General features: G+C 62.5%; 59 protein-coding genes (2 of these 59 running past the window's edge). 27 read left to right on the forward strand and 32 right to left on the reverse strand.

The annotated features are described in order from the left end of the window. On the reverse strand, positions 1-98 hold the beginning of the coding sequence (locus tag ROG8370_RS06005) for a (R)-mandelonitrile lyase (RefSeq protein ID WP_085826171.1). It extends 304 nt beyond the left edge of the window; the window shows 98 of its 402 coding nt (coding positions 1-98); it begins with the start codon at positions 96-98; the stop codon falls past the left edge of the window. A gap of 246 nt (positions 99-344) precedes the next feature. On the opposite strand from ROG8370_RS06005, the gene rpmB reads away from it, so the two are divergent. From rpmB to ROG8370_RS06020, 3 genes are all read left to right on the forward strand, one after another. Further along, positions 345-638, forward strand: a complete 294-nt coding sequence (gene rpmB, locus ROG8370_RS06010) for a 50S ribosomal protein L28 (protein ID WP_073199787.1) — start codon at positions 345-347, stop codon at positions 636-638. Between the two features lie 106 nt (positions 639-744). Continuing rightward, a complete protein-coding gene (locus tag ROG8370_RS06015; protein WP_139838057.1) occupies positions 745-1,095 on the forward strand; it encodes a hypothetical protein in 351 nt (116 codons plus the stop codon). Positions 1,096-1,142: 47 nt separating this feature from the next. Then, complete coding sequence (locus tag ROG8370_RS06020) at positions 1,143-1,622, forward strand: copper chaperone PCu(A)C (RefSeq protein ID WP_085826172.1); 480 nt, start codon at positions 1,143-1,145, stop codon at positions 1,620-1,622. A gap of 18 nt (positions 1,623-1,640) precedes the next feature. Here the strand turns inward: ROG8370_RS06020 and ROG8370_RS06025 are convergent, their stop codons facing one another. After that, positions 1,641-2,333: an NAD-dependent deacylase gene (locus ROG8370_RS06025; protein ID WP_085826173.1), complete on the reverse strand. Its 693-nt coding sequence runs from the start codon at positions 2,331-2,333 to the stop codon at positions 1,641-1,643. Positions 2,334-2,394: 61 nt separating this feature from the next. On the opposite strand from ROG8370_RS06025, the gene ROG8370_RS06030 reads away from it, so the two are divergent. The 3 genes from ROG8370_RS06030 (at position 2,395) to cuyB (ending at position 5,058) form a co-directional block, all read left to right on the forward strand. Beyond that, positions 2,395-2,832 (forward strand): low molecular weight protein-tyrosine-phosphatase, encoded by a 438-nt coding sequence (locus tag ROG8370_RS06030; protein ID WP_085826174.1) that lies wholly within the window; start codon positions 2,395-2,397, stop codon positions 2,830-2,832. Positions 2,833-3,015: 183 nt separating this feature from the next. Then, positions 3,016-4,320 carry a histidinol dehydrogenase gene (gene hisD / locus ROG8370_RS06035; RefSeq protein WP_085826175.1) on the forward strand — a complete coding sequence of 435 codons (1,305 nt, stop codon included), beginning with the start codon at positions 3,016-3,018 and terminating at the stop codon, positions 4,318-4,320. Positions 4,321-4,377: 57 nt separating this feature from the next. Continuing rightward, positions 4,378-5,058: a cysteate racemase gene (gene cuyB, locus ROG8370_RS06040; protein WP_085826176.1), complete on the forward strand. Its 681-nt coding sequence runs from the start codon at positions 4,378-4,380 to the stop codon at positions 5,056-5,058. A gap of 63 nt (positions 5,059-5,121) precedes the next feature. On the opposite strand, the gene ROG8370_RS06045 is transcribed toward cuyB, so the two are convergent. The 3 genes from ROG8370_RS06045 to ubiA form a co-directional block, all read right to left on the reverse strand. After that, a complete protein-coding gene (locus tag ROG8370_RS06045) occupies positions 5,122-5,457 on the reverse strand; it encodes a hypothetical protein (protein WP_073199188.1) in 336 nt (111 codons plus the stop codon). After that, positions 5,444-7,354, reverse strand: a complete 1,911-nt coding sequence (locus ROG8370_RS06050) for an OmpA family protein (RefSeq protein ID WP_085826177.1) — start codon at positions 7,352-7,354, stop codon at positions 5,444-5,446. The genes ROG8370_RS06045 and ROG8370_RS06050 overlap by 14 nt, the downstream gene beginning before the upstream one ends. A gap of 63 nt (positions 7,355-7,417) precedes the next feature. Then, positions 7,418-8,395: a 4-hydroxybenzoate octaprenyltransferase gene (gene ubiA, locus ROG8370_RS06055; RefSeq protein WP_085826178.1), complete on the reverse strand. Its 978-nt coding sequence runs from the start codon at positions 8,393-8,395 to the stop codon at positions 7,418-7,420. 11 nt (positions 8,396-8,406) lie between these two features. Here ubiA and ROG8370_RS06060 point away from each other — a divergent pair, with 11 nt between their 5' ends. The 3 genes from ROG8370_RS06060 to ROG8370_RS06070 all read left to right on the forward strand — a co-directional run bounded on the left by ROG8370_RS06060 (position 8,407) and on the right by ROG8370_RS06070 (position 11,098). Then, complete coding sequence (locus tag ROG8370_RS06060) at positions 8,407-9,138, forward strand: 16S rRNA (uracil(1498)-N(3))-methyltransferase (protein ID WP_085826179.1); 732 nt, start codon at positions 8,407-8,409, stop codon at positions 9,136-9,138. Further along, complete coding sequence (locus ROG8370_RS06065) at positions 9,135-9,662, forward strand: hypothetical protein (RefSeq protein ID WP_085826180.1); 528 nt, start codon at positions 9,135-9,137, stop codon at positions 9,660-9,662. Before ROG8370_RS06060 ends, ROG8370_RS06065 begins: the two co-directional genes overlap by 4 nt. 65 nt (positions 9,663-9,727) lie before the next feature. Further along, positions 9,728-11,098, forward strand: a complete 1,371-nt coding sequence (locus tag ROG8370_RS06070; protein WP_085826181.1) for a glutamate--cysteine ligase — start codon at positions 9,728-9,730, stop codon at positions 11,096-11,098. A 234-nt stretch (positions 11,099-11,332) separates the two neighbouring features. Here the strand turns inward: ROG8370_RS06070 and plsY are convergent, their stop codons facing one another. From plsY to ROG8370_RS06095, 5 genes are all read right to left on the reverse strand, one after another. After that, positions 11,333-11,941 (reverse strand): glycerol-3-phosphate 1-O-acyltransferase PlsY, encoded by a 609-nt coding sequence (gene plsY, locus ROG8370_RS06075; protein WP_085826182.1) that lies wholly within the window; start codon positions 11,939-11,941, stop codon positions 11,333-11,335. Continuing rightward, a complete protein-coding gene (gene pyrC, locus ROG8370_RS06080; protein WP_085826183.1) occupies positions 11,941-13,221 on the reverse strand; it encodes a dihydroorotase in 1,281 nt (426 codons plus the stop codon). The genes plsY and pyrC overlap by 1 nt, the downstream gene beginning before the upstream one ends. Positions 13,222-13,376: 155 nt before the next feature. After that, positions 13,377-13,826 carry a hypothetical protein gene (locus tag ROG8370_RS06085; RefSeq protein WP_085826184.1) on the reverse strand — a complete coding sequence of 150 codons (450 nt, stop codon included), beginning with the start codon at positions 13,824-13,826 and terminating at the stop codon, positions 13,377-13,379. After that, positions 13,823-14,353 (reverse strand): hypothetical protein, encoded by a 531-nt coding sequence (locus ROG8370_RS06090; RefSeq protein ID WP_085826185.1) that lies wholly within the window; start codon positions 14,351-14,353, stop codon positions 13,823-13,825. Before ROG8370_RS06090 ends, ROG8370_RS06085 begins: the two co-directional genes overlap by 4 nt. Then, positions 14,350-15,306, reverse strand: a complete 957-nt coding sequence (locus ROG8370_RS06095; protein WP_085826186.1) for an aspartate carbamoyltransferase catalytic subunit — start codon at positions 15,304-15,306, stop codon at positions 14,350-14,352. The genes ROG8370_RS06090 and ROG8370_RS06095 overlap by 4 nt, the downstream gene beginning before the upstream one ends. A gap of 155 nt (positions 15,307-15,461) precedes the next feature. Between ROG8370_RS06095 and ROG8370_RS06100 the strand changes: the two genes are divergently transcribed. From ROG8370_RS06100 to ROG8370_RS06140, 9 genes are all read left to right on the forward strand, one after another. Next, the gene (locus ROG8370_RS06100) at positions 15,462-16,259 is read left to right on the forward strand and encodes a uracil-DNA glycosylase (protein ID WP_085826187.1); all 798 of its coding nucleotides are present in this window, start codon (positions 15,462-15,464) and stop codon (positions 16,257-16,259) included. Further along, positions 16,256-16,855 carry a metallophosphoesterase family protein gene (locus ROG8370_RS06105; protein WP_085826188.1) on the forward strand — a complete coding sequence of 200 codons (600 nt, stop codon included), beginning with the start codon at positions 16,256-16,258 and terminating at the stop codon, positions 16,853-16,855. Before ROG8370_RS06100 ends, ROG8370_RS06105 begins: the two co-directional genes overlap by 4 nt. Next, positions 16,852-17,475: a LysE family translocator gene (locus ROG8370_RS06110; RefSeq protein WP_085826189.1), complete on the forward strand. Its 624-nt coding sequence runs from the start codon at positions 16,852-16,854 to the stop codon at positions 17,473-17,475. Before ROG8370_RS06105 ends, ROG8370_RS06110 begins: the two co-directional genes overlap by 4 nt. 5 nt (positions 17,476-17,480) lie before the next feature. Continuing rightward, positions 17,481-18,023, forward strand: a complete 543-nt coding sequence (moaB, locus tag ROG8370_RS06115; protein WP_085826190.1) for a molybdenum cofactor biosynthesis protein B — start codon at positions 17,481-17,483, stop codon at positions 18,021-18,023. Between the two features lie 105 nt (positions 18,024-18,128). Beyond that, positions 18,129-19,604: an efflux RND transporter periplasmic adaptor subunit gene (locus ROG8370_RS06120; RefSeq protein WP_085826191.1), complete on the forward strand. Its 1,476-nt coding sequence runs from the start codon at positions 18,129-18,131 to the stop codon at positions 19,602-19,604. Between the two features lie 3 nt (positions 19,605-19,607). Then, entirely contained in the window at positions 19,608-23,006 is a 3,399-nt protein-coding gene (locus ROG8370_RS06125; RefSeq protein ID WP_085826192.1) for an efflux RND transporter permease subunit, read from the forward strand. A 50-nt stretch (positions 23,007-23,056) separates the two neighbouring features. Then, positions 23,057-23,995, forward strand: coding sequence for a bifunctional riboflavin kinase/FAD synthetase (locus ROG8370_RS06130; protein ID WP_085826193.1), 939 nt, complete (start codon positions 23,057-23,059; stop codon positions 23,993-23,995). Then, entirely contained in the window at positions 23,992-24,462 is a 471-nt protein-coding gene (locus ROG8370_RS06135; RefSeq protein ID WP_085826194.1) for a YcgN family cysteine cluster protein, read from the forward strand. The genes ROG8370_RS06130 and ROG8370_RS06135 overlap by 4 nt, the downstream gene beginning before the upstream one ends. Then, a complete protein-coding gene (locus ROG8370_RS06140; RefSeq protein ID WP_085826195.1) occupies positions 24,462-25,508 on the forward strand; it encodes a threonine aldolase family protein in 1,047 nt (348 codons plus the stop codon). Before ROG8370_RS06135 ends, ROG8370_RS06140 begins: the two co-directional genes overlap by 1 nt. A gap of 8 nt (positions 25,509-25,516) precedes the next feature. On the opposite strand, the gene ROG8370_RS06145 is transcribed toward ROG8370_RS06140, so the two are convergent. Beyond that, the gene (locus ROG8370_RS06145) at positions 25,517-26,323 is read right to left on the reverse strand and encodes an alpha/beta fold hydrolase (RefSeq protein WP_085826196.1); all 807 of its coding nucleotides are present in this window, start codon (positions 26,321-26,323) and stop codon (positions 25,517-25,519) included. Positions 26,324-26,327: 4 nt separating this feature from the next. After that, positions 26,328-26,927, reverse strand: a complete 600-nt coding sequence (locus ROG8370_RS06150; protein WP_085826197.1) for a 2-hydroxychromene-2-carboxylate isomerase — start codon at positions 26,925-26,927, stop codon at positions 26,328-26,330. A 102-nt stretch (positions 26,928-27,029) separates the two neighbouring features. On the opposite strand from ROG8370_RS06150, the gene ROG8370_RS06155 reads away from it, so the two are divergent. Beyond that, on the forward strand, positions 27,030-28,046 hold the full coding sequence (locus ROG8370_RS06155) for a ribose-phosphate pyrophosphokinase (protein ID WP_085826242.1): 1,017 nt from the start codon (positions 27,030-27,032) through the stop codon (positions 28,044-28,046). 60 nt (positions 28,047-28,106) lie between these two features. Here ROG8370_RS06155 and ROG8370_RS06160 read toward each other — a convergent pair whose 3' ends face one another. The 7 genes from ROG8370_RS06160 to ROG8370_RS06190 form a co-directional block, all read right to left on the reverse strand. Further along, positions 28,107-28,460 (reverse strand): H-type lectin domain-containing protein, encoded by a 354-nt coding sequence (locus ROG8370_RS06160; protein WP_085826198.1) that lies wholly within the window; start codon positions 28,458-28,460, stop codon positions 28,107-28,109. A 114-nt stretch (positions 28,461-28,574) separates the two neighbouring features. Further along, positions 28,575-29,000: a F0F1 ATP synthase subunit epsilon gene (locus tag ROG8370_RS06165; RefSeq protein WP_085826199.1), complete on the reverse strand. Its 426-nt coding sequence runs from the start codon at positions 28,998-29,000 to the stop codon at positions 28,575-28,577. 73 nt (positions 29,001-29,073) lie between these two features. Continuing rightward, on the reverse strand, positions 29,074-30,498 hold the full coding sequence (gene atpD / locus ROG8370_RS06170) for a F0F1 ATP synthase subunit beta (RefSeq protein ID WP_085826200.1): 1,425 nt from the start codon (positions 30,496-30,498) through the stop codon (positions 29,074-29,076). Between the two features lie 19 nt (positions 30,499-30,517). Next, positions 30,518-31,396 (reverse strand): F0F1 ATP synthase subunit gamma, encoded by an 879-nt coding sequence (locus tag ROG8370_RS06175; RefSeq protein WP_085826201.1) that lies wholly within the window; start codon positions 31,394-31,396, stop codon positions 30,518-30,520. Between the two features lie 14 nt (positions 31,397-31,410). Next, a complete protein-coding gene (gene atpA / locus ROG8370_RS06180) occupies positions 31,411-32,949 on the reverse strand; it encodes a F0F1 ATP synthase subunit alpha (protein ID WP_085826202.1) in 1,539 nt (512 codons plus the stop codon). After that, a complete protein-coding gene (locus ROG8370_RS06185; RefSeq protein WP_085826203.1) occupies positions 32,950-33,516 on the reverse strand; it encodes a F0F1 ATP synthase subunit delta in 567 nt (188 codons plus the stop codon). A gap of 392 nt (positions 33,517-33,908) precedes the next feature. Further along, entirely contained in the window at positions 33,909-34,649 is a 741-nt protein-coding gene (locus ROG8370_RS06190) for a class I SAM-dependent methyltransferase (RefSeq protein ID WP_085826204.1), read from the reverse strand. Between the two features lie 63 nt (positions 34,650-34,712). Here ROG8370_RS06190 and gloB point away from each other — a divergent pair, with 63 nt between their 5' ends. The 3 genes from gloB to ROG8370_RS06205 all read left to right on the forward strand — a co-directional run bounded on the left by gloB (position 34,713) and on the right by ROG8370_RS06205 (position 38,947). Next, the gene (gene gloB / locus ROG8370_RS06195) at positions 34,713-35,480 is read left to right on the forward strand and encodes a hydroxyacylglutathione hydrolase (protein ID WP_085826205.1); all 768 of its coding nucleotides are present in this window, start codon (positions 34,713-34,715) and stop codon (positions 35,478-35,480) included. Between the two features lie 156 nt (positions 35,481-35,636). Beyond that, a complete protein-coding gene (clpA, locus tag ROG8370_RS06200) occupies positions 35,637-37,973 on the forward strand; it encodes an ATP-dependent Clp protease ATP-binding subunit ClpA (protein ID WP_085826206.1) in 2,337 nt (778 codons plus the stop codon). A gap of 50 nt (positions 37,974-38,023) precedes the next feature. Next, complete coding sequence (locus tag ROG8370_RS06205) at positions 38,024-38,947, forward strand: M23 family metallopeptidase (RefSeq protein WP_245827224.1); 924 nt, start codon at positions 38,024-38,026, stop codon at positions 38,945-38,947. Between the two features lie 13 nt (positions 38,948-38,960). Here ROG8370_RS06205 and ROG8370_RS06210 read toward each other — a convergent pair whose 3' ends face one another. The 3 genes from ROG8370_RS06210 to ROG8370_RS06220 all read right to left on the reverse strand — a co-directional run bounded on the left by ROG8370_RS06210 (position 38,961) and on the right by ROG8370_RS06220 (position 42,745). After that, positions 38,961-40,919: a peptidoglycan -binding protein gene (locus ROG8370_RS06210; RefSeq protein ID WP_085826208.1), complete on the reverse strand. Its 1,959-nt coding sequence runs from the start codon at positions 40,917-40,919 to the stop codon at positions 38,961-38,963. A 2-nt stretch (positions 40,920-40,921) separates the two neighbouring features. Further along, positions 40,922-42,148 (reverse strand): biopolymer transporter ExbB, encoded by a 1,227-nt coding sequence (locus tag ROG8370_RS06215; RefSeq protein ID WP_085826209.1) that lies wholly within the window; start codon positions 42,146-42,148, stop codon positions 40,922-40,924. A 66-nt stretch (positions 42,149-42,214) separates the two neighbouring features. Next, positions 42,215-42,745 carry a gamma-glutamylcyclotransferase gene (locus ROG8370_RS06220; RefSeq protein ID WP_170925186.1) on the reverse strand — a complete coding sequence of 177 codons (531 nt, stop codon included), beginning with the start codon at positions 42,743-42,745 and terminating at the stop codon, positions 42,215-42,217. Between the two features lie 68 nt (positions 42,746-42,813). On the opposite strand from ROG8370_RS06220, the gene ROG8370_RS06225 reads away from it, so the two are divergent. After that, positions 42,814-43,815, forward strand: coding sequence for a DUF2125 domain-containing protein (locus ROG8370_RS06225; protein WP_085826211.1), 1,002 nt, complete (start codon positions 42,814-42,816; stop codon positions 43,813-43,815). Between the two features lie 158 nt (positions 43,816-43,973). Here the strand turns inward: ROG8370_RS06225 and ROG8370_RS06230 are convergent, their stop codons facing one another. From ROG8370_RS06230 to ROG8370_RS06275, 10 genes are all read right to left on the reverse strand, one after another. After that, positions 43,974-44,591, reverse strand: a complete 618-nt coding sequence (locus ROG8370_RS06230) for an extensin-like domain-containing protein (RefSeq protein ID WP_085826212.1) — start codon at positions 44,589-44,591, stop codon at positions 43,974-43,976. After that, a complete protein-coding gene (locus tag ROG8370_RS06235; protein WP_085826213.1) occupies positions 44,588-45,505 on the reverse strand; it encodes a prephenate/arogenate dehydrogenase family protein in 918 nt (305 codons plus the stop codon). The genes ROG8370_RS06230 and ROG8370_RS06235 overlap by 4 nt, the downstream gene beginning before the upstream one ends. Continuing rightward, positions 45,502-46,587, reverse strand: a complete 1,086-nt coding sequence (hisC, locus tag ROG8370_RS06240) for a histidinol-phosphate transaminase (protein WP_085826214.1) — start codon at positions 46,585-46,587, stop codon at positions 45,502-45,504. Before hisC ends, ROG8370_RS06235 begins: the two co-directional genes overlap by 4 nt. Positions 46,588-46,699: 112 nt before the next feature. Next, positions 46,700-47,320 (reverse strand): 30S ribosomal protein S4, encoded by a 621-nt coding sequence (gene rpsD, locus ROG8370_RS06245; protein WP_085826215.1) that lies wholly within the window; start codon positions 47,318-47,320, stop codon positions 46,700-46,702. A gap of 283 nt (positions 47,321-47,603) precedes the next feature. Next, the gene (locus ROG8370_RS06250; RefSeq protein WP_085826216.1) at positions 47,604-48,665 is read right to left on the reverse strand and encodes a Hint domain-containing protein; all 1,062 of its coding nucleotides are present in this window, start codon (positions 48,663-48,665) and stop codon (positions 47,604-47,606) included. 87 nt (positions 48,666-48,752) lie between these two features. Beyond that, positions 48,753-49,667, reverse strand: a complete 915-nt coding sequence (locus ROG8370_RS06255; RefSeq protein WP_085826217.1) for a lipid A-modifier LpxR family protein — start codon at positions 49,665-49,667, stop codon at positions 48,753-48,755. Between the two features lie 113 nt (positions 49,668-49,780). Beyond that, positions 49,781-50,365, reverse strand: coding sequence for a GNAT family N-acetyltransferase (locus ROG8370_RS06260; protein ID WP_085826218.1), 585 nt, complete (start codon positions 50,363-50,365; stop codon positions 49,781-49,783). Beyond that, positions 50,362-50,754 carry a ketosteroid isomerase-related protein gene (locus ROG8370_RS06265; protein ID WP_085826219.1) on the reverse strand — a complete coding sequence of 131 codons (393 nt, stop codon included), beginning with the start codon at positions 50,752-50,754 and terminating at the stop codon, positions 50,362-50,364. The genes ROG8370_RS06260 and ROG8370_RS06265 overlap by 4 nt, the downstream gene beginning before the upstream one ends. Beyond that, entirely contained in the window at positions 50,751-51,212 is a 462-nt protein-coding gene (locus ROG8370_RS06270) for an arsenate-mycothiol transferase ArsC (RefSeq protein WP_085826220.1), read from the reverse strand. The genes ROG8370_RS06265 and ROG8370_RS06270 overlap by 4 nt, the downstream gene beginning before the upstream one ends. A 4-nt stretch (positions 51,213-51,216) precedes the next feature. Continuing rightward, entirely contained in the window at positions 51,217-51,696 is a 480-nt protein-coding gene (locus ROG8370_RS06275; RefSeq protein WP_085826221.1) for a UPF0262 family protein, read from the reverse strand. Between the two features lie 277 nt (positions 51,697-51,973). On the opposite strand from ROG8370_RS06275, the gene ROG8370_RS06280 reads away from it, so the two are divergent. The 4 genes in view from ROG8370_RS06280 to ROG8370_RS06295 are tightly spaced (at most 17 nt apart) and all read left to right on the forward strand, a layout consistent with a single transcriptional unit that may run on beyond the window. Next, on the forward strand, positions 51,974-52,633 hold the full coding sequence (locus tag ROG8370_RS06280) for an ABC transporter ATP-binding protein (protein WP_085826222.1): 660 nt from the start codon (positions 51,974-51,976) through the stop codon (positions 52,631-52,633). Beyond that, positions 52,611-54,290, forward strand: coding sequence for a KpsE/RkpR family capsule polysaccharide export protein (locus ROG8370_RS06285; RefSeq protein ID WP_085826223.1), 1,680 nt, complete (start codon positions 52,611-52,613; stop codon positions 54,288-54,290). The genes ROG8370_RS06280 and ROG8370_RS06285 overlap by 23 nt, the downstream gene beginning before the upstream one ends. Before the next feature lie 2 nt (positions 54,291-54,292). After that, positions 54,293-55,126, forward strand: coding sequence for a 3-deoxy-8-phosphooctulonate synthase (kdsA, locus tag ROG8370_RS06290; RefSeq protein ID WP_085826224.1), 834 nt, complete (start codon positions 54,293-54,295; stop codon positions 55,124-55,126). Positions 55,127-55,143: 17 nt separating this feature from the next. Continuing rightward, on the forward strand, positions 55,144-55,378 hold the beginning of the coding sequence (locus tag ROG8370_RS06295) for a phosphomannomutase/phosphoglucomutase (protein ID WP_085826243.1). It continues 1,262 nt past the right edge of the window; the window shows 235 of its 1,497 coding nt (coding positions 1-235); the start codon lies at positions 55,144-55,146; its stop codon lies off the right edge, out of view.

Below are 55,378 nucleotides of genomic sequence, written 5' to 3' on the forward strand. Positions count from 1 at the left end.
GGCTCGGGCGCCTCGATGACCACGTCCTGCCAGACCCGCCCGGTAAACCAGTCGGACGACGCCAGGCGGCTGGGTTTGTCGCTAGTGAAAATATCCATGATCGGGTCTCCTCGATGGTATCTTTGCATGTTAGCGTTATATCCGGCTGCTGCAACGTCGCCCTGCCCGCGCCCCTTGGGTAAAATCGGTGCAAAGGCCCGACCAATTTACGCGTCGAATCCCTTGACGCCCCTCTGCTTTGGGCCTAAAGACCCCAAACGGAATTCGGGCGCTGCCGTTGGCGGTGCCCTAGTATATTGTAGAAGGGCCACGACGCGCCCTGGACCCAAGACGAGGATGAACCCATGTCGCGCCGCTGCGAACTGACCGGAATAGGCCCCATGTCTGGCAATAACAACAGCCATGCAAACAACAAAACACGTCGTCGGTTTCTGCCGAACCTGAATGACGTGACCCTGCAGTCCGAAGCTCTGGACCGTGGCATCAAGCTCCGGATCACAGCTGCGGCTCTGCGCAGTGTTGATCACCGGGGTGGTCTTGACGCTTTTCTTGCCAAGGCCAAGGACGACGAGCTGTCGACCTCTGCGCTGAAGGTCAAGAAAGAGATCGCCAAAGCAAAGGCCGCCGCCGCCGCTTGAGCCAAGGCGCCTTGACTGAACATTCAGAAACAGCCCTGCCCCTATGTGGCGGGGCTGTTTCCTTTTGTCGCTTGGCCTTGTCCCCTGGCACCCCCTATATCACCCCATGATGACGCCGTTTCGCCCCATATTGGCCCTTTGCCTTTGCGCTCTGCTGGCGCTGACCAGCCAGACGATGGCGGTGGCGCGCGGCGCACCGGCCCCTGCGGGCACGATGGTACTTTGCACCGGCACCGGGCCGGTGACGGTTCTCGTCGACTCCGAGGGCACGCCGACCGGCGCGGTGCATATCTGCCCTGATTGCGCGCTTGGCCTGTTTCACGCCATCGCGACCGCCGCGCCTGACGCGCCGCGAACGGCAACCGCCACGGCGCTTGATCCTTTAGATACCACGCCGGAAATCGTGATCGCCGCGCGTTCGGCCTTTAGGGCGCGTGCGCCGCCGACCCGCGCCTGAGCGATCCCATTTCCAACCTGAATTCAACCTACAAAAGGAGAGGCGCAATGTCCCTCAAATCCACCCTGCTTGCGGCACTTGCCGTCACCGCCCTTGGCCTTCCGGCCCTTGCCCAGGACATCGACGTCATGGATGCCTATGCCCGCAGCGCAAGCCCGATGGCCAAGACCGGCGCGGCCTTCATGCTGATCAACAACACTGGCGATGCCGATGATCGCCTGATCGAGGCTCGCTCGCCGATGGGCAAGCTTGTTCAGCTTCACACCCATATCCAGAACGCCGAGGGCGTGATGAAGATGACCCACGTCGAAGAGGGCTTTGTCGTGCCTGCGGGCGAAACGCTTGTCCTGCAACGCGGCGGCAATCACGTGATGTTCATGGGCCTCGATAAGGGCTTTGAGATCGGCGATACGGTGCCGCTGACGCTGGTCTTTGAAAAATCCGGCGAGATCACCCTTGATGTGCCCGTCGATCCGACCCGCAAACCCAAAGAGGGTCACGGCAAAATGCAGGGTTCCGGCAACTAGGCCGCGCGCGGTGCGGGCCTAGTTGCCAAGCACCGCGTCAACCCACTCTGGCACGATAACCGAGGCGCGGCCCAACCGCGTCTCGGCAAAATCGCGGGTGTTCTGCGATGCTTCAAGGTTAAGCTCGATGGTCTGCGCCCCTGCCCGCCCCGCATGCTGGGCAAAGGCCGCCGCCGGATAGACATTGCCCGAGGTGCCAATCGCGGCAAACACATCCGCCTCCTCCAGATGCTGCCAGATCGCCTCCATCCCGTAGGGCATTTCGCCAAACCAGACGATATCGGGCCGGGTGGCCGCTGCGCCACAGATCGGACAGGCATCGCGCGTCGCCATCACCATCGGCGCCGGCCAACGCGCCTCGCACCGCGCACAGAGCGCCCCGGCAAGCGCGCCATGCATATGCAACACCGCGCGGCTGCCCGCCGCCTCGTGCAGGGCATCGACATTCTGGGTGACAAGCACCACCTCGCCGCGATGCCGCTCTTGCAGGCGAGCCAGGGCGAGATGCGCCGCATTCGGCGCGACCTCTGCCGCCTGCGCGCGGCGCGCATTGTAGAACCGATGCACAAGGTCGGGATCGCGCCGAAAGGCCTCGGGCGTGGCGACATCCTCGATCGCGTGCTGCGCCCAAAGCCCGCCTTCGTCGCGAAACGTCGAGATACCGCTTTCTGCCGAAATTCCGGCGCCTGTCAGAATGACGATCTTTTCCATTGCGTCCCTCTTGCCTATCCTGCCTATCCTGCGCCGTGAAACCTGCCGGAAAGGGCCCGTGATGACCAGTGCAATCCTCTTTGTCTGCCTTGGCAATATTTGCCGGTCGCCCGCCGCCGAGGGCGTCTTTCGCGCGCTAGCCCCAAATGTGCGCACCGACAGCGCCGGCACCGGCGGCTGGCATGTGGGCGAGCCGCCCTATGGCGCAATGCAGGGCGCGGCGCAGGCACGCGGGGTTGACCTCTCGGATCTGCGCGCGCGCCAGTTTCGCACCGATGATTTCACCCGCTTTGATCTTATCATCGCGATGGATGGCCAGAACCTTCGCGACATCGAGGCGCTGCGCCCGAAGGGCAATGCCACGCCGCTGCGCCTGTTCACCGATTACGCGCCCGATGCGGGCATGGATCATGTGCCCGACCCCTATTACACCCGCGATTTCGACGGCACGCTGGATTTGATTGAACGGGCCGCGCGCGGCCTCTGCGCAACGCTTTAGAGCATGTCGCATCTTCGAGAAGCTCAAAACCGGGTCCCACTTTTGAGCAACATGCTTTAGCGGGCCGCCTTCGGGATTTCCGAAAGCCGCTTTCAGCCCATGAAAAAACCCGGTGCTGCGCGCGCCAATCCGCTTGCCCGATGCCCCCGCAACGCGCCATGCATAGGGCAAGGAGATCGCCCCATGCCCATGACCTATCTGAAAACCGCCCCCGGACAGCCGCCCCAAACCGCCGCGGATGTGGCCGATACCGTTCAGCTGATGCTGGCGCGGTTGCGCACGGGCGGCGCGCAGGTTGCGCTTGAATACGCCCGCACGCTTGATGGCTGGAAGGGCGAGATCACCGTGACCCGCGATCAGATCGCCGCCGCAACCGCGCGGGTGCCACAGGCCCTCAAGGACGATATCGACTGGGCGCATGACAACATCTCGCGCTTTGCCGAGGCACAGCGCGCCACCGCACAGGACATGCAGATCGAGTTGCGCCCGGGCCTCATCGCCGGTCAGCGCCAGATCCCGCTTGGCGCGGCGGGCTGTTACGTGCCCGGCGGGCGCTATAGCCATATCGCCAGCGCCCTGATGAGCATCGCCACCGCGCGGGTCGCGGGCGTGGCCGATATCACCGCCTGCTCGCCGCCCTGCGCGGGCGCGGGCATCCCCGATGCGATGCTTTATGCGATGGATCAGGCCGGCGCGACGCGCATTCTGACCATCGGCGGGGTACAGGGCATCGCCGCCCTCGCCTTTGGCCTGTTTGGCGCCCCGCCCGCCGATATTCTTGTCGGCCCCGGCAATGCCTATGTCGCCGAGGCCAAGCGACAGCTATTCGGCCCCATCGGCATCGACATGTTCGCAGGCCCGACCGATAGCCTGATCCTCGCCGATGACACGGCTGACGCCGAAACCGTCGCCGCCGATCTTGTGGGACAGGCCGAACATGGCGCCAATTCGCCGGTCTGGCTGGCGACCACCGACCCTGCCCTCGCAGAGGCCGTTCTCGACCGCATCCCCGCGCTGATCGCCGATCTGCCAGAGCCGAACCGCTCTGCCGCCGCCACCGCCTGGGCCGATCTTGGCGAGGTCGCGCTCTGTGACACACCCGAGGATATGGCGGATTTTGCGGACCAAAAGGCCCCCGAACACCTGCATGTGCAGGCCCGCGATCTTGACTGGTGGCGCACCCGGCTGCGCGCCTATGGCTCGCTGTTTCTCGGTGAAAAAACCACCGTGGCCTTTGGCGACAAGGCGGCCGGGCCGAACCACGTTCTGCCGACCTCGGGGGCGGCGCGCTATACCGGGGGGCTGTCGGTGCACAAGTTCCTCAAGACCGTCACCTGGCAAGAGGTCGATGACCGCGCCCTGCCCGATCTGGCGCGCGTCACTGCCAGCCTGAGCCGCGCCGAACGGATGGAGGGCCACGCCCGCACCGCCGATATAAGGCTGGCGCAGGCCACGCCCGAAGCGCAGGCCATTCCATCGGCCGGCTAGACAGCTGATCCTGGATCAGGCAGGACAGGACCGGCGGCATTGCACAGGACGACAGACATGAAAACCGTAGGCATTCTTGGCGGCATGGGCCCCGAGGCAACAATCCTCCTGATGCAGAAACTGCTGGCCGCCGTGCCTGCGCGCGATGACGCGGATCATTTGCCGCTGATCGTGCATCAAAATCCTCAGGTCCCAAGCCGGATCGCCGCCATTATCGACGGCACCGGCACCGATCCCGGCCCGGTCCTGGCGCAAATGGCGCGCGATCTGCAAAACGCCGGGGCTGCGGCCCTGGCGATGCCCTGCAACACCGCGCATCACTATGCCCCCGCCGTTGTCGCGGCAACGCCCCTGCCTTTCCTCAACATGCTCGATCTGACAGCGGCCACGCTCGCCGCCAAAGGCGGCAGGCGCATCGGCATGCTGGCCTCGCCCGCCACCCGCCTCGCGCGCGTCTTTGACGCGCCCTTTGCCGCCCATAGGCTAACGCCAGTCACCCTGCCCGACGATAGCGAGCTGCTCGCGATCATCCGCGCCATCAAGGCGGGCGAGGCCACCGCCGCCCTCGGCCCGCGCCTGCACGCCGAGGCGCAACTGCTGGTGGCAGAGGGCGCCGATCACCTGCTGGTGGCTTGCACCGAACTCTCGCTGATGACCGATGATCTGCCAGCCAATACCCCCTGGACCGACAGCCTTGATTGCCTCTGCGCGGCCATCGCGGACTTCGCCCAAAGCTGAAACGCGAAAAAGGGGCACAGCGGCCCCTCGTTCTTCTTGGCAAAAATACTCGAAATCCGGCGCTTATCCCGCCGCGCGGCCGCTGACCTTTTCAAGATGCGCCCGCATCTGTTCGGCCTCGTAACGCGCCTCGCGCAAGCCGTCCATCGTGGCGGCAAGCTCGGCTTCGGTCTGGCTGAGCTGATTGGTCAGCTCGGCCTCGCGCTGCTGCAGATAGGTGATCGCCTGATCGCGGGTTTCCTCGGCCTCATGAAGCTCTTGCGCCATGCGCTCCAACTCGCCCACGTCCGACCCGGCAACCCGGATGAACCGATGGATCAGCCAATTCGCGAACCAGCCCATGCAAAACGCCACAAACAAGACAATGGCGGTGGCAATGATAAACTCAGTTCTGTTCATCGGTCGTGTCTTCCTGATCCTGCACTTCGCTTCCTTCTTCCACCGGTTCTTCTAGGCTTTCAAGGGCTGTTTGCTCTTCCGGCACCGGCTCGGGGCGGATCAGGCGGAATTCGATCCGCCGGTTGGTCTCGCGACCCTCCTCGGTGGCATTATCGGCAATCGGTTTGCTTTCGCCGTACCCTTTGGCGTCAATCGAGGATGTCAGTACCCGGCGCAGACGCAATTCATTGAGAACGGCGCGCGCGCGCTGTTCGCTAAGCTGTTCGTTCATTTCTTCGCGGCCCTGGCTGTCGGTATGACCGCCAATTTCCATGCGAATCTCGCCACAGCGCTTCAGGATTTCCGCGATATCATCCATGATCGCCGCCCCCGCGCTGTCGATATTGGCCGAGCCTGGCTCGAAGTTGATCTTCCGGCCGGTCTGCACCTCGGCAATTTCGGCCTCGCATTCATCGGCGGCGGGCAGGCCCGCCACCGGGTCAAGCGCCGCCTTATAGGTCACATTGATCGAAAACTGCTCCGATCCGCCAAGCTTCTCCGACAGGAATTGCGAAATCTGCGCGCTTGCGGTCTTGCGCCCGGTATTGCCCTGCACCGCAAGGGTATCCGGCGTCACCGTGACCGCCCCGTTCGACAGGTAAGACAGCGCCTCAAGCGCCGTCAGAACCCGCAACGGCCAGCTCTTCGGCAGCCCCTCGGCCACCCGCGCGGTAACATGCACCGCATCGGATGAAAACCGCGCCTTGGCAAAGCTGTCCACGGTGTCGCGGGTGGTCTCGCTGTTGACGCGCCCGCGGATCAGAACCTGCCCCTCGGGCGACAGCGTGGCGATGAATTCGGGCACCACCGGCGCATCGGAATTCGGCGGCGGCGGCAATGTCGCCTGCAAGGCAAAGACCTCGGGCAAATCGGCCTCAAGTTGGCCGACAACGTCGTCAAACTCTCCCTGCGGCGTGCCTTGAGGTGCCCAAAGCGCGATATCGGCATCCGAGAAGGTCACGCTTCCGCCCTCAAGCTTGCCAACGGCGGCAATCGCCAATTCGGCCGCACGCGCCCATTGCGGCGAGGGCACACCCATGCCGACCACGCAATCGGCCTTGGTCTGAAGACCGGCCTGCCCTGCGGCGCGCAAGATCCGCTCGCGCGCCTCTTCGGTATCAGCCGAGCAGGCATCGAACCGCGCGCGCCCGTCCTCGATCAGAAACCGAAGCGTGAACGGCGTGATCACCGGGCGCGGCGCCGAGATATCGAGCGCAAGGCGCACATCATCGGGCGCGCTGCGCACCAGATCGGTTTCCACCCGGCGTTGTTCCTCGGGGCTGTCAACCATGGCGGTGACTTCAACCCGCTCGGCGCTGACCGAAATCTTGGTGCGCGGCAGCTTGCCAAGCGAGCGCACCGCATAGTCAAGCGCCGCGGGCCATGTCTCGGGATAGGGATAATCCGCCGCGTCCAGCAGATCGGCCACCGGGGTGCCATCCGTCGCCTTGGCAATATCGGCCAAAAGCTCATCACGATCCGTGGCGCTTGGCACCAGCCCGATCAGAGAAATGCCCCGGTCGTTGCGCAAAATCTCGATCAAGAACTGCGGCGGCGCGATATCGGCGGCATCCTGAACCAGCATCTGGTCAATCACCCGCGCGGCATCGACAACCGTACCCGCCACCGACAGCGCCTTGAACCGCGTGGCTTCGGTCGGGGCCGTGCCCGCCAGAAACACCTGAAGCCCGTCGGTATCGACCTCGGCCCAGACCATGTCTTGCAGATCAAGCGTATCACGCACCGCGCGCCGCGATCCGTCTTCGATGGCGCTGACCGCGAACCCGGCGGCGACCACACATAAAACGGCAGCTCCGCAAAACGCTGCGGCAATCGTGAAAACTGAGGATAAACGCATGAGGTTCTGGCCGGTCCTTATTCCCTAGGCTTTGTCTTTAGGCCGCTGCCCGCACAAGATCAATCACAGCAACAGGGCGACGGCGAAAAACGGCACAGGCAAAAGCCCGGCATCGCGGTTCGAGCGAAACAGCATCAAAAGCCGCGATGTATCATCAAGCTTGAGCTGGCGCATCTGCCATTGCATGTGCCAGCCCATCGACCAGGGCCCGCAGAGCGCCACCAAAAGCGCAAGTGGTCGCCCATCTGGCACCGCCAAGATGACCGCAACCGCCATGATCGACACCGAGATAACAAGGAACCACCGCAACCAGCGCGGCGAGTTTTCCCCAAACAGCCGCGCAGTCGATTTCACCCCGATCAGAGCGTCATCCTCGGCGTCCTGATGGGCATAGATCGTGTCATAAAACAACGTCCAGGCGATCCCGGCGAGGTACAGCAACACGGCGGGCGCCTCTAGCCGACCGGTGTGGGCGGTCCAGGCCAGCAAGGCGCCCCAGTTGAACGCCAGCCCCAAAAAGACCTGTGGCCACCAGGTAAACCGCTTGGCAAAGGGATAGACGGCAACCGGCAGAAGCGACAGAACGCCAAGGCCGATAGCTGCGATATTGAAGGTCAAAAGGATACCAAAGGCCACCAGCGCCTGCGCGGCAAGCCAGACCAAAGCGCCCCTGACGCTGACCTGCCCCGACGGAATCGGCCGCGATGCGGTGCGCGCCACCGAGCCGTCGATATGACGGTCGGTGATGTCGTTCCACGTACATCCCGCCCCGCGCATCAAAAAGGCCCCGAGGGCGCAGCCCGCGAAAATCCACAGATCATGCCAGCCCGCGCGCCCGTCGCTCAGCATCGCAAGCAGGAGCCCCCACCAGCACGGCAAGAGCAAAAGCCAGGTCCCGATTGGCCGGTCCGCCCGCGCAAGCCGCAGGTAGGGGCGCGTCGCGGCGGGGGCCAGACGGTCCACCCAATTGCCGCGATAGGCATCGGCCACCTGTCCGGCATTCTCGCCCGTGGCCTCTGGCGTCTGGTTGTTTCCGGTCATATGTTGGCCTCATGAAAACGGCAAAGATCAGACTTTATGTAGAGCAACCGCTGGGGCAAGGGCAAACGGTTCCTCTGGACCGCGACCAGGCGCACTACCTTTTCGGGGTGATGCGACAGGGCGCGGGGGATCCGGTTTTGCTGTTCAACGGCACCGATGGCGAATGGCGCGCCACAGTGGCCGAGGCCGGTAAGCGCGGCGGCCTGCTCAGGGCCGAAGAGCAGACCCGCGAACAACGCGATCCCCCCGATCTGTGGCTGCTGTTCGCGCCGATCAAAAAGGCGCGCACCGATTTCATCGTGGAAAAAGCCGCCGAGATGGGGGCCGCGCGCATCCTGCCGGTGCAAACCGATTTCACCAATTCCGAACGCATCCGACAGGATCGCCTGCAGGCCCATGCGATCGAGGCCGCCGAGCAATGCGGCGGCACCTTTGTGCCCGAGGTGTGCGCGTTGCAAAAACTCGACCGGCTGATCGCGGGTTGGCCCGCCGGGCGCCAGCTGATGTTTTGCGACGAGGCGCTTGCGGGCGGCTCATCCGCCCTTACAGGCGGCCTGGCAAAGGGCGCGCCCTGGGCTATCCTGATCGGCCCCGAGGGCGGGTTTTCCGAGGCCGAGCGCACCCGCCTTCATGCGCTGCCCTTTGCCCATGCCATTGCCCTTGGCCCCCGCATCCTGCGCGCTGACACCGCCGCCGTCGCCGCGATGACCCTCTGGCAACAGGCGTTGGGGGATTGGGCATGAGCTTTATGCGCCCCGAAGCGCGCGCCGCCCTCTGGCGGTGGCGCGAGGTTCTGGTGGGTGTCGCATTCCTCGCCATCGGCCTGTGGTGGGCGTTCACCACCATCGGCCTGTTGCACTGGCTGGGCTATGTCGTTCTTGTCCTCGCCACCGCCATCCTTGTCGCGGGTCTTCAGCGCGCCCGCTTTCGGGCCGGGTCTGGCGGGCCGGGCGTGGTGCGCGTTGACGAGGGTCAGGTGGCCTATTTCGGCCCGCTGACCGGCGGCGTCGTGGCGATGGGCGATCTGAGCACCCTCAAGCTTGATCCGCGTGCGCGCCCCGCCCATTGGCTCCTGAGCCAGCAGGGCCAGCCCGAGCTTGCCATCCCGCTGACCGCCGAAGGCGCAGAGATGCTGTTTGACGCCTTTGCCACCCTGCCGGGCATTCGCACCGAACATATGCTGACCCAGATGCGGCGCCCTTCCGATCAAGTGGTCGTGATCTGGCAAAAGCCGCAAACCGCCGCCTCACACCTAAGGCTGCATTGACACTCTGCGCGCAAAAGGCCACTTGTGTTTCCCAACCCTAGGTGACCCGATCAGGAGGCCCGATCATGTCCATTCCACAATCCGGCGGCGGGCCGATTGAACATCACGACCAACTTGCCGAGTACATGGCGAGCGGCTGCAAGCCCAAAGACGACTGGCGCATCGGCACCGAGCACGAGAAATTCGGCTATTGCAAGGATACTCTCAAACCGATCCCCTACGAGGGAGAGCGCAGCATTCTCGCGGTGCTTGAAGGCCTGCGCGATGGCCATGGCTGGGCCCCGGTTGAAGAGGGCGGCAAGCTGATCGGCCTTGAAAAAGACGGCGCCAATGTCTCGCTTGAACCGGGCGGTCAGCTTGAGCTGTCCGGCGCGCCGGTCGAAACCATCCACGAGACCTGCGACGAGGTGAATGCCCATTTGCGCGACGTCAAGGATATCGCCGACAAGGTTGGCGTCGGCTTTATCGGCCTTGGCGCCGCGCCGATCTGGACGCATGATCAGATGCCGCTGATGCCCAAGGGCCGCTACAAGCTGATGGACAGCTATATGCAGACCGTCGGCACCATGGGCCAGACGATGATGCGCCGCACCTGCACCGTGCAGGTCAACCTCGACTTCAGCTCCGAGGCCGACATGGTCAAGAAATTCCGCGTTGCCCTCGCTTTGCAACCGGTCGCCACCGCGCTCTTCGCCAATTCGCCGTTCTTCGAGGGCAAGCCAAACGGCCATAAATCCTGGCGTGCACGGGTCTGGCGCGATCTTGATCCGGCACGCACCGGCATGTTGCCCTTCGTCTTTGACGAGGGCTTCGGGTTTGAGCAATACGCCGATTATGCGCTCGATGTGCCGATGTATTTCGTCTATCGCGACGGCAAATACATCAACGCCCTCGGCCAATCCTTCCGCGATTTCCTGCGCGGCGAATTGCCCGCCCTGCCCGGTGAAAAACCCACGCTCTCGGATTGGGCCGATCATCTGACCACGATCTTCCCCGAGGCGCGGATCAAGAAATTCATGGAAATGCGCGGCGCCGATGGTGGCCCGTGGCGTCGGCTTTGCGCCCTGCCGGCCTTTTGGGTCGGGCTGATGTATGACCAACCCTCGCTCGACGCGGCCTGGGATCTTTGCAAATCATGGGATGCAGAAACCCGCGAGGCCCTGCGCGTCGCCGCAAGCATCGACGGGCTTCAGACCAAGGTGAACGGCATCAACCTGCATGACATCGCCCGCCAGGCCGTGGCCATCTCCGAGGCGGGCCTCAAGGCGCGTGCCCGCTCGGGCGGCGGCGGTATGATCCCGGACGAGACCCACTTCCTGAACGCCCTGAATGAGAGCATCGAGACCGGCAAAACACCGGCCGACGAACTGCTTGAGCATTTCAATGGCGACTGGAACGGCAACCTTGACCGGATCTACGCCGAATACAGCTACTGATCGCACCTTCTTCTTGCCGAAAATATCCCGGGGAGTGTGAGGGGCAGCGCCCCTCACGCCGCAGTTACCCCTTTTGGCCTATTCTGTTGAAAAACTCCGCTACGCCAAAATCGCCTCGGAAACTTGGAACACTGTTCTCGTCACAGGCCAATTGACAAACGGTACTTCCAGAATGGCGTTTTAGCGGGACAATATTCTGCTGATCTTGCCCTTTCGAGCGATCAGGCGAGTTTTTCAACGGAATAGGCCAATCTTCGGCTCTGTGCCGACCTTGATCCGCGCCATGTTGCTGCGATGACGCCAGAACACCAGCAAGGTCAGCACAAACGCCAGGATGATGATTGCCCCATTGCCAAGCACAATCGCCCAGCCTGTCGAAAGCGCCGCCGCCATGATTGCGGCCATCGACGACATCCGGCTGATCAGCGCCGCAACCAGCCAGGTCAGACAGCAGGCAACCCCCACCGGCCAGGCCAGTGCCAGCAGAATGCCGAGAAAGGTCGCAACCCCCTTGCCGCCGCGAAACCCAAGCCAGACCGGATAGCAATGGCCGACAAAGGCCATCAGCGCCGCAAGCTGCACCGCGTCCTCTCCGGCGAATACCCGCGCCAAAAGCACGGCAACCGAGCCCTTGCCCCCGTCCAGCAAAAGCGTCAGCGCCGCCGCCTTCTTGTTGCCGGTGCGCAGCACATTGGTCGCGCCGATATTGCCCGATCCGATCTCGCGCAGATTACCAAGCCCCATGACCCGCGCCAGCACCATGCCAAAGGGGATCGAGCCAAGCCCATAGCCAATCACGGCCCAGAGGATCAGCCCGGCGGTCGTCGTTTCAATAAGTGGCATCAATCGGCCTCATAAACAGGGGTTCCGGCAACATAAGTCGCCAGCACCTTACCCTGCAGGCGCGCGCCGTCAAAGGGCGTGTTCTTGGATTTCGATTTCAGCGCGAAGCGGTCCAGCACAAACGGCTTATGCGGATCAAACAGCACAAGATCCGCCGGTGCGCCAACCGCCAGCCGCCCCGATGCCAGCCCGAGCCGGCGCGCCGGATTGAGCGACATCGCCCGAAACAGCGTCGGCAGATCAAGCGCTTCGGCGTGATAAAGCCGCAAGGCGGCGGGCAACAGCGTTTCAAGCGCCACCGCCCCGCTGGCCGCCTCTTCAAACGGCAGGCGCTTGCTTTCCTCGTCCTGCGGCGTGTGCATCGAGCTGATGATATCAATCAACCCCGAGCGCAGCGCCTCGATCACCGCCTGCCGGTCTTCCTCAGAGCGCAGCGGCGGCTTGACCTTGAAAAAGGTGCGATAGTCGGACACGTCAAGCTCGTTGAGCGTCAGGTGATGAATGCTTGTGCCCGCAGTGATATCAAGCCCGTTGCGCTTGGCCCGCTCAAGGGCCGGCAAGGCGCGCGCGGTTGTGATCTGATCGGCGTGATACTTGGCGCCGGTCATTTCGAGCAGAGCGATATCGCGGTCCAGCCCCATCCGCTCGGCCATTGGCGAGACGGCTGGCAAGCCGCGCAGGCTGGCAAACTTGCCGCTGGTGGCGGCGGCCCCCGCACTCAGACCGGGGTCTTGCGGGTGGCAGATGACAAGCGCACCAAGACTGCGCGCATAGGTGAAGGCCCGGCTCAGCACCTTGTTGTCGCTCACCACGTGGTCGCAATCGGTAAAGGCGACCGCGCCGGCATCCATCAAAAAGCCGATCTCGGTCATCTCGCGGCCTTCGCGCCCCTTGGTCAGGGCCGCCATCGGCAAGACATTGACCGGCGCCGCCTCATTGGCGCGCCGCGCGACGAATTCAAGCACCTCGGGGCTGTCGATCGCGGGTAAGGTATCGGGGCGCGTGGCCATGGTCGTCACCCCGCCCGCCGCTGCGGCAAGGCCGGCCGAGCGATAGCTTTCCTTATGCCGCTCACCAGGTTCGCAGACCTTGACGCCGATATCGACGATGCCCGGCGCAAGGCACTGCCCCGCGCAATCGACCCGCTCGTCCGCCTCTGGCGTGTCGGCCTCGCCTCCCATCGCGCTGATCCTGCCGCCCTCGACCAAGAGCCAGCCAAGCGTATCAGTGCCCGCCTCGGGATTGATCAGCCGGGCATTTGTGAAAAGGGTTTTGCTCATTGGCCAGTCTTTCTGTCTGAAGTCCACCGTTCGCGCAGCTCGCTCATCCCGCCACCCAGATCATCAGCCCGGTAAGGGCGAAGATCACCAGCAGGGCGATCATCGCGATCCGGCCCGACATCTTTGGATCTTTCGGTTCCTGCATCGCGTTCTCCCTATTCTTCGGCCATCACGGCCCTGATCCGGGCAATCGTGTCGGCGCGCTCAGACTGATATTTCAACAGGTGCTTGTCGCCGCTTTTTGTCACCACCTGCACCGCGCTTCCCAGGCTGCGCAGGGTCGCGATCTGGGCCAGCGGCACGGCGCGGGTCTGGGGGCCCAAAAGGCGCCGGTCAGTCAAATCCCACCGCGCCTGCATCTCGTCCGAGGCCACGTAAAACGCCCGCACCGCAACCGCCGCAAGCCCGCCAACCGCCCCGGTCCAGACATGCGGATTGCCGACAATCCAAAGCGCCAGCATGCCAAGCGCCATCGCCGCCGCCGCAATCCAGGCGTGATCACGCCAATAGGTCGCGCGGTCGGGAGTAAAGCTGTGCAGCACCCGCTCGCCCGCCAAAAGTGACGTCGTCGGCACCATCGAATAGATCAGCCCCTCGCCGTTCATGGCAGCACCGCAAGACTGATCACAAGCGCCAGAACCAGTGCTAGAACCGCAAAAAAGCCAAGCGCCAGCCAGCGTGCCGCCCGCTGTCGACCCGGCGTTTTACGCGCCTTCAGCGGGATCGCGCCCTGCGCCACACCGGCGGGCAGCGGCGCGAAGCTGACCGGGGCCACCTCTTCGCTAAAGCGCCCGATCATCCGAAGCGGCGCGCGCGGCCGCATTTCTTGGGCACGCCCGTCAAAGGCCCGCGAGGGCAACAACAACACCCGTCCGCGCAGACCGTTGAGCTGCGCGCGCATCGGCGCCAACTGATCGGCCGCAATGCCATGCCCCTCGGCCAGATAATCCGACAGCGTCATGTCCTGCAAATCGCTCACGTCGAAAAGCTCGATCTCGGCGGTCTTGATCTCTTCGGCGCCAAGCGCTTCCAGAACGGCCTGATCCTCAACCGGCGCATCGGGCGCCTCGTCGACGGCAAAGACCCGCAACACATGCGCCTCATGCGCCGGAATGCGCAACAGCGTAGTCATGCGCCCTCAACCGCCTCGGCGCGCCGTGCCCGCAGGTTGCGCGCCAAAAGATCCATCGCGGCCATCCGCACCGCCACGCCCATCTCGACCTGATCCTGAATGACCGAGCGGTTGATATCATCGGCGATCTCGCCATCAATCTCGACGCCCCGGTTCATCGGCCCCGGATGCATCACAATCGCGTCTTCCTTGGCATAGGCCAGCTTTTCGCCATCAAGCCCGTAGCGGTGGTAATATTCGCGCTCCGACGGGATAAACCCGCCATCCATCCGCTCTTTCTGAAGGCGCAGCATCATCACCACATCGACATCCTTGAGCCCCTCTCGCATGTCGTCATAAACCTCGACGCCAAAGTCCTGCATCTGCGCAGGCATAAGCGTCGGCGGCCCGATAAGACGCACACGGTTTTCCATCTTGCCCAGCAACAGAAGATTCGACCGCGCCACCCGGCTATGGGCGATATCGCCGCAAATCGCGATGTTGAGGCGATGAAGCCGCCCCTTGGCGCGCCGGATCGTGAGCGCATCCAAAAGCGCCTGCGTCGGATGCTCGTGGCGCCCGTCGCCGGCGTTCAAGACCGCACAGCGCACCTTTTGCGCCAGCAAATCCACCGCGCCCGAATGCGGATGGCGCACCACAAGCAAATCCGGGTGCATCGCGTTAAGCGTCATCGCCGTATCAATCAGCGTCTCGCCCTTCTTGATGCTGCTGGCCTGCATCGCCATGTTCATCACATCCGCCCCAAGCCGCTTGCCCGCCAGCTCGAAACTGGCCTGCGTGCGGGTTGAATTCTCGAAGAACATGTTGATCTGCGTGAGCCCCTTGAGAGCGTCGGCATGCTTAACATCACGCCGGTTGAGCGCCACGTAATCATCCGCCAGATCAAGAATGGCGGTAATATCGGCAGGCGCCAGTGGCTCGATCCCCAAAAGATGGGAGTGTGAAAAGGTCATGCCGCCTCCATTCCGATTTGCCCTGCTTATAAAAACCGCATGCCTCAGGGGCAAGCCGGGGCTTTCATCTTTCCATAAATACTCAAAACCCGCCGGTTTCCAGCCCAGAGCTTTCGCGGCTTTCACGTGACGCCCGCCCGAGGTAGCTTACGGCCATGGAATCGGTCATCGGATATCACGACGCAAAGGCGCTTCTGGCCTGGCAAATCGAACTCGGCGCGACCGAGGCGATTGGCGATGTGCCGGTCAACCGCTATGAGCTGCCGGAAAAATCCGCCAAACCTGCCTCTGCCGCACCGCCAAAACCCGCCGTGGCCCCCGGCCCCGCCGCGCCCGAACCGACGGTCGATCCGGTGGCGGCCGCCAAATCCGCCGCCGCCAACGCAGGCTCGCTTGAGGGGCTGAAAGAGGCCCTCGCGGCCTTTCCGCATTGCGATCTTAAACGCGGGGCGCGCAATCTGGTGTTCAGCGACGGCACGCCGGGTGCGCGCGTGATGATCATCGGCGAGGCGCCGGGGCGCGACGAGGATCGCGAAGGCCGCCCCTTCGTGGGCCGCGCCGGTCAGCTTCTGGACCGGATGTTCGCCGCCATCGGCCTTGGCCGCACCCCGGATCGCCCCGAGGACGGGATTTACATCACCAATGTCCTGCCTTGGCGCCCGCCACAAAACCGCGATCCCACCGCCGAGGAAATCGCCATGATGCGCCCCTTCGTGGCGCGCCACGTGGAGCTAGCAAATCCCGATTTCGTGGTGCTGATGGGCAACATAAGCTGTGACGCCGGCCTTGAAAAACGCGGCATCACCCGGCTGCGCGGCGCTTGGACGACCGCCTATGGCAAACCGGCGCTGCCGATGGTGCATCCGGCCTATCTCTTGCGCACCCCCTCGGCCAAGCGCGAGGCATGGGCCGATCTTCTGTCGCTTCAGGCGCGGCTTCGGGGCGGGGCATGAAGATTCTCGCCTTTTCCGACCTGCATCTTGCGCGCGCCCGTGCCGCCGATCTTGTCAGGGCCAGCGCCGAGGCCGATCTTGTCATCGGCGCTGGCGATTTTTGCACCATGCGTCAGGGGCTAGCCGAGGCAATGGATCTTTTGCGCGCGATCGCCGCGCCGATGGTCGTCGTGCCCGGCAACGCCGAAAGCGCGCCGGAACTCAACGCCGCCGCCCTGCCCAACATGACCGTCCTGCATGGTAGCGCCACCAAGATCGGTGATTTGCGCCTTTTCGGGCTGGGCTATGGCGTGCCGGAGACGCCGTTTGGCGCCTGGTCCTGTGACCTCTCCGAGGCGCAGGCCGCTGAAATGCTCGCCCCCTGCACCGCCGCCGACATCCTGATCCTGCATTCGCCGCCCAAGGGTGTGGCCGATGTCACATCCACCGGCCAGTCGGTCGGCTCGACCGCGATCCGCGACGCAATCGTGCGCATTCAGCCCAGCCATGCCTTTTGCGGCCATATCCATGACAGCTGGGGGATCAACGGTCACATCGGCGCGACCCGCGTCGTCAACCTTGGCCCAACCGTAAACTGGTTCGAGATCACCGCATGATTATCGACCCGCTTGTGCTTTTGGCCTTCATTCCGGCGGGGCTTGCGCTCAACCTGACGCCGGGGGCGGATATGATGTTCTGCCTCGGGCTTGGCCTGCGCTCGGGGCCGCGCGCGGCGATGGCGGCAAGTGCGGGTATTTCGGCGGGTGGCATGGTGCATATCACGCTGGCCGGACTTGGCCTTGGCGCCATGGTGGCGGCGCTGCCTTGGATTTTCGACGTGATCCGCTGGGTCGGCGTGGCCTATCTTTTGTGGCTGGCGGTGGGAGCCTTGCGCACGCGCGCCTTGCGCCCCGATGCCCCCGCCCTTGGCGCGGCGCGTGCCTTTCGGGCGGGCATGCTGGTCAATCTCACCAACCCCAAGGTGATCCTTTTCGTGCTGGCCTTCGTGCCGCAATTCGTCGACCCGTCGCGTGGTGCGATCCTGCCGCAATTCCTGATCTTCGGGCTGGTGCTGGCGATTGGCGGGTTCTTCATCAACGGCGCGGTGGGTGTCTTTGCCGGCTCGCTTGGCCGCCGCATGGCCACCTCTGCGCGCTTTTCGCGCGGGCTTGGCGCGATTTCGGCGGTGATCTTTACCGCCCTTGCCGCCCGCCTTGCCCTTTTGGAACGGAGCTAACCCAAATGTCCCGCATTGACGACACCAAAGAGTTCATCCCCGTGCGCATCGCCGTTCTTACGGTGAGCGACACCCGCGACATCACCGGCGATAAATCCGGCGCGACCCTTGTCGAGCGGATCGAGACCGCCGGCCACATCCTTGCCGACCGCATGATTGTGCGCGACGAGCGTGACCAGATCGCCTCCCAATTGCGCACCTGGATCGCGCGCGACGACATTGACGTGGTGATCTCGACCGGGGGCACCGGCCTTACCGGGCGAGATGTCACCGTCGAGGCGCATCGCGATGTCTATGAAAAGGAAATCGACGCCTTCGGCACGGTGTTCACCATGGTCAGCATGGCCAAGATCGGCACCAGCGCCGTGCAAAGCCGCGCCACCGGGGGCGTTGCGGGGGGCACATACCTCTTTGCCCTGCCCGGCAGCCCCGGTGCCTGTCGCGATGCCTGGGATGAGATCCTCAAACTTCAGCTTGATTACCGCCACCGCCCCTGCAATTTCGTCGAGATCATGCCGCGCCTAGACGAGCACCAGCGACGGAAATAGCGCCGGGCCGCGTATAATACTCAATACTCTTGGCATTTTGCCTGTCCGGGTTACATTCTCAAGGGGTCCACACGCGTTCCGGGCCATATCAAAGGGTTGCGTTTCATGCGGTTTTTGCGCCAGTGCCTGACGGGGCTGTTCCTTTTATCGCTCACCTTGGGGCTTTTGGCCTATGCCGGGCAAACCGTGGTCAGCGCGGTGTCAGAGCGCATGGCAAAAGAACCCCGCCAGCCGGATCGCCGCGAGCGTGTCTTTGCGGTGCGTACAACCCTTGCCCAAGAGGCAGACATAACCCCGGTCCTGACCGCCTTTGGTCAGATTCAGAGCCGCCGCACGCTTGAGCTGCGCACCCAGGCCAGCGGTGTCATCACCGAACTGTCGCCAGATTTCGTCGAGGGCGGACAGGTCCGCGCCGGGCAGTTTCTGGCGCGGATCGACCCCGCCGATGCGCAAACCGCGCGCGATCGTGCCCGCGCTGATCGGATGGACGCCGAGGCCGAAACCCGCGAAGCCGCCCGCGCGCTTGATCTGGCCCGCGACGAGCTTGAGGCGGCGCGCGATCAATATGCCCTGCAAGAGCGTGCCCTGACCCGCCAGCGCGACCTGCAATCGCGCGGCGTCGGCACCACCGCCACTGTCGAGGCGGCCGAACTTGCCGGCGCCCAGGCCCGCCAATCCGTGCTCGGCAGCCGTCAGGCGCTTGCCCTGGCCGAAGCCCGGATTGACCGCGCCGCGACCGATCTGGCGCGCGCCGAACTGTTGCTCTCCGAGGCCGAGCGCCGCCTTGACGAGACCCGCATCACCGCCGATTTCAGCGGCACGCTCAGCGACGTGAGCGTCGTCGCAGGGCGGCTTGTGTCGGCCAATGAACAACTTGCGCAGCTGGTCGATGCCACATCGCTTGAGGTGGCGTTTCGCGTTTCGACCCCGCAATATGCCCGGCTTCTGGATGATCAGGGCGCCCTGATCGGCGCCCCGGTGAAGGTAAGCCTTGATGTCTTCGGTCTCGAACTCTCCGCGACGGGGGAAATCTCTCGCGATAGCGCCGCCGTCGGCGAGGGGCGCACCGGGCGGCTGATCTTTGCGACGCTTGATATGGCCCCGGCGATGAAGCCCGGCGATTTCGTCACCGTGCAGATCGACGAGCCGCCGCTGGAGCGCGTCATTGCCCTGCCCGCCTCGGCGCTTGGGCCGGATGGGGCTGTACTGGTGCTCGGCGAGGATGACCGCCTTGAGGCGCGCGGCGTGACGCTCCTGCGCCGTCAGGGCAACGACATCCTGGTGCGCGCGCCGGGGCTTGCCGGGCGCGCGGTGGTTGATCAACGCACCCCGGTGCTTGGCCCCGGCATCAAGGTGCGCACGCTTTCCCCCGAGGCGGCCATGCAAGGGGGCGATGAGGCCGCCGCCAAACCCGCCGATCTGGTTGAATTGACCCCGGACCGGCGCGCGCGGCTGGTGTCCTTCGTGCAGTCAAACAATGACATGCCCGCCGCCGTGAAAGAGCGTCTCCTGGGTCAGCTCGACAAACCCCGCGTGCCCACCGCCATGGTCGAACGCCTCGAACGCCGGATCGGAGGCTAAGCCATGCAGGGCGCGCCCACCGGGCCATTGCAGGGCATCCTGTCCTATTTCACCCGCCATCGCACGGCGGCTAACCTCTTGCTTGTGGTGATGATCGCGCTTGGCCTGATGGCCCTGCCGCGCATGCGCGCGCAGTTCTTTCCCGATGTGGTGATCGACAACGTAAGCGTCTCGGTCACCTGGGAGGGCGCCAGCGCCGAGGATGTCGACAACGCCATTGTCCAGCTTCTCGAACCCGCCCTCCTGGCCGTCGAAGGCGTCGAAAGCTCAAGCGCCAGCAGCCGCGAGAACAGTGCCACGCTCAGCCTCGAATTCGAACCCGGCTGGGATATGGGGCGCGCCGCTGACGAGGTACAGGCGGCGCTTGATATCATCACTACCCTGCCCGAAGAGGCCGACGAGCCGGTCGTGCGGCGTGGGGTCTGGCGCGACCGCGTGACCGATGTGGTGATCACCGGCCCCGTGGGCACCCAGCAACTTGCGCTTCTGGCCGATGAATTCGTGATCCGCCTGTTTGACGCGGGCGTCACCCGCACCACGATTCAGGGCGTCGCCGCGCCGGAAACCCTCATCGAGGTGCCCTCGACGAGCCTGATCGCCAATGACATCACGATGGCCGAGATCGCCGCCGCCCTTGCCGCCGAGATCACCGCCGATCCGGCGGGCGACATGAGTGGCGCCAATACCCGCATTCGCACCGGCGTCGAAAAGCGAAGCCCCGATCAGCTTGCCGATGTGGTGCTGCGCTCAAATCCCGACGGCTCGTCGCTGACCGTGGGCGATGTGGCGCGCGTGCGCGTCAAGGGCGTGACCCGCGATGTCGCCTATTTCGTCGGCGACAAACCCGCCATCACCGTGCGTGTCGACCGCTCGGCGCGCGGCGATGCGCTTGATATTCAAGCCAAGGTTCAGACCCTTGCCGATCAGATGACCGAGACCCTGCCCGAGGGCGTCGACATCACCCTTATCCGCACCCGCGCCGAGGCCATTTCGGGCCGCATCAGCATGCTGCTCGACAATGCGCTGACCGGGCTGGCGATGGTGGTGGGGCTGTTATTTCTGTTCCTCAACGCGCGCACCGCATTCTGGGTGGCGGCCGGCATTCCCGTGGCCCTTTTGGCGGCGATGGCGTTTATGTTTGCAGCCGGTCTTACGATCAACATGATCTCGCTGTTCGCATTGATCATCACGCTTGGCATCGTGGTCGATGACGCCATCGTGGTGGGCGAACATGCCGATGCGCGCCTGCGCAAGCTGGGCGAACCGCCGATGGTCGCCGCCGAACGCGCCGCGGCACGCATGGCGCTTCCGGTGTTCTCCGCCACGCTGACCACGCTGATCGCGTTTTTCGGGCTGGCGGTGATTGGCGGGCGGTTTGGCGATCTGATCTATGACATCCCCTTCACGGTGATCGCCGTGCTGATCGCAAGCCTGATCGAGTGCTTCCTGATCCTGCCCAACCACATGGCGCATGCCCTGGCCCATTCGGGGCGGCTGCATTGGTACGACTGGCCAAGCCGGGTGGTCAATCGCGGCTTTGGCTGGTTTCGCGAGCGCGCCTTTCGCCCGCTGATCGCGCTGGTGATCCGGGGCCGTTACGTGGTGCTAGCCGCCACCATCCTGTTGCTCGCGGTTCAGGCGGCGGCCTTCATTCGCGGCGATGTCACATGGCGCTTTTTCAACGCCCCCGAACGCGGCAGCGTCAGCGGCAATTTCGCCATGAGCCCCGGCGCCACCCGCGACGACACCCTTGCCATGATGCGCGAAATGCAGCGCGCCACCGAAGCCCTTGGCGCCGAATACGAGGCCGAACACGGCACCAATCCGCTTGATTACGTGATCGCCCAGATCGGCGGCACGGCGGGGCGCGGCCTTGCCGGGGCCGACAGCAAGGACGCCGATTTGCTCGGCGGCATCACCATCGAGTTGATCGACGCCGACCTGCGCCCCTATTCAAGCTTTGCTTTTGTCGCCGACCTTCAGGACCGGGTCGAGCGTCATCCGCTTGTCGAAACCCTGAGCTTTCGTGGCGGGCGCTCTGGCCCCGGCGGCGACGCGCTTGATGTGCAATTCTACGGCGCCAGCGCCGATATCCTCAAATCCGCCGCCGAGGCGCTCAAGACCGCCCTCTCGCGCTATCCAGAGGTGTCGGCGGTCGAGGACAACCTTGCCTATGACAAAGAGGAATTGATCCTTGAACTGACCCCGCAGGGGCAGGCGCTTGGCTTTGCGATTGACGATCTGGGGCGCGTGCTGCGCCACCGGGTCGGCGGGATCGAAGCCGCGACCTATCCTGACGGGCCGCGCTCTGCCGAGGTGCGTGTCGAGCTGCCTGAGGGCGAGCTGACGGCAGATTTCATCGAGCGGATGCAACTTCGCACGCCGGGCGGTGAATATGTTCTGTTGGCCGATATCGTCAGTGTCACGCAGCGCACCGGCTTTTCCACCGTGCGGCGTGAAAACGGTCTGCGGCTGATCAATGTGACCGGCGATATATCCGAGGATGACCCGGCCCGCGCCAGCGAGATAAGCGCGCTGCTGAAAACCGAGATCCTGCCCAAGGTGGCCAGCGAATATCAGGTTGAGTGGCGCCTTGCCGGTCTTTCCGAGCAAGAAGATGAATTCATGGCCGATGCCCGGCTTGGGCTGATCCTGACATTGCTGGGCATCTACCTTGTGCTGTCGCTGGTCTTTGCAAGCTGGACCCGGCCCTTGGTGGTCATGGCGATCATCCCTTTCGGTCTTGTCGGCACAATTTATGGCCATGCGCAATGGGATGTGCCGCTGAGCATGTTCACGGTGGTCGGCCTTTTGGGCATGACCGGGATCATCATCAACGATTCCATCGTGTTGGTGACGGCGATTGACGAATACGCCAGCGAACGCGGCATTATTCCGGCGATCATCGACGGGGTTGCCGACCGGCTTCGACCGGTGCTTTTGACCACACTCACCACGGTTCTGGGCCTGACGCCGCTGCTGTTTGAACGCTCGACGCAGGCGCAGTTTCTCAAGCCCACGGTGATCACGCTGGTCTATGGGCTTGGCTTTGGCATGCTTCTGGTGCTTTTGGTCGTGCCCGCTTTGATCGCCATGCAACAGGATATTGCCCGCCAGATCGCGGCCCTGCGGCGCGGTCTCAAGGTGCGGCGCGGCCCGCTTGGGGCCATGCTCTGGCTCGGACTTGGGACGATGCTGGCCTGGCTTGGGGCAACCCTTGGTGCCACCCTTGCGACCGGCGCCTTGCCCGGCGCACTCGCGCAGGCGCTACCGATGCTCGCCGCCCTGTCGCCGATGCTAGCCGCGCTGCTGCTGTTTGTCGCCGGGACATTCGCCCTTTTGATGGTGATCTATATCGCCATGGCCATCGCGCATCGCCGCGCGCGCACCACGGCACATTAAGGGCGTGTTCTGGCTTGCACGCGCGGCCCGGCGGCGCTAGGCCTAGCGCCATGCGTATCATCCGGGATTTCCACTATGTCACCGAGGCCGATCGCGGTGCCAGCGCCGCCATCGGTAATTTCGATGGCGTTCATCTTGGCCACCGTTCGGTGATCGACATCGCCCGCAAGGCCGGTGACGCGATCAACGCCCCGCTTGGCATTCTGACATTCGAGCCGCACCCGCGCGAATATTTCGCGCCCGACGCCCCGCCCTTTCGCCTGATGGGGCCAGAGGCGCGCGCACACCGGCTTGAGAAGCTCGGAGTAGAGCGGCTCTATGAGTTGAACTTCAACGCCGCCCTCAGCGCGCTGACGCCAGAGGGGTTTGCCCGCACGGTGCTAAGCGACGGGCTTGGCCTGCGTCATGTGGTGGTCGGGGCCGATTTCTGCTTTGGCAAGGGGCGCGCGGGCACCGCCGCCGATCTTGAGGCATTCGGCGCCGAGATGGGCTTTGGCGTGACGATCGCCAGGCTTCTGGAAGGCGATGCCGGCCAGGTGTCATCAACCGCGATCCGCCGCGCCCTTAGCGAAGGCGAGCCAAAGAGCGCCGCCAATATGCTGGGCCATTGGCACCGTATCGAAGGCCCGGTCATAGGCGGCGAACAACGCGGTCGCGAGCTTGGATACCCCACCGCGAACATGTCGATTGCCGGGCTGCACCCACCGAAATTCGGGGTGTATGCCGTCTTGGTTGATGTGCTTGATGGGCCGCACAAGGGCACCTATCACGGCGCCGCCTCGCTTGGGGTGCGCCCGATGTTCAACGGCGAGGTTGCCAATCTGGAGACCTTCATTTTCGACTTTTCCGGCGATCTTTACGGCACTGATCTGTCGGTCGGGCTTGTCGAGTACCTTCGCCCCGAAGAGACCTTTGACAGCCTGGAACTCTTCATCGCCCAGATGGATGCCGATTGTCTGCGCGCCCGCCAGATTCTGGCCGCCCTATGAGCGATCCGATTGAGCGCAGCGGCCTGCGCCCCGAGTTCTGGAAAACCACCCCGCTTGAGCGGATGACCCAAAACGAGTGGGAGGCGCTCTGCGACGGCTGTGGCAAATGCTGCATGAACAAGCTTGAGGACGAAGACAGCGGCGAAGTGGTCCTGACCCGGATCGCCTGTCGGCTGTTTGACGACACCACCTGTCGCTGTTCGCAATATCCGATCCGCCATCAGTTCGTGCCGGAATGCATCTCGCTCAGCCCCAAGAACCTTGACAGTCACCTCTACTGGATGCCCGAAACCTGCGCCTATAAACTGTTGCGTCAGGGCAAGCCGCTTTACGACTGGCATCCGCTCATTTCGGGCGATCCGCAGAGTGTGCATGACGCGCGCGTGTCGATGCAATCGCGCACCCTGCCCGAGTTCGAGATTTCCGAGGACGACTGGGAAGATCATATCATCGAGGAACCAACCTGATGTTCTTTGGCTCTGACAATACCGGCCCCGCGCACCCCTCTGTAATGGCCGCCATGGCCGAGGCCAACACCGGGTTTCAGCCCTCTTACGGCGATGACGCGCTGATGGACAGGGTGCGCGACCAGATCCGCACCCTGTTCGAGGCCCCGCACGCCAGCGTTTACCTTGTGGCAACCGGCACGGCGGCGAATGCCCTTGCGCTGGCCACGCTGTCGCAGCCCTGGCAGACAGTGTTCTGCACGCCGCTGGCGCATATCCACACCGATGAATGCAACGCGCCCGAGTTCTTTACCGGCGGCGCCAAACTCAGCCTGACAGGCGCGGCCGACAAGATGACGCCCGCCGATCTAAGGGCCGCGATTGCCGAGTGGCCCAAGGGCGACGTGCATGTGGCGCAGCATGGGCCGCTTGCCCTGACGCAGGCCACCGAACGGGGCCGGATTTATAGCTGCGAGGAGCTGGCGGCGCTGACACAGGTGGCGCGCGATCACGGCTTGCCGACCTACCTTGACGGCGCGCGCTTTGCCAATGCGGTGGCGGCCCTTGGCTGCACCCCGGCGGAAATGACCTGGAAGGCCGGGATTGACGCGGTCAGCATGGGCGGCACCAAGAACGGCTGTCTCGGGGTCGAGGCGGTGATCTTTTTCAACCCCGAAAACGCCTGGGAATTCGAGCTGCGGCGCAAACGCTCGGCGCATCTGTTCTCCAAGCATCGGTTTTTGTCGGCGCAGATGCTGGGGTACCTCAAGGACGATCTGTGGCTTGATCTGGCGCGCACCGCCAATGCCCGCGCCGCGACGCTGGTGGCGGGGCTGCGCGATCTGCCAGAGGCCGGGATCGTGGTCGAGCCAGAGGTCAACATGATCTTCGCCACCCTGCCGCGCGCCACCCATCAGCGGCTCAAGGCGGCGGGGGCGGCCTATGGCCTTTATGACGGTCCGCTTGACAATGGCCCCGATGACGAACCGCTGATGATGCGGCTGGTCTGCGACTGGTCGATCACCGAAGAGCAGATCGCGACCTTCCTCGGCATCGCGCGCGGCTAACGCGTCGCTCAGGTCCAGGCCAGAAAGCGCAACACCTCAGAGCTGACCTGCTTGGGATGGGTGATCGGCCCCATATGCCCGGCGCCGATGACCACCGACCTCTCGACGCGCCCAAGGCGCGCCGCGAGCCCTTCGTTGATCGCCGCGATGATCGCCGGTGACTGGCTGCCTTCGAGCAAAAGCGCCGGGGCGGTGATCCGCCCGAGCGCACCGCTGGCAAGCATCCCGCCCGCGTCGTCATAAAGCGCAGGCGCTGCTGCCTCGATGAGCGGCATTTGCGCGGCCATCGCGGCGCGCGCCTCGGCAGGTATATCCGACCAGGCACGCCCATCGCCCCAGACCCGGATGAACCCCTCTGCCGCAAGGTGATAATCTCCGGTGGCCATGCCCTGCGCATACATCGCCAGCTCCACCTCATGCGGCGCGCGCATTTCGGGGTGATCGGCAAGAGCCACGCCGAAAAACACCGGCTCATAGAGGATCAGAGAGCGCACGAGATCGGGGTACTCGACCGCCAGCCGGAGGGCCACCGTCGCCCCAAAGGAATGGCCGATGATATCCGTCGGCCCCTCCAGAAAGCTGGCCGCGATCCGGGTCGTCACCTCCTGAATTTCGCCGCGCCCATCCCAATCGGCGCTGCGCCCATGGCCCGGCGCGTCAAAGGTAACCATACCAAGAGCACCGGACAGGCCCCGCGCCAGGCCGCCCCAGCTTGCGCCATGGGCCAGCGAGCAATGCAGCATCAGCGCCGCGCGCGGCCCTTGTCCGAATGTCGTCCAGTAGGTCTCGACCCCGGCCTTTTCGGCGCGTGGCATGGCGTTAGAGCTTGCCCGCCAGATGAAGATCAAGCTCGTCTAGGCGGTCCTGCCCCCAAAAGCTTTGCCCGCTGTCCACCACGTAAAACGGCGCTCCGAAAACCCCGGCATTCACCGCCTCTTCAAGATTGCGGGCATAGGTCTCTGCCCCGCTCAGCAAACCGCTATCGGCAAGTTTGGGATCAAAGCCGGCCTTTTGCAGGCACGCGCGCACCACGTCATCGCCCGCGATATCGCGGTCCTCGACCCAACAGGCCCGCATGATGGCATGCGCAAGCGCCCCAAGATCACCGCCCCCCGCATTTTGCGCGGCAATGATCGCATAGGACGACGGCGCCGGGTTGGTTGGCCAATGCGCGGGCTTGAGGTTAAGCACCATACCGCGCCTTTTCGCCTGTCGCGGCAGTTCCTGCGCGCGGTAGGCATTGCGCGAGGGGTGGCGCTCGGCGGGCGGGGTGCCGCCCGTGCGCGCGAACAGCGCCATGATATCGAGCGGCTTGTAGGTCACCGTCGCGCCATGCTTGGCGGCAATTTCCTCCAACCCGGTACCCGCCAGATAGGCATAGGGTGACAAAGTTGAGAAATAATAGTCGATATGGGCCATTTTGGCGTGCTCCCCCGTTGCATAGCTTTGCCTGACCCTAGGCACATGCTAAGCGGTGTCAACATCACGAATCTGTCACATTGCACAGCCGGGGACCTCACCATGCCAACCACATCGCAACCCAAGCTCATTTCGGGCAACGCCAACATGCCACTTGCCACCGCCATTGCGCGGCGCATGTCGATGCATCGCGGCGTCAACGTGGGTCTTGTCGACGCACGGGTGGAACGTTTCAACGATGGCGAGATTTTCGTCGAGGTCTATGAGAACGTGCGCGGCGAGGATATGTTCATCATTCAGCCGACCTCGAACCCGGCCAATGACAACCTGATGGAACTGCTGATCATGGCGGACGCTCTGCGCCGGTCCTCGGCGGCGCGCATCACCGCCGTGATCCCCTATTTCGGCTATGCCCGCCAGGATCGCCGCTCCAAGGCGCGCACGCCGATCTCGGCCAAGCTTGTGGCCAACATGATCGTCGAGGCGGGGATTGAACGGGTTCTCACGATGGATCTGCATGCGGCACAGATCCAGGGCTTTTTCGACATTCCTGTCGACAACCTTTATGCCTCGCCGATCTTTGCGCTTGACATCATGATGCAGTTCAAAGGCGGGATGGAGGACCTTATGGTCGTCTCGCCAGACGTCGGCGGCGTGGCGCGCGCGCGCGAATTGGCCAAACGGATCGAGGCGCCCCTGTCGATCGTTGACAAACGCCGCGAGAAAGCCGGCGAAGTGGCGGAAATGACGGTGATCGGCGACGTGACCGGCAAGAAATGCCTGATCGTCGACGACATGTGCGACACTGCGGGCACGCTCTGCAAGGCGGCCGAGCTTTTGATGGAAAACGGCGCCTCAGAGGTGCACGCCTATATCAGCCACGGCGTCATGTCCGGCCCGGCGGTCGAACGGATAGAGAAATCGGTGATGAAATCGCTGGTGCTGACCGACACCATCGCCCCCACCGCCGCAGTGCGCGCTGCCCATAATATCCGCATTCTGCCCACGGCGCCGGTCTTTGCACAGGCAATCCTGAACATCTGGAATGGCACAAGCGTGTCGTCGCTGTTCGAAACCCCGACGCTTGAACCGGTCTATGAGGGCCAGTTCGGCATCTGATTTCAGAACAACGGCAAGGCCACTCGTAGGGTGGGTGAAACCCACGCCCGCGCGGGTGGCCTAATAGACGTCCTGCCAGTCGTCTTCGTGAAACACCTCGCCAATCGCCATCCAGCGCACCCGCACCCGCGCGACGCGGGTGTCGGCCCAGGTGCGAAACACCACGTCAAAACCCGTCCGGGTGATCTTTTCCGCGGTCACATCGGCGCGCGCATTGGTGGCGCTGTCCATATCCCAAAGCGACATGGCAAGATGCACGACCGGCTCTGATTTGAAGGGCGTCTTGAACATGACCTTAGTGCGCCGGTCACGTTCGCCATGGCCGGTCCACATGGTGCCGCCATCTTCGTAATCCGAAAACAGCACATCATCGCCCTGATCAATGCCAATGGCCTGATTGATGAAAACTTTCATGGCGTAGCCTCTTGGGTCCAGCCTTTTGGTAATAAGGGTTTCTGTCAGAATTGAGAACTGAAAAAGAAAAAAGGGCCGCAAGACGGCCCCTTTAGATGTTAATCTCTCGCGGCCTTAATTGGCCGAAAGACCGATGTGATCGCCAATCGCGACCATATCCGCCAAAAGTTTGGCGGCATCGTCAACCGGGCCAGGCTCGTTGACAAAGGTTTCCTGCGCATGCGCAAGCTTGTCTGTCGCCTCGGATACCATGGCCTTGAACTCTTGCGCGGTCATGTCTTCGCGCGGCACGGCGCGCTCCGCCAGAACCGAAACGCTGTCTCCGCTGATTTCGGCGAAACCGCCGGTGACGACGTATTCACGGGCGCCATCGGGGCCTGAAACCTTCAGGACACCGGGGCGCAGCGTGGTGATCAGCGGCGCATGGTTGGCCATGGCCGTAAGATCACCCTCGGCACCGGGGATCTGCACCTCATTGGCGGCGACCGATGCCAGAAGCCGCTCAGGGCTCACCAGATCGAATTGCACTGTATCAGCCATTTGGGCCTCCTTGATGATGCAGCGCCCGAGCGGCCCACGTGATGTGGTCCGCCCGGGGGGCTACACGCGTTTCTTAGGCCGCGTCGGCAGCCATGCGTTCGGCTTTGGCGATAACGTCGCTGATGCCGCCAACCATGTAGAAGGCACCTTCGGGAAGGTGATCGTATTCACCCGCCACAACCGCCTTGAACGACGAAATGGTTTCTTCCAGCGGCACCTGAATGCCGTCAGACCCGGTAAACACCTTCGCCACGTCGAACGGCTGCGACAGGAAGCGCTGAATTTTGCGCGCGCGCGAAACAGTCAGCTTATCTTCTTCCGACAGTTCGTCCATGCCGAGAATGGCGATGATGTCTTGCAGCGACTTGTAGCGTTGCAGGATGCCCTGAACGTCACGTGCAACCTGATAGTGCTCTTCACCAACAACCGCAGGGTCCATCAGACGCGATGTCGAATCGAGCGGGTCAACGGCCGGGTAGATGCCCAGCTCGGAGATCGCGCGCGACAGAACGGTCGTGGCGTCAAGGTGGGCAAAGGATGTGGCCGGCGCAGGGTCGGTAAGGTCGTCCGCAGGCACGTAAATCGCCTGAACCGAGGTGATCGAGCCGGCCTTTGTCGAGGTGATCCGCTCTTGCAGGGCACCCATGTCGGTCGCCAGCGTCGGCTGATAACCCACGGCCGAAGGAATACGACCCAGAAGCGCCGACACCTCGGAACCCGCTTGCGTAAAGCGGAAGATGTTGTCGACGAAGAACAGAACGTCTGTGCCCGACTGGTCACGGAACTGTTCGGCAAGGGTCAGACCCGACAGGGCAACCCGCATACGCGCGCCCGGGGGCTCGTTCATCTGGCCATAGACCAGCGCCACTTTGGATTCGGTCAGATTGTCGGGAACGATAACGCCCGATTCAATCATCTCGTGGTAAAGGTCGTTACCTTCACGAGTCCGCTCGCCAACACCCGCGAACACCGAGAAACCCGAGTGCACTTTGGCGATGTTGTTGATCAGTTCCATGATCAGAACGGTCTTGCCCACGCCGGCACCGCCGAAGAGACCGATTTTACCACCCTTGGCATAAGGCGCCAGAAGGTCGACGACCTTGATGCCGGTTTCCAGAACCACGGATTCTGTCGACTGCTCGGCGAATTCCGGGGCGGGCTGGTGGATCGCGCGACGCTCGTCTGCGTTCACGGGGCCCTGTTCGTCAACCGGCTCGCCGATGACGTTCAGGATGCGGCCCAGTGTGGCGCTGCCGACGGGAACCGAGATCGGCTCGCCGGTGTCTGTCACGGCCTGACCGCGCACCAGACCTTCGGTGGCGTCCATCGCGATGGTGCGAACAGTGCTCTCACCAAGGTGCTGGGCCACTTCGAGGACCAGCTTCTTGCCATTGTTATCGGTTTCCAGCGCGTTCAAGATCGCTGGCAGGTGGCCGTCAAAGTGAACGTCCACCACGGCGCCGATGACCTGGGTCACTTTGCCATTTGCTTTTGCCATGTTTACGTCTCCGGTTTTCTTAAAGCGCTTCCGCGCCCGAAATGATTTCAATAAGCTCGTTCGTGATCACGGCCTGACGCGAGCGGTTATACTCGATTGTCAGCTTGTCGATCATCTCACCCGCGTTGCGTGTCGCGTTATCCATGGCGGACATCCGCGCGCCCTGCTCCGACGCGCCGTTTTCCAGCATCGCGCTGAAGATGGCCGTCGCAACACCGCGCGGCAGAAGGTCCGCAAGGATCGCCTGCTCGTCGGGCTCGTAATCATAGAACGTGCCGGTATCGGCCGCCTCTGCCGCATCGCTCACATCAGCAGGAATGATCTGCTGCATGGTCGGGATTTGGCTGACCACATTCTCAAAGCGCGAGAAGAAGATTTTCGCGACGTCGAATTCGCCGGCGTCAAAACTCTTCAGCACACTCGCCGCCACACCCTGCGCGTCTGCATAGGCAACGCGCTTCATGGCGGACTGATCGACATGATCCACGAAATACTGGCCATATTCCCGTTTCATCGCGTCGCGGCCTTTTTTGCCCACGGTCACGATCTTGACGGTTTTTCCTTCGGCCAGCAGATCCGTGGCATGTGCCTTGGCAAGCTTTGCGATATTGGAGTTGAAGCCCCCACAAAGCCCGCGTTCGGCGGTCATGACAACCAGCAGATGCACCTTGTCTTCGCCCGTGCCGCGCAACAGGACCGGCGCGTTTTCCGCGTCGCCCACTGATGCCGCCAGCTTACCCATCACGGCATTGAACCGCTCTGTATAAGGACGTGCTTGTTCGGCAGCCTCCTGCGCGCGGCGAAGTTTCGCCGCGGCAACCATTTGCATGGCCTTTGTGATCTTGCGGGTCGATTTGACCGACGCGATCCTGTTTTTAAGGTCCTTGAGGTTCGGCATTGCCTTATCTCCCCTTAAGCGAAGTCAGCGGCGAATTCGTCCAGCGCGGCCTTGATCTTATCCTCGGCCTCACCCTTGATCTTGGGATCTTCCTTGGTGAGGTACGCCAGCAGATCGGCATGCTTGCCGCGCAGGTGGCCAAGCAGACCAGCCTCGAAACGACCCACCTGATCGACACCGATCTTGTCCAGATACCCTTTGGTACCGGCATAGATCACGCAGACGATTTCAGCATTGGTCAGCGGCGAATACTGGGCCTGCTTCATCAGCTCGGTCAGACGCGCACCACGGTTCAGCAACTGCTGTGTCGAGGCATCAAGGTCAGAGCCGAACTGAGCAAAGGCGGCCATCTCGCGATACTGCGCCAGCTCAAGTTTCACCGGACCGGCGACGGATTTCATCGCGTTGGTTTGCGCCGAAGAGCCAACCCGCGAGACCGACAGACCGGTGTTCACAGCCGGGCGAACGCCCTGATAGAACAGTTCGGTTTCAAGGAAAATCTGACCGTCGGTGATCGAGATCACGTTGGTCGGAATAAACGCAGACACGTCACCGCCCTGGGTTTCGATGATCGGCAGAGCCGTCAGCGAGCCCGAACCGTTTTCTTCGTTCAGCTTGGCCGAACGCTCGAGCAGGCGGGAGTGAAGATAGAAAACGTCACCAGGATAGGCTTCGCGGCCGGGCGGACGACGCAGAAGAAGCGACATCTGACGATAGGCAACGGCCTGTTTGGAAAGGTCATCATAAACGATAAGCGCGTGACGGCCGTTGTCGCGGAAATGCTCGGCCATCGCGGTCGCCGAATAGGGCGCGAGGAACTGCATCGGCGCGGGATCAGAGGCGGTTGCCGCAACAACGATCGAATATTTGATCGCGCCGCTTTCTTCCAGCTTCTTCACCAGCTGTGCCACGGTCGACCGCTTCTGGCCGATCGCAACATAGACGCAGTACAGCTTTTTGCTTTCGTCGTCGCCAGCGGCCTCGTTATAGACCTTCTGGTTCAGGATGGTATCGAGCGCCACAGCGGTTTTGCCGGTCTGACGGTCACCAATGATAAGTTCGCGCTGGCCACGGCCAATCGGGATCATCGCGTCAACCGACTTGATGCCGGTCGCCATCGGCTCGTGAACTGATTTACGCGGGATGATGCCCGGCGCTTTCACGTCGGCCAGGCCGCGCGTATCGCTTTTGATCGGGCCCTTGCCGTCAAGCGGGTTGCCAAGGCCGTCAACAACGCGACCCAGAAGACCGTCACCGATCGGAACGTCGACGATCGACTTGGTGCGCTTGACGGTGTCGCCTTCCTTGATCTCGCGGTCGGACCCGAAGATCACGACGCCGACGTTGTCGGCCTCAAGGTTAAGCGCCATCCCCATGATGCCACCGGGGAATTCGACCAGCTCGCCGGCCTGCACATTGTCCAGACCGTGAACGCGCGCAATACCGTCACCGACCGAAAGAACCCGGCCGATTTCGGCCACTTCGGCCTCTTGACCGAAATTCTTGATCTGGTCCTTAAGGATCGCAGAAATCTCTGCTGCTTGGATACCCATTTATCCGACCTCTTTCATTGAATTCTGGAGGGAATCGAGCTTGGAGCGGATCGACGTGTCGATCATCTTCGAGCCCACTTTAACGACAAGACCGCCAATGAGGCTTTCATCGACGGTCGCATTGATCTTGACGTCCTTGCCCACACGCTCTTTCAGCGTCTTGGCCAGTTTGTCCGCTTGTGCCTTGGTCAGCGCCTTGGCGCTGGTCACTTCGGCACTCACCTCACCCTTGTCCTCGGCGATCATCGCGCGCAGCTGGGCGACCAGCTGGGGAAGAACGAACAGGCGACGCTTTTCAGCCATCAGCCCAAGGCCGTTCTGCATCTCGGGAACAAGTTTCATTTTCTTGCCAATGGCGGCCATTGCGGCGCCCTGCTCGTCACGTGTCACAACCGGAGAGCTGATCAACGCGCGCAAATCGGCACTGTCATCCAGCGCCTGCGCCAGATCGTTAAGGTTGGTTTCAAGTTTCGCCAGAGATTTACTCTCTTTCGAAATCCCGAAAATAGCGGTGGCATAGCGCTCGGCGATGCCGGAGGAGATCGAAGCTGGTTCGGACACGTCCACCCTTCCGATTGTCTGGCCCCGGTTTGGCAAGCCTCACTTGGCCGCTTCCGGGGACGTTTGCGTGCGATGATATTTAAGAAACACCGAAATTCGGCTGCGGTATAGCAGTGCCTTGCCAACCTAGCAAGCCGCGCGGAAATCATTGTATACGAATGAATACCGCATGATTTCATATACTTAAGGGGGGTGCGACCTATTGCGCGCATTTTGCCCGTCTAAAAAGATCACTTTTTCGCAACATTTAGCGATTCCCCACTCCAAACCCCCACTGAATCGCGCGTCTTTCGTTACCGCTATCAGTTGAAATCGCCCTTCGAAATGGCACTCCGGACGCAACAAGCCCGACCTGTCCCCCTGTGTAGGGTGGGTGAAACCCACGCGCCTGCCCGCGTCTAAACCGGCTTGGCCTTGGGTTGCGGCGCCAGAACCCCGAGGGGTTTGCGTACCTTGTCGCGCAGGCCCGGCCCACTTGGCGCCTGCACGCGCTTCGTCGCCTCGACCATCAAGACGCCGCCCGCCGCCACCACCGAAAGCTTTGCACCCATGCTCTCCCACATGCCGGCCGTCTTGCGCCAGAACGGCTTGGTCGACGGCGGCTGATAAAGGGCGGTTGCGTGGCGCTCGGGCAGGAAGTTGTGCGACTTAAGCTCGGTCTCAAGCTGTGTCTGGCTATAGGGTCGGCCAAAGCCGAACGGCGTGCGGTCACTGCGCGACCAGAGCCCGGCCCGGTTCGGCACGATAAACAACGCCGATCCCCCCGGCCCAAGCACCCGCCAGCATTCTTCCAGCACCGCGCCCGGCTGTTCCGAGGTCTCAAGCCCATGCACCACCAAGAGCTTGTCCACATGCCCGGTTTCAATCGGCCACATGGTTTCTTCGCACAGCACCGAGATATTCGGCATGCCCTGCGGCCAACCGATCACCCCCTGCGGCGCGGGCATAAACCCGACCACCCGGCGCGCATCGGCAAGATAAGGGCGCAGGAACGGCACCGCAAATCCATAGCCCAAAACCGTCTGGCCCTTTGCCTCGGGCCAGAATTCGGCGACTTCGGCACGCACAGCCTTTTGAACCGCGCGCCCAAGGGTGCTTCGGTAATAAAAATTTCGTAGGTCCTGCACGTCCAGATGCATTGCGGCCCCGGCAAAGATCGGTCACTCTCAAATCTAACAGTAACCGGCATTTGGGAAAAGACCATGACTTTGCAAATCCTGACCATTCCCTGCCTCTCGGACAACTATGCCTTTCTTGCGCATGAACCGGGCACGGGTGAAACAATGGCCATCGACGTGCCCGAGGCGGCCCCGATCCTTGCGGCGCTTGCCGACACGGGCTGGGTGCTGAGCCATGTTCTCTTGACCCACCACCACGCCGACCACACCCAGGGCCTTGGCGAATTGCTGGCCGCCGCGTCGGCACAGGTGATCGGCGCCGCCGCCGACGCGCATCGCCTGCCGCCGCTTGATCTGGCCGTGAGCGAAGGCGACACGATCACGCTTGGCGGCGAAACCGGTCATGTGATGGATGTCTCGGGCCATACCGTCGGCCATATCGCGGTGCATTTCCCCGAGAGTGCCGTGGTGTTCACCGCCGATAGCCTCATGGCGCTTGGCTGTGGCCGGGTCTTCGAGGGCACGATGGCGCAAATGTATGCAAGCCTGTGCAAGCTGGCCGCGCTCCCGCCTGAAACAACCGTCTGCTCGGGGCATGAATATACCCAGGCCAACGCAAAATTCGCCCTAAGCGTTGATCCGGACAATCCGGCACTTATATCAAGAGCCAAGGCGATCGACGCCGCGCGCGCCGCAGGCCAACCAACTGTCCCCTCAACCCTGGCCGAAGAACTGGCCACCAACCCCTTTTTACGCGCCACCGATCCGGGCGTTCAGGCCAATCTTGGCATGACCGGGCAGGACCCTGCCCTTGTCTTCGCCGAGATCCGAACCCGAAAAGACCGCTTTTGAACGGTATCGTGATCAAAAAACCAGCCGGTATAACGAAAAGTGAGCCGGTTTTACAAAAAAAGCCTTGAAGGATGGCCGCTATCGACCAAACTTTAAGACTATGAGGCCAAGGATGGGGTGATACCGCCCCACCCCAGATCAGAAGGAGCACTCATCGTGCCTTCATTCTCGACCACACTGGAACAAGCAATCCATGCCGCTTTGGCGCTGGCCAATGCGCGGCAGCATGAATTTGCCACATTGGAACACCTGTTGCTCGCCCTTGTGGACGAGCCTGACGCGTCGCGCGTGATGAAGGCCTGTAGCGTCGACACCGAAGAATTGCGCACCACCCTGGTGGAATTCATCGACGACGACCTTGCCAATCTGGTCACCGATATCGACGGATCAGAGGCGGTGCCGACCGCCGCCTTCCAGCGCGTCATCCAGCGCGCCGCGATCCACGTGCAATCTTCGGGCCGCACCGAGGTGACCGGGGCCAATGTTCTGGTCGCGATCTTTGCCGAGCGTGAATCAAACGCCGCCTATTTCCTGCAGGAGCAGGATATGACGCGCTATGATGCGGTGAACTTCATCGCCCACGGTGTTGCCAAGGACCCGGCATACGGCGAATCCCGCCCGCTGAGCGGGGCCAGCAACCTTGATGACGAGGGCGCCAAGACCCACGGCGAATCCGACGCGGTCGAGGCCGGTGAATCCGCGCTTGCGAAATACTGTGTCGATCTCAACGAAAAGGCGCGTTCGGGCGATATTGACCCGCTGATCGGTCGCGATTCAGAGGTTGAGCGCTGCATTCAGGTGTTGTGTCGCCGCCGCAAGAACAACCCGCTTCTGGTGGGCGATCCCGGCGTCGGCAAAACCGCCATCGCCGAGGGCCTCGCGCATAAGATCATCATGGGCGAAACCCCCGAAGTTCTCTCGAAAACCACCATCTTTTCGCTCGATATGGGCGCGCTTCTGGCCGGAACCCGCTATCGCGGCGACTTTGAAGAGCGGCTCAAGGCGGTGGTGACCGAGTTGGAAAAACACCCCGACGCGGTTTTGTTCATCGACGAAATCCACACCGTGATCGGTGCCGGCGCCACATCTGGCGGCGCGATGGATGCCTCGAACCTGCTCAAGCCGGCCTTGCAGGGCGGCAAGCTTCGCTGCATGGGCTCGACCACCTTCAAGGAATTCCGCCAGCATTTCGAAAAGGACCGCGCCCTTGCGCGCCGGTTCCAGAAAATCGACGTGGCAGAGCCGACGGTCGAGGATGCGGTGAAAATTCTCAAAGGCCTCAAGCCCTATTTTGAGGATCATCACAGCGTCAAATACACCAATGACGCCATCCGCTCTGCGGTTGATCTTTCGGCGCGCTATATCAATGACCGCAAGTTGCCCGATAAGGCGATTGACGTCATCGACGAAGCCGGTGCCGCGCAACATCTTCTGGCCGCCTCGAAACGCCGAAAGAGCATCGGTGTGAAAGAGATCGAGGATGTGGTTGCGAAAATCGCCCGCATCCCACCCAAGAATGTCAGCAAGAACGACGCCGAGGTTCTCAAGGATCTCGAAGCCGGGCTCAAGCGCGTGGTGTTTGGTCAGGATACCGCGATCGAGGCGCTGTCTTCGGCAATCAAGCTGTCGCGTGCAGGTCTACGCGAGCCGGAAAAACCGATTGGCAACTATCTCTTTGCCGGTCCCACCGGTGTCGGCAAAACCGAGGTCGCCAAACAGCTTGCGGATTCGCTTGGTGTGGAATTGCTCCGCTTTGACATGTCGGAATACATGGAAAAGCACGCCGTTTCGCGTCTGATTGGTGCGCCTCCGGGCTATGTCGGCTTTGATCAGGGCGGGCTTTTGACCGATGGCGTCGATCAGCATCCCCACTGCGTGCTGCTGCTTGACGAGATCGAAAAAGCGCATCCCGATGTGTTCAACATCCTGCTTCAGGTCATGGACCACGGCACGCTGACCGATCACAACGGCCGCACCGTCGACTTCCGCAACGTGGTCCTGATCATGACCTCGAACGCCGGGGCCTCTGAACAGGCGAAATCGGCTGTCGGCTTTGGTCGCGACCGCCGCGAGGGTGAAGACACCGCCGCGATCGAGCGTACCTTCACGCCGGAATTCCGCAACCGTCTTGATGCGGTCATCTCGTTCGGCGCCCTGCCAAAGGAGGTGATCCTTAAAGTGGTCGAGAAGTTCGTGCTTCAGCTTGAGGCACAGCTTATGGATCGCGACGTGACCATCGAGTTGACCGAACCGGCGGCCGCCTGGCTTGCGGATCGCGGCTATGACGACAAGATGGGCGCCCGCCCGCTTGGCCGTGTCATTCAGGAGCATATCAAAAAGCCGCTGGCCGAGGAGCTTTTGTTCGGCAAGCTTGCCAAGGGCGGCGTCGTCAAAGTTGGCGTCAAGGACGGCAAGATCGACCTCACAGTCGAAGGCCCCGTCGCGCGCCGCCTGTCGGGCAAGAAAAAGCCGCCGCTGCTCACCGCTGAGTGATGCGCCGGTCGGCCTTTGCACTGGCGACACTGATACTTGCGGCGGCCCCCGTGGCCGCCGCAGACGCGCCACGGCTTGGCCTTCCGATTGACTGTGAGCCCGGCAAAACCTGTTATATCGAAGATTATGTCGATGCCGATCCCGGCCCCGGACAACACGACTTCATGTGTGGCCTCAAAAGCCGCGATGCCCACCGCGGCACCGACATTGTGCTGTTGTCCTTTGACGCGATGACCGCTGGTGTTGACGTTCTTGCCGCCGCCCCCGGCGTGGTGGCCGCAACCCGTGACGGTGTTCCCGACCAACCCGTTACCCCCAACACCCGAGACAGCATCAAGGGCCGCGAATGCGGCAATGCCGTGCGCATTGATCACGGGGACGGCTGGCAAACCCTTTACTGTCACATGAAGAGCGGCTCGGTTCAGGTGCGCAAAGGCGATCAGCTTGAGCGCGGCGCGGTTCTTGGTGAGGTCGGGTTAAGCGGTCTGACCAATGTGCCCCATGTCCATATCGGCGTGCTCAAGGATGGCAAGGTTGTCGACCCGTTCAACCCCGAGGATCGCAACACCTGTGGCACGGCGAGCGGCACCGGCCTTTGGGACAGCGCGCCTACCTATCATCGCGCGGGGCTGTTTACGGCCGGGTTTTCAACCACCGTCCCGGGCTTTGGCGCCGTGAAATCCGGCGCAGCGCGCGCCGCCACGGCCAAGCCTGATCAACCGCTGGTGCTTTATGGTCATGCGTTTTACGCCGAGCCCGGCGACCTGCTTATCTTTACGGCCCAAGGCCCAGATGGTGAGATTTTTCGCCAGGACATCACGCTTGATGATCCCAAGGCCCAGATTTTCCGTGCCTTTGGCCGCAAGGCCCCTCCCGGGGGCTGGCCCGCCGGGGCCTATCGCGGCTATGTCCGCCTGCAACGCGGGCAAGAGGTTTTGGCGCTGCGCCACGCGGAGATCATCGTCGCTCCCTGACCCCCCCGCCTGCCTATTTCCCGGTCAGCTTGAGTTCGATCCGCCGGTTCTGGGCGCGGGCTTCTGGGGTGTCGGCGGGATTGATCGGCTGATATTCCCCAAAGCCATTGGCCGACAAGCGATCCGGCGGAAAGCCGAGCGCGCCCACCAGATAGCGCACCACCGAAAGCGCTCGCGCCTGGCTCAACTCCCAGTTATCCGCAAAAGCCGCGCCGCCGATCAGCGGCACATTATCCGTATGCCCATCGACCTGCAGCACCCAGTCGATGCCCTCGGGGATGTCATCGGTGACATTGCGCAGGATGCCCGCCACCTTGGCAATCTCTCCCGCCCCGGCAGGCGACAACCGCGCTTCGCCCGGCGCAAACAGCACCTCTGACGAGAACACGAACCGATCCCCGACGATGCGCACGCCCTCTTGTTGGCCCAGAAGATCGCGCAGGCGCCCGAAAAACTCGGAGCGATACTTTTCAAGGTTCTCTTTTTCGGCCTCGGCAAGGCGAAGTTTTTCTTCTTCCAGCAGGCGACGGCGGCGCTCCTCTGCTGCAACACGGGCCAATGCGGTATTCAACTCGTTGCCAAGCGATTGAAGCTGCACCTCGCTGGCGGCCTCGCGCACCTTGGCATCATCAAGCAAGGCTTGAATCCCCGAAAGTTGTTGGCGCAGGGCGGCGACCTGTTGATTGAGAAGGGCCTGTTGCTTTTGCGCCTCGCTGGCCAGCTCTTGCTGATCCGCCAGGCGACGGCGCGCCTCGGCCAAAAGGGTGGCGCGCTCCTCTGCTGTGCTCATCTGGGCCTCGGCCTGATTTTGCGCCGCAAGCTTGGCCGCAAGCGCCGCCGTCAACTGTCGGCGCACCTCTTCGGCATCCATCGCCTCGCCTTTGGCGGCCTCAACCTCCGCCTGGGCGCGGGCCAATGCCTGTCCAAGCTCGCTCACCCTCGCCTCTGCGCGCGCAAGGTCGTCCTGCGTTGCTCCGAGGGTATCGCTAACCTCGGCCTGCCCGCTTCGGGCCTCGGCCAGTTCGGTTTTCAAACCGCCGATCTCTGCATCTTTCTCGGCAAGCGTGGTCTCGCGGTCCTCAAGGCGCGTGGCCACCTCGTCTTGCGCTAAAAGCGCCGCGACCAACTGATTATCAAGGTCCGCGCGCGCATCCTCGGCGGCGGCCAACAGGGTCAGCGTTTCCTCGGCGCGCTTGCGTTGCTCTTCAAGCGCCAGCGTCATCGAGGTCAGCTCGGCCTGCGCCCCGGCAAGTCGCGCGCGCAGGGCCTCTGCGGCGGCGGCCTCGGCCAGGCGGGTCTGTTCCTGCTCACTTAACTCTGCCTCTAGCGCGGCCACCTCTTGGCCAAGCGTCGCCTCGGTTTCGGCATTCTGGCGGCGTAAATCCTCTGCGAGGGCCTCAAGCGCCTCGCGGCGCGCGGCGGCAAGGCGCGCGGCCTCGGCCTGAGCATCAACCTCGTTGCGCAAGCCCGCCAGCGCCAGTTGCAGGGTCTCTTGTTCGGACAAAAGCGTGTCGCGCGCTCCCTCAAGATCGGCAATCTGGCCCTCGGCGCGCTCGCGCTCTGACAACAGGCCCGCGACCTGTTCTTCAAAGCTGGCGATCCGGGTCTGCGCCTCACCAAGCGCTGCGGTCTGGGCCGCCGTTTGCGCGCGCAGCGTGTCGATCAGCGTGGCTTGTTCCTGTTGCTCTGCGCGCGCCTCGCCCAAGGTCGCTGTCAATGTGCCAACACGGTCCTGCAAATCGGTGCTGCGATCCCGTTCAAGCCCAAGCGCGCGCGACAGCGCCGCAACCTCGGCGCCAAGCGCGTCAAGCTTGGTGGCCTGACCGCTGATCTCTTCACGCAGGACAAATTGCACCACCATAAAGATCGTCAGCACGAACATCAGGACCAGCAAAAGCCCGGTCATTGCATCGACAAAACCCGGCCAGATCGAGCCCTGAAACCGTGCTCCGGTGCGCCGTGACAGGCCCATGCTCAGATCTCCCCGGTCTTGTCCGGATCAAAAGGCGACACGAACGGCCGCGAGCGGCGCTCGGGCACCGGGCGCCCCTGATTGAGCACCCGCGTCAGGGCGGCAAGATCGGTGCGCAGCTCGGTCATGGTTTCCTGGCGTCCGGCACTTATCTCTTCGAGAATGCGCAACATCTGCACGTCGATCGAGCGCAGCCGCATCCGGCTTTCGGCGTCAAGGCCTTCGCTGGGCCCAGTCTCGCGATTTTCCAGCGCCTGGATCAGGCGCTCTTGCCCCTCGGCCATCCGCATGAGCGCGCTTTGCACCGGGTTGCTGTCGCTCATCCGATGGGTCAGCCGCTCGATTGAATCCGCCAGAACGCCAAGTTTTTGATCGACCATCGCCCGGCTCACGTCCGATTGGGTGATCACCGCCTGCAAGCTGTCCATCTGATCGGCCATATGGTCAAGCACATGGGTCATGGCGTCGGTTTCGCCGCCGCCCTCGCCCTCGCCACTGGCAAAGCCAACGCGGGTGATCGTCGACATCCATTCCTCAAGCTCGCGGTAAAACCGGTTCTGACCGTGGCCTGCGAACAGCTCCAACAGCCCCACGACAAGCGATCCCGCAAGCCCCAGAAGCGACGAGGAAAACGCCACGCCCATGCCGCCCAACTGGGCCTCAAGCCCGGTCATCAGGCGGTTGAACACCTCGACCCCGCCTTCGCCATTTTGCGGTGCGAGGCTTCGGATGGTATCGACAACGGCGGGAACGGTCGTTGCCAGACCATAGAACGTCCCCAAAAGCCCAAGGAAAATCAGCATGTTGACGATATAGCGCGTGATATCACGCACCTCGTCGATCCGCTGTGCAACCGAGTCAAGGATCGAGCGCGCCGAGGTCGAGGCGATCTGCATCCGCTTGCCACGCGAGCGCAGCATCGTCGCCAGCGGCGCCAGCAATTGCGGCGGTTTGGTTAGCTCATGCCCCGGTGTCCGGGCAACAAAGCCCTCGATCCAGCGCGCCGAGCCGATCAGCTGAAACACCTGCCAGAAACAGGCCACGACCCCGATCAGAAAGACGAATACGATAAAGCCGTTCAGCCAGGGATTGGCCTGAAACACAGGCAAAACCCGCGGCAAGGCGACAAACGCGCCAAGCCCCGTCAGCCCCAGAACGAGCACCATAAGCACGATCTGGCGGACGGGATGTGAAAACTGTGGCTCGACCTCGCGGTCCGGCTGGTCCATCTGGACGCTCCCGACACTTGAATTATTGGCCCAACCCTACGCGTTAAGGCTTAACAAGCCAAGGATTTATCCAGCCAAGTGACGCACCCGCCGCACCAGCCAGTCAAGGTCGCGATCCATGATCCCGAGCTGATCCAGATGGTCGGCGGTATTATAGAGATATTCGGTGTTTGGCCCGCGTCCGCCAACCGCGCGGGCGATGATGCCGGCCTGTTCCTCAAGGTCCAGACCACCGCAATATTGCACGTGATCGGCGTCGATCACATAGGTCACCGCCTCGACACGCCGCCCATCGGCAAGCTCGATCTCAAGCACCTTCTCAAGATAGGCCGACGAGATCAGCTCGCGTTCGCGCAGGTATTCAAGCACCTCATCCGCCTTGTCCGGCGCCACCGACAGGGCGACCCCATGACAGACCGCATCCGGCGCCTCGTCCAGCGCGAGAACAAGGCCGGGATTTTCATCGGTGCCCCGGTGGTGGATGCTGCGCATGCAAAAGCTCCGGTGATAGCCGGGAAGGCTTGCGATCACCCGGTCCTGCGCCTCGAAACCGGGGTTCCAGACCAGCGATCCATAGCCAAACACCCACATTGTCATTTTGCTGTTCCTCGTGCTTTTGCCCCTATAAACACCATCCCAACAGGGCATGAAAGGGGCGCTTGCGCATGAGAGCATTGCTGACGTTGATCGTGATCGCCACACTGGGTTGGTCGGGCTACTGGTTTGTCGGCCAACAGGGCTTGCAACAGGCATTCGGCCAATGGTTTGACGCCCGCCGCGCCGAGGGCTGGGTGGCCGAAACCTCTGATCTCTCGGTTCAGGGCTTTCCCAATCGCTTTGACACAAGCTTTAGCGATCTCACCCTGGCCGACCCCGATACCGGCCTGGCCTGGGAGGCCCCGTTTTTTCAGATCCTGACGCTGAGCTATCGCCCCAATCACGTTATCGCCGTCTGGCCCGACGATCAGCTGATCGCGACGCCCCAGGAAAAGTTCCGCGTTCAGAGCACCGATATGCGCGCCAGTCTTGTGCTGGCCCCAAACACAGCCCTTGCCCCCGAGCGCGCGACCCTGACCACCGAATTCCTGCGCGTGGCGCCGCAAATGCGCCCGGATGAGACAACCGCGCTCACCACGCTGACCCTCGCCGCCGAACGCAACGGCGAGGCCACCTATCGGCTTGGCCTTGCCGCCGAGGGCCTGAGCCCCTCAACCCCGTGGCGCGCCCGGCTTGATCCGAAAAACACCCTGCCGACACAGCTTGCCGGGGTGCGCGCCGATCTGACCGTGAGCTTCGACAAACCCTGGGATCGCAGCGCCATCGAGGACGCGCGCCCCCAGCCGACCCATATCAAGCTCGACCTCGCCGATGCCACTTGGGGCCAGCTTCATCTTCAGGCGGCGGGCGAAGTCTCGGTCGATGCCACCGGCCAACCCACCGGCGAGATTACCATCAAGGCCCGCAACTGGCGCGACATCCTTGATCTTGCTGTCGCCTCGGGCGCCCTGCCAGAGTCGATGCTCAAGACCCTCGAATCCGGCCTCTCGATGATGGCGCAAATGGCGGGCAATCCGCAAACCCTCGATATCCCGCTCAACCTGCGCAACGGTCGCGTCATGCTCGGCCCGATCCCACTCGGCCCCGCCCCGCTTTTGCGCCTGCGCTGATATCCCGGCTTCTTCTTGCCTTAAATATCCCGGGGGGTTCGGGGGGCAGCGCCCCCCGCCGCCTGCCCCTCAGACCGACAGCCCGACCAATCCACCGCCTGGAAGGTGTCGCATATTCGAGACGCTCAAAACCGGTCCCCACTTTTGAGCAGCATGCTCTAGCGGCAGTAGGGCCCGCCACGATGCGATGCGGTGTCAAAATGGAAATGATCCTGGTGATGGCGGTCCGATTTGGGGCCAAGCACGGTGCCGAACGGCCCGCAGGCGCCCCTGTGCGTCTGGCGCAGAACCCGGCCACGCGGCCCCTGCCCCCAATCGCTCAGCACCGAAATTTCCGAGCCGTCGCGCAATTGCAGCGCGGCGATATCAATCGCCTTGCCCCGGCCATGCTCGGAAATCCGCGCGCCGGGCCGGTTGTTGCGCGTCCGGCAGGCGTAATGCGCCACGACGCGCAGGCCGCTCAACCCGCCGCCCATACGCCCGACCTCTGTAACGGCACTTTTGGTCACCCATGTTTCAAGCGCGCGCGCCGTCGGGCAATCCATCGTCGCCGACTGGCTCAGCCGGATCGCGCCCACCGCCTCAAGCCGGATCGCATGAGAAGAGCCACAGCCCGCAACCGGATTGCTGACCGGGCCGATGACCTGACCGGCAAGGCCCGGTCGGCCACACAATCCGCCGCCGCTGTTGCTGCTCACCGTTTGATCGTCGCCGCGCCCGCATCCCGTCGCCAGGGCGCTTAGCCCGATCGCAAGGCTCAGGGCCAGCCGCCTCATGCTTTGCGCGCCCGGCCAAAATCGGGCGCATCGGTGTCCTGCCCGGCCTCGATGATGCCGCGCCGGATCGCCCGCGTGCGGGTGAAATAGGCATGCAGGTGATCACCATCGCCAATCCGGATCGCCCTTTGCAAGGCAAACAATTCCTCGGTAAAGCGCCCCAGAATTTCAAGCGTCGCGTCCTTGTTGTTCAGGAACACATCGCGCCACATGGTCGGGTCACTGGCCGCGATCCGGGTAAAATCGCGAAAGCCGGCGGCGGAGTACTTGATCACCTCACTGTCGGTCACCCGACGCAGATCATCGGCCACGCCGACCATCGTATAGGCAATCAGATGCGGCGCGTGGCTTGTCACGGCCAGCACAAGGTCGTGATGATCCGCGTCCATTTCATCGGTGAGCGCGCCAAGCGCCTGCCAGAAACTCTCAAGCCGGGTCACGGCCGCGCGATCACTGCCCTCCTGCGGCACGATCAGGCACCAGCGGTTGTCAAACAGCTCTGCAAAACCCGAGCTCGGCCCCGAATGCTCGGTGCCCGCAAGCGGATGGGCGGGCACAAAATGCACGCCCTCTGGCAGGTGCGGCGCCACCGCGTCGATCACCGCGCGTTTGACCGATCCGACATCGCTTAGCGTTGCGCCGGGCTTCAGGGCTGACGCGATCTCGGCGGCCACCGCCCCCATCGCGCCGACGGGCACACACAGCACCACAAGATCGGCCCCTGCGACGGCCTCAGCGGCACTGTCGCAGACGCGGTCGCAAAACCCGATGTCGCGCGCCACATCACGTGTCTCGGCCGAGCGGGCAAAGCCGGTGATCTCGTCCGCCACACCCGCGCGTCGCATCGCATGCGCCATCGACGAGGCAATAAGCCCAAGCCCGATCAGCGCCACGCGCTCATAGATCACGCTCATCGTGCCCGGCCCATGAACTGGCCAATCGCATGCGCCACCCGGCGACAGCTTGGCTCGTCACCGACCGTGATGCGCAGACAATGCGGCAGGTTATACCCCGCCACCCGGCGCACAATAAGGCCCTCGGATTGCAGATGCGCGTCACAGGCCTCGGCCTCGGCGCGATCGGCAAACCGCGCCAGGATGAAATTCCCGGTCGAGGTATCCGACGCCACGCCATAGCCCGCCAGGGCCTCGGCAAGCCAGGCGCGCATGCGGGTATTGTCATCGCGGCATTTCGCGGCCCAGTCGGTATCGCGCACCGCGGCCTCGGCGGTGACAAGCGCCGCATGGCTAAGGTTGAACGGCCCGCGCACCCGGTTGAGCACATCCACCACATGCTGCGGCCCATAGCCCCAACCGACGCGCAACCCGCCAAGCCCGTAAAGCTTTGAAAAGGTGCGCGTCATCACCACGTTCTCGCGCGCCTCGACAAGCGATGCGCCACTGTCATAGCCCTCGACATATTCGCCGTAAGCGCCATCAATCACCAAGAGCGCCCGCTCTGGCAGGTTCGCGGCCAGCCGCGCAAGATCGGCCTCGCCGACCATCGTGCCGGTCGGGTTGTTGGGGTTGGCGATGAACACCAGCCGGGTATTTTCGTTACAGGCCGCGAGGATCGCATCCACATCGGTCACCCGCTCGCGCTCGCGCACCTCGACGGGGGTCGCGCCATTGGCCAGCGTGCTGATCCGGTACATGGCAAAGCCGTGCTCGGTGTGGATCACCTCATCGCCCGGCCCGGCGTAGGACTGGCACAGAAACGAGATGATCTCATCGCTGCCGACACCACAAACGATCCGCTCTGGGTCAAGCCCATGCACCTCGCCAATCGCGGCGCGCAGGTCGGCGTGATCGGTCGAGGGATAGCGATGCAATTCATAGGCCGCCTTGCGAAACGCCTCCTTGGCCGCCTCAGAAGGGCCAAACGGATTCTCGTTCGAGCTGAGCTTGACCACATTGGTCATGCCCTCAACATGCGATGCGCCCCCCTGGTAAGGCGCGATCTCCATAATGCCCGGCTGCGGTATAATCTTGGTCATATCAAAAATCTCCCAAGCGACGTTCTAGCTTTGGCACTCACAGTTGACCAGTACGAAACGAAAAAGGCCGCGGCGGTTTCCCGTCGCGGCCTCTGACACATATGCAGAAAACTTAGTTCTGCGCGTAGAATTCGATAACGAGGTTCGGTTCCATCAGGACCGGATACGGCACATCCGACAGGCCCGGCTGGCGCACGAAGGTGGCAACCATCTTCGAGTGATCCGCATCGACGTAATCAGGAACGTCGCGCTCGGCCAGCTGAACGGCTTCCAGCAGGACAGTCATCTGCTTGGAACGGTCACGTACTTCGATCACGTCACCCTCTTTTACACGGTACGAGGGGATGTTCACGCGCTGACCGTTCACCTTCACATGGCCGTGGTTCACGAACTGGCGTGCCGCAAACATGGTGGAAACGAATTTGGCACGGTACACAACCGCGTCAAGACGGCGCTCAAGCAGACCAATCAGGTTCTCGCCGGTATCGCCCTTAAGACGCTCGGCCTCGGCAAAGATGCGACGGAACTGTTTTTCGGTCAGATCGCCGTAATAGCCTTTAAGCTTCTGCTTGGCGCGCAGCTGAAGACCAAAGTCAGAGACTTTGCCCTTGCGGCGCTGACCGTGCTGGCCGGGGCCATATTCACGGCGATTGACGGGCGACTTGGGGCGGCCCCAAATGTTTTCGCCCATGCGGCGGTCAATTTTGTACTTGGCAGACGTGCGTTTTGTCACGGCTGATCTCCTTCGATTTAAGAGCTTCCACACCTGATCCGAAAACCGGTTCCCACTTTTCGGGGCATGGACAGCGATGAAGGGCGTTGTCCTTTGGCCTTATCTTTCGACAGGGTCCCGACAGGCATCCCCTTGCAGGGGCCACCAACACCAATGAAGTCGCGCTTATACAGGGCCAAACCCTGCTGTCAACCACTCAGACAGGGGCTTCTTCTTGGCATAAATACTCAAAAATAACGCCCCAGACCCGGCAGAGGGCAAGGCCCCCGTTCAGCGCCTGGCCTCAAGCCGCCTCATAGGCAAGAATCGCCGCCTCAGAGCCGTTCAGACAGCGCCGTGCAAAGCCGCCATAAAGGTGGGGTTCGAATTCAAGGTTGGGATTGAGCGCAAGCAAGCGCTCGCGGTCCGCCTCCGACAGGGTCGAAAGCGCGGCACTGGCGGGATGGAAGCTTTCGGTTTCCACGCCATTGGCCCAGAGGATCTGATGACAGGGCAACAAGAGGTGAACATAGGTCACCTCGCGCGATGAAAGATCGACCGTCACCGTGTCATTGTTGACAAGATCACGCGCCATTACCAGAACTTCGGTCGTGTTGAACAAGGCCCGCGCCACATCGCCCTGCACCAAAAGCCGGTGTTCGGGCGAGACCAGCAATTCCGCATCCGGACGGTCAATGCCAAGCGCCCCGGCCCGGAGCCGGATCGGCCGCAGCTTGGGCATCGCAAAGAGGCGTGCGCCGGTCATGCGGCGGCTGCCGATCCATTGGATTTCCTCGGCGCCGTTATCCTTGGTCTGCACCCGGTCGCCTTCGCGCAGCTCTTCCACAAGGCGCGGCCCATCGGGGGTTTCGATCCGTGTCCCGGGGGTGAAACAGATCACCCCGCCGCTACCCGCCCCGGTCGAGGCCCCGCGCATCCCTTCCAAAGAGTGATGCACCACCCACATTTCGCGCCCGACCGGCGGAATATCATTGTGGAACATCAACAACGGCGCGCCGCCGCCGACTTCGATGAGCGTCACCGTATAGCTGCGCGTGCCGTCGGTTACGACGAACCCGATATCCATAAGGGGGTCTGCCACCTCGACCCGATCCAGGTCGCGTGTGTTGTTCATTGCCGCGCCCACAAGGCGCCGCACCATCCGTGCCGCACGTTTGCGGTTCACGGCTTCGCCATCCGACATCTCGAGTCGCAGCAATTCATTTGGCCCATCTACCCGCACGGTATCGCCCTGCCAGGACCACGTGACCCCGACCGAAAGCGACTGCACGGGTGCAGATCTCAGACCATCTAACTTCGTTTGCGACCAGGAGATGACGAACGTGCCACGAAAGCCCGTCCCCATAACCCTACTGCCTGCCTCATCGTTTTTTTATTAACAAAAGCTTAACAAAGACGAATCAGTCTGAAAACCCCCCGATTGGCGAATTTGTCAGAATTGGAGCCTTAGACGCACGGAACCAACGAATTGACCCCTGCGTTGTGTCTCAAACTCCTCACTCAACCATGTCAGACCGTAAAACGCATTCGTTCCCGTGGCGTTTTCCCAATGCAGACCGGCGCGCACGCGGGCGCGCTCTTCGGTCAGGACGATGCCGCTGCTGGCAGGCAGGTATTCACTACGGTCGACATAGGCGATGTCACCGCCAACCACGAACGCATAACCCTTGAACGGATTTTGCACCACGCGATAGCGTTGTCCGGTGGTCGGTTCGCGGATCATCAACTCGCCCTGGCCAACCCGGCCAAAGCTGATATCGGCCCCGGCGCGGATCATATCCTCTACGCCAAGGCGGGCCTCTCCAAAGGGGCGAATGTGGGCGCGCCCGACCTCGAACTCGCGACCGGCCTCGACAACGAGGCGCGGAAAGACGTTGTTGCCAAGCTGTTGGCGGCGCACCTGCGGGGAAATTTTCCGCCCGCCCAGCACATCATGCACAAAGTCCTGAAAATCATCTAGCCCGGTTTGCGGCCCGGTGACCACAAGATCGGCGCCGACGGCATAGTCGATCTGTTGCGGCTGAAAATGCGTGTGCAGACCAAATGACAGCGCGCCCACATAGGGGCGATCAACCGGTGACGGTCCGGCAAGATTTTCCGGCGCGATGATCTCGCCATTAAAGCGGAATTCGAGCAGTTGCCCAAAGCCATCCGGTGCCTGCCCCTGCCATTCAGGGCCCCAAACCCGACTTGAGGCATAAGTCCCTGTGCGCCAGCGGTCATAGGTGTCGCCGATAAGGTCGTTGGTGATCAGCCGCCCATAGCCAAGCCGCTGACGGCCCTCAGCATGCGCAGTTGTTGTCAAAGCCATGATCGCGCCAAGGGCGAAGGCAAAAAGGCGTGTCATCTTTCACGTTCCCTGAATTTGCCCCCCGGCCAACCCTGAGTAGCAAAGGCATATGTCCATTTGCCAGCTAAACTTCGTCAATTTTACGAAAAGTGGCACAATTAGCATAAGTCTCAGAGCGCGCGCATCCAGAATTGCAGCGCATGCTCGCTCTCTTCGCCCCGGTCAATGTCCTTCCAGCGAAACGTTGCGACCGTCCCCGCAAGCGGCGCATACCCCCGTTTGCGCCAGAACCCGTCAAGCGGGCGGTATCCCTCGGGGCGAAGCGGGTGATCGGCAGGGCGCACAACCCCGCAAAAGGCAGAGTGGCTGCGCCCGAGCGCGCGGGCATGATCCTCGCGCGCGTCAAAGAAGCGATGCCCAATCCCCTGCCCGCGATATTCGGGCAACAGAACGCTTTCGGCACAATAAAAGATCTCGTTCAACGCAATGCCCCGCCCTTCAAAGGCGGCGGCGAAATCGCTGGCGTGATCCTCCATCGGGGTGCCGGTCGACGCGCCGACAAGGCGCGCGCCATCATAGGCGCCGACGAGAATGGCGTCGTCGCTCTCGCGATAGGTCTGAAGATAGTGCTCCTCATAGGCAAGGTCGCCGTCATAGAGATAGGGAAAGTCGCGAAACACCGCGATCCGAAGCGCCGCCACATCCGGCAGCGCCGCGCCAAGCGCCGCCCCGGTCAGCCGCGCAACCCGGATCAAGACACCTGTGCCGTCCAATCGGCAAGATTGTAATAGGTCACCACCCGCGTGATCAGCCCATCCTTGAGCGTGAAAAACGATCCCGCCGGCAAGCAATAGGTCTGGCCCTTCGCCTCGGGCAGGCCCTCGTCGGTTTCAAGGTAAGTGCCGTTGACGATATATTCCGCCGCCGCGCGGGTGCCGCCCTCGGCGTCAAAGATCACCATATCGGTCAGCTCTTCGCGATAGCAGCGGTTCATATGTTTGCAAAAGTCGCGGAACATGTCCTTGCCGGTGCGCACCTTGCCCTCGTTGACGTGATGGGCCACGTCATCGGACAAACAGGCCAGCATGGCCGGCACATCACCGCGGTTGAAAGCATCGAAATAGGCTTTGATGGTGCTGTTCATAACTCTTCTCCGGGCGGTCCCCACCGCTCTTGCAGGTGACCGATGATCTGATCGCGGGTTTTTCGATAGGCCTCTAGCCGGGCCTCGCGGGTCTGAGCAAGTCCGGTCGGGTCCATGATCGGCCAATAAACGACATCAAGATGGAAAAACCGCGTCAGCTCGAGCGCGCGCCGCTGGCTTGCCGGGCTCAGGGCGACGATGACATCAAACGACGACAGATCGTCGCCCCATTGTTCCATCTCGTCAAAGCTCCGGGTGCGGTGGCGGTCAAGCTCGACCCCGATTTCGCGACAGACCGCGATGCTGAACCCGTCGATTTCCATGTCACTTTTGACACCCGCCGATTGCACATAAGTGCCGGTGCCATAGAATTTCTTCATGATCCCCTCGGCCATGGGCGAGCGGACGGCATTGTGATCGCAGCAAAACAGAACCGATTGCGGCAGCGGGTCGGGCATGCCCTCAGCTCCCGAAATGCAGCACGCAGATCAGCGTGAACAAGCGGCGCGCGGTGTCATTGTCGATCTCGGCCTTGCCTTCAAGCCGCTCGGCCAGAACCCGGGCCCCCTCGTTGTGAATGCCGCGACGGGCCATGTCGATGGTCTCGATCTGGCTTGGGGGCATGTTCTTGACCGCATCGAAATAGCTTTCGCAGATCGACCAGTAATCCTTGACCACCTGGCGGAACGGGCTCAGCGAAAGATGAAATTCGGCGGCTATTTCCTCGGCCTCGGTGCGGATATCGAACACCAGCCGCTTGTCACGGATCGAAAGCGCAACACGATAGGGGCCACCCGGCACCGCGCGATCATCGCGCGCAGGCAGATCAAAGGTATTCTCCTCGATCAGGTCATACATTGCCACCTTGCGCTCCTGCTCGATCTCGGGCGTGGGCGGCGGCAGGTTGGCATCATCCAGTTCGATATGGCTAATATGGCTCATGGGACTTCTCTGGCACGTGACAATGCATCGTCCCTAGCCCAGCCCGGCCCTCGGGGCAATCATACCCTTGCCGATTGGGTCGGCAAATCACCCCGGCGTCACCCGGGCGCAACGATCACAGCCGCGCCTTGCATTTTTTTTCGCCTGCGGCATAAAATCGCCGCGTTTCATTGGCATGATCCGGCAAGATCGGCCATAATGCGTACAAAACGTGACTAAGCCGTCGTTAATAAAACCCCGCTAGAACGGGGGAGCAGTGTGAAACCGGGGCGAATTAATGCTCGAGTTCGAAAATGTAAGCAAGTCCTTCTGGACAGGCACCCAGCACAAGGTAATCCTTGACCGGGTGTCGTTTCGCGTCGAACTTGGCCGCAGCCTTGGCATTCTTGCCCCCAACGGCACCGGCAAGACCACGTTGATCAACATGATGGCGGGCCTGGAAAAGCCCGATGAGGGCGAAATTCGGCGCGGCTGTCGCATTTCCTTTCCTCTGGGGTTCATGGGCGGTGTGATCAGCCGACTGTCGGCGCTTGAAAATTCGCGCTATATTGCCCGGCTCTACGGGCTTGATCCCGATTACATCGAGTCGTTCTGCCGCTGGATGTGCAATCTTGGCGAATATTTCGACCAGCCGCTTGGCACCTATTCTTCTGGAATGCGGGCGCGATTCACTTTTTCGCTGCTGCTGGCGCTTGATTTCGATATGTACCTGATCGACGAGGGCATGCCCGGCTCGACCGATGTTGAATTCAACCGCAAGGCCGGCGAAATCCTGAAAGAGCGTTTGCGCACCACGACCGTGATCATCGTATCACACCAACCCGAGACTCTCGAAAAATTCGCCCGCTCTGCTGCGGTTTTGATGGGCGGGCAGCTTTATATGTTTGATACCTTGGAAGAGGCGAAGCACCTTTATGACTACGAAACCCAAGGCTAGAAAATTCCGCATCCGTCGCAGCACCCCCGCGCCGCAGGCCAGAACCGGCGCCCCCACGGGCGCGCCGACGCAGAGAGCTATGGCACCTGAACATCCTGCCACCGACGTTCCGACCCCGGATGCCCAAACCGATACCGCCGCGTCGGAATCACGCAGGGGTCAGGTTTCATCCGCACGCGAAATGGGCAGCGCCCAGACGATTGACGAAATTCGCAAAGAGGGTCTGACTGGTCGTCAACTGCGCATGGCGCGTCGCATGGCGCAAAAGCACGGGCTTGCCCCAACCTCGGATTTCGATGCGGTGCGCCTGTTGCGGGTGCGCGGCATTGATCCGTTCCAGCGCGCCAATATTCTTGAACTTGTGGCCACCGACGGGCGCCCTCAGGCCACGCCAGAGGACACGTCCGATGCCGCAGCGGGCGGCGCGGCGCCAAATCAACGCGTTCAGCTGCCCCAGACCATGCCGATGGCGCGCCAGACCCTGCCCAGCACCGACCTGAGCCCGGCCGACCGCCGCGCCGAAGAGATCATGGCGATCCAACGCGATATCGGGCGGCGCCGCCGTCGCAAGCTTATGCTTTTGATGTCGCGGCTGATGGCCTTCGTGATGCTGCCGACCATCGTCGTGGGGTATTATTTCTATGCCATCGCCACGCCGATGTATTCGACCAAATCCGCCTTTTTGATCCTGTCTGCCGACGGCGGCGGCAGTGGCGGCGGCCTTGGCGGCCTGCTGCCAAGCCAGTTCGCCACCGGCCAGGATGCGATTGCCACGCAGGAGTACCTGCAATCCAAGGATGCGATGCTCCGGCTTGACGGCGACGTCGGCTTTCGCTCGCATTTCAGCCAGCCCTGGATCGATCCGCTGCAACGCCTCGAAGCGGACGCAAGCAACGAAGACGCCTACGGTCTTTACAAGAAATACGTCAAACTTGGCTATGACCCCACCGAAGGCGTGATCCGCATGGAGGTCTCTACTGCGGACCCGGCGGTCAGCGCCGAGTTTTCCGAGCATCTGATCACCTATGCCGAAGAGCGCGTTGACGAACTTAGCCAGGAAAAACGCCAGGATGCGGTCAAAACCGCCATCGAAAGCCTGGAGCAGGCCAAGGCCGACCGTCGCGCCGCCCAACAGATGCTTGTCTCCCTGCAAGAAGGCAGCATTCTTGACCCCGAAGGCGAGATTGCCGGCATCCGCAGCCTGATCGGCACGGTCGAGCTGCAAATGCAGGAAAAGCAGCTGGCCCTCAGCGTCCAACTCAACAACGCGCGGCCGAACCGCGCGAAGGTCGCGGCGCTTGAGAGCGAGATTCAGATCCTTCAGGACGAGCTTACCAGGCAAAAGGCCCGCCTCACCGAGGCTGCCGAAGGCGGCAGCTCTCTGGCATCCAAAACCGCCGCGATCCAGATGGCGCAGGCCGACCTTGCGACCTCTGACCTGGTGCTGCAATCCGCGCTTGAGGCCAAGCGACAGTCCGAAGTCGAGGCCAACAAGCAGGTCCGCTATCTGACTGTGAGCGTGCGCCCCCTTGCCTCGCAGGATGCTTCCTATCCGCGCTCCTTTGAAAACACGATACTGGCCTTCCTGATCTTTTCTGGTATCTACCTGATGATCTCACTCACCGCCTCTGTGTTGCGCGAACAGGTATCGTCCTAAAGATGAAAACAATCGAACTGAACGGGCTTGCAATAGCCAATGATCGGCCCCTGACGCTGATTGCCGGGCCTTGCCAGCTTGAATCTGCGGATCACGCCCAGATGATCGCGGGCACCCTGCAAGAGGCCTGCGCCGCCTTCGGCGCGCAGCTCATTTTCAAGGGCAGCTTTGACAAGGCCAACCGCACCTCTCTCTCGGGCAAACGCGGGCTTGGCGTTGACGAGGGCCTGAAGGTGCTGCAATCGGTCAAGGAGGCGTTTGGCATACCCGTGCTGACCGACATTCACCTGCCCGATCAATGCGCCCCTGTGGCCGAGGTGGTTGATGTCCTGCAAATTCCGGCGTTTCTGTGCCGCCAAACCGATCTTTTGATCGCGGCGGGCGAAACCGGCGCGGTGATCAACGTCAAGAAGGGTCAGTTTCTCGCGCCCTGGGATATGCCCAATGTTATCTCCAAGATCGAAAGCACCGGCAACACCCGGATCATGCTGACCGAACGCGGCACATCTTTTGGCTACAACACCCTTGTGACCGATATGCGCGGGTTGCCGCAAATGGCCGCCACCGGCTATCCGGTGGTGATGGATGCGACCCATTCGGTGCAACAACCCGGCGGCATGGGAGGCAGTAGCGGCGGACAACGCGAATTTGCCCCCGTGATGGCGCGCGCCGCCGTATCGCTTGGCATCTCTGCGGTCTTTATCGAAACCCACGAAGCGCCCGATACCGCGCCGTCCGATGGGCCCAACATGATCCCGCTGGCGCAGATGCCCGCCCTGATCAGCACGCTGATGCAATTTGACCGTCTGGCCAAGGCCAACCCCATTCACCTTTGACAGACAGAGAGATTGCCGTGACCAAACCCAGTTCCGCCGTCACCCCCAACACTTGGGGCTTCCTTCGTGATGCGATGATCATGCCCACGGGGTTTCGCGAATATGACGCCCGCTGGCAGTATCCCGAGCAAATCAACCTGCCGGGAATCACCGCGCTTGGCCTTGGCCTTGGCACCCAGATGCACGCACGCGGCATTGCGCCCGTTATCGCCGTTGCCAACGACTATCGCGACTATTCACTGTCGATCAAGA

It is taken from the genome of Roseovarius gaetbuli, assembly GCF_900172365.1.
Taxonomy (GTDB): Bacteria; Pseudomonadota; Alphaproteobacteria; order Rhodobacterales; family Rhodobacteraceae; genus Roseovarius; species Roseovarius gaetbuli.

Bases quoted from the DNA above. Each gene is read 5' to 3' on its own strand.
- rpmB (WP_073199787.1), top strand. From the start codon at position 345: ATGTCGCGCCGCTGCGAACTGACCGGAATAGGCCCCATGTCTGGCAAT.
- ROG8370_RS06015 (WP_139838057.1), top strand. From the start codon at position 745: ATGATGACGCCGTTTCGCCCCATATTGGCCCTTTGCCTTTGCGCTCTG.
- ROG8370_RS06020 (WP_085826172.1), top strand. From the start codon at position 1,143: ATGTCCCTCAAATCCACCCTGCTTGCGGCACTTGCCGTCACCGCCCTT.
- ROG8370_RS06025 (WP_085826173.1), bottom strand. From the start codon at position 2,333: ATGGAAAAGATCGTCATTCTGACAGGCGCCGGAATTTCGGCAGAAAGC.
- ROG8370_RS06030 (WP_085826174.1), top strand. From the start codon at position 2,395: ATGACCAGTGCAATCCTCTTTGTCTGCCTTGGCAATATTTGCCGGTCG.
- hisD (WP_085826175.1), top strand. From the start codon at position 3,016: ATGCCCATGACCTATCTGAAAACCGCCCCCGGACAGCCGCCCCAAACC.
- cuyB (WP_085826176.1), top strand. From the start codon at position 4,378: ATGAAAACCGTAGGCATTCTTGGCGGCATGGGCCCCGAGGCAACAATC.
- ROG8370_RS06045 (WP_073199188.1), bottom strand. From the start codon at position 5,457: ATGAACAGAACTGAGTTTATCATTGCCACCGCCATTGTCTTGTTTGTG.
- ROG8370_RS06050 (WP_085826177.1), bottom strand. From the start codon at position 7,354: ATGCGTTTATCCTCAGTTTTCACGATTGCCGCAGCGTTTTGCGGAGCT.
- ubiA (WP_085826178.1), bottom strand. From the start codon at position 8,395: ATGACCGGAAACAACCAGACGCCAGAGGCCACGGGCGAGAATGCCGGA.
- ROG8370_RS06060 (WP_085826179.1), top strand. From the start codon at position 8,407: ATGAAAACGGCAAAGATCAGACTTTATGTAGAGCAACCGCTGGGGCAA.
- ROG8370_RS06065 (WP_085826180.1), top strand. From the start codon at position 9,135: ATGAGCTTTATGCGCCCCGAAGCGCGCGCCGCCCTCTGGCGGTGGCGC.
- ROG8370_RS06070 (WP_085826181.1), top strand. From the start codon at position 9,728: ATGTCCATTCCACAATCCGGCGGCGGGCCGATTGAACATCACGACCAA.
- plsY (WP_085826182.1), bottom strand. From the start codon at position 11,941: ATGCCACTTATTGAAACGACGACCGCCGGGCTGATCCTCTGGGCCGTG.
- pyrC (WP_085826183.1), bottom strand. From the start codon at position 13,221: ATGAGCAAAACCCTTTTCACAAATGCCCGGCTGATCAATCCCGAGGCG.
- ROG8370_RS06085 (WP_085826184.1), bottom strand. From the start codon at position 13,826: ATGAACGGCGAGGGGCTGATCTATTCGATGGTGCCGACGACGTCACTT.
- ROG8370_RS06090 (WP_085826185.1), bottom strand. From the start codon at position 14,353: ATGACTACGCTGTTGCGCATTCCGGCGCATGAGGCGCATGTGTTGCGG.
- ROG8370_RS06095 (WP_085826186.1), bottom strand. From the start codon at position 15,306: ATGACCTTTTCACACTCCCATCTTTTGGGGATCGAGCCACTGGCGCCT.
- ROG8370_RS06100 (WP_085826187.1), top strand. From the start codon at position 15,462: ATGGAATCGGTCATCGGATATCACGACGCAAAGGCGCTTCTGGCCTGG.
- ROG8370_RS06105 (WP_085826188.1), top strand. From the start codon at position 16,256: ATGAAGATTCTCGCCTTTTCCGACCTGCATCTTGCGCGCGCCCGTGCC.
- ROG8370_RS06110 (WP_085826189.1), top strand. From the start codon at position 16,852: ATGATTATCGACCCGCTTGTGCTTTTGGCCTTCATTCCGGCGGGGCTT.
- moaB (WP_085826190.1), top strand. From the start codon at position 17,481: ATGTCCCGCATTGACGACACCAAAGAGTTCATCCCCGTGCGCATCGCC.
- ROG8370_RS06120 (WP_085826191.1), top strand. From the start codon at position 18,129: ATGCGGTTTTTGCGCCAGTGCCTGACGGGGCTGTTCCTTTTATCGCTC.
- ROG8370_RS06125 (WP_085826192.1), top strand. From the start codon at position 19,608: ATGCAGGGCGCGCCCACCGGGCCATTGCAGGGCATCCTGTCCTATTTC.
- ROG8370_RS06130 (WP_085826193.1), top strand. From the start codon at position 23,057: ATGCGTATCATCCGGGATTTCCACTATGTCACCGAGGCCGATCGCGGT.
- ROG8370_RS06135 (WP_085826194.1), top strand. From the start codon at position 23,992: ATGAGCGATCCGATTGAGCGCAGCGGCCTGCGCCCCGAGTTCTGGAAA.
- ROG8370_RS06140 (WP_085826195.1), top strand. From the start codon at position 24,462: ATGTTCTTTGGCTCTGACAATACCGGCCCCGCGCACCCCTCTGTAATG.
- ROG8370_RS06145 (WP_085826196.1), bottom strand. From the start codon at position 26,323: ATGCCACGCGCCGAAAAGGCCGGGGTCGAGACCTACTGGACGACATTC.
- ROG8370_RS06150 (WP_085826197.1), bottom strand. From the start codon at position 26,927: ATGGCCCATATCGACTATTATTTCTCAACTTTGTCACCCTATGCCTAT.
- ROG8370_RS06155 (WP_085826242.1), top strand. From the start codon at position 27,030: ATGCCAACCACATCGCAACCCAAGCTCATTTCGGGCAACGCCAACATG.
- ROG8370_RS06160 (WP_085826198.1), bottom strand. From the start codon at position 28,460: ATGAAAGTTTTCATCAATCAGGCCATTGGCATTGATCAGGGCGATGAT.
- ROG8370_RS06165 (WP_085826199.1), bottom strand. From the start codon at position 29,000: ATGGCTGATACAGTGCAATTCGATCTGGTGAGCCCTGAGCGGCTTCTG.
- atpD (WP_085826200.1), bottom strand. From the start codon at position 30,498: ATGGCAAAAGCAAATGGCAAAGTGACCCAGGTCATCGGCGCCGTGGTG.
- ROG8370_RS06175 (WP_085826201.1), bottom strand. From the start codon at position 31,396: ATGCCGAACCTCAAGGACCTTAAAAACAGGATCGCGTCGGTCAAATCG.
- atpA (WP_085826202.1), bottom strand. From the start codon at position 32,949: ATGGGTATCCAAGCAGCAGAGATTTCTGCGATCCTTAAGGACCAGATC.
- ROG8370_RS06190 (WP_085826204.1), bottom strand. From the start codon at position 34,649: ATGCATCTGGACGTGCAGGACCTACGAAATTTTTATTACCGAAGCACC.
- gloB (WP_085826205.1), top strand. From the start codon at position 34,713: ATGACTTTGCAAATCCTGACCATTCCCTGCCTCTCGGACAACTATGCC.
- ROG8370_RS06210 (WP_085826208.1), bottom strand. From the start codon at position 40,919: ATGGGCCTGTCACGGCGCACCGGAGCACGGTTTCAGGGCTCGATCTGG.
- ROG8370_RS06215 (WP_085826209.1), bottom strand. From the start codon at position 42,148: ATGGACCAGCCGGACCGCGAGGTCGAGCCACAGTTTTCACATCCCGTC.
- ROG8370_RS06220 (WP_170925186.1), bottom strand. From the start codon at position 42,745: ATGACAATGTGGGTGTTTGGCTATGGATCGCTGGTCTGGAACCCCGGT.
- ROG8370_RS06225 (WP_085826211.1), top strand. From the start codon at position 42,814: ATGAGAGCATTGCTGACGTTGATCGTGATCGCCACACTGGGTTGGTCG.
- ROG8370_RS06230 (WP_085826212.1), bottom strand. From the start codon at position 44,591: ATGAGGCGGCTGGCCCTGAGCCTTGCGATCGGGCTAAGCGCCCTGGCG.
- ROG8370_RS06235 (WP_085826213.1), bottom strand. From the start codon at position 45,505: ATGAGCGTGATCTATGAGCGCGTGGCGCTGATCGGGCTTGGGCTTATT.
- hisC (WP_085826214.1), bottom strand. From the start codon at position 46,587: ATGACCAAGATTATACCGCAGCCGGGCATTATGGAGATCGCGCCTTAC.
- ROG8370_RS06250 (WP_085826216.1), bottom strand. From the start codon at position 48,665: ATGGGGACGGGCTTTCGTGGCACGTTCGTCATCTCCTGGTCGCAAACG.
- ROG8370_RS06255 (WP_085826217.1), bottom strand. From the start codon at position 49,667: ATGACACGCCTTTTTGCCTTCGCCCTTGGCGCGATCATGGCTTTGACA.
- ROG8370_RS06265 (WP_085826219.1), bottom strand. From the start codon at position 50,754: ATGAACAGCACCATCAAAGCCTATTTCGATGCTTTCAACCGCGGTGAT.
- ROG8370_RS06270 (WP_085826220.1), bottom strand. From the start codon at position 51,212: ATGCCCGACCCGCTGCCGCAATCGGTTCTGTTTTGCTGCGATCACAAT.
- ROG8370_RS06275 (WP_085826221.1), bottom strand. From the start codon at position 51,696: ATGAGCCATATTAGCCATATCGAACTGGATGATGCCAACCTGCCGCCG.
- ROG8370_RS06280 (WP_085826222.1), top strand. From the start codon at position 51,974: ATGCTCGAGTTCGAAAATGTAAGCAAGTCCTTCTGGACAGGCACCCAG.
- ROG8370_RS06285 (WP_085826223.1), top strand. From the start codon at position 52,611: ATGACTACGAAACCCAAGGCTAGAAAATTCCGCATCCGTCGCAGCACC.
- kdsA (WP_085826224.1), top strand. From the start codon at position 54,293: ATGAAAACAATCGAACTGAACGGGCTTGCAATAGCCAATGATCGGCCC.